Below are 57061 nucleotides of genomic sequence, written 5' to 3'. Positions count from 1 at the left end.
ATCCAGCCGCAGGCGAATAGTGAAATGCTGATGCGGGTGATCGATGGCATAAATCAAAGCGGGAAAGGGAAGCTATGGTTCGCCGGGCAGGGAATCCAAAAATCCTGGTCGATGAAGCGTGAGATGTTGTCTCCAGCGTATACCACCCGATACGCAGATCTCCCGGTAGCGAAGTGAATAGGGGTTACGCATAACATGAGCCACCGCTTTTCACCGAACGTTAGGAAATGGCTGAATATGCCCGTATATCTCCACGATAAGCCGACAAAATGGCAATCCATGCCATACTTGGCAAGGCCGATTTTTCACGATGTCGCGGGGGAAAAGAGATGCGTTCAGTGGTGATTAGCGCAGTTGTCGCAGTAGCGGGTGGGGTATGCGGTGCCTTACTCAGCCAAAATGAAACCCTCTTTGCCGCGAAAGTGAGTGCCCCACCTTCCGATCCCGCCATCAACTGGACCACGCCAGCCATCGCCGGTTACGGCAAAGTGCACTATGACGCCAGCAGCGCATTCCAGCCCAGCAGTGCGCTGAGTAACAAAGTGGTTTTTAAAGTCAGCCGTGGCGCGGAAGAACGCAGTCAGGTTAATCCGGCGCTGGAGCATGTGGCACAAGTGGTGAATACCTATGTGGCGGCCGGTGTGCCGGCAAAGCAGTTAAAATTTGTCGTGGCGGTGAATGGCGAAGCGACGCCCGCGATGCTGGAAAACATCCGCTTTCGACAGCTGTTTGGTGTGGATAATCCCAACCTTGCGCTGATATCGGCGCTGGAGCAGCAGGGCGTCAAAGTCACGGTGTGCGATCAGGCGCTGGCCTGGCATCACTACGAACCACAATGGATCGCAGATTCGGTGATCCATACGCCCTCCGCACTCACTACGATGACCACGCTGCAGAATCAGGGGTACGCCTTGCTCAGTATGTGATCGCACTTGTGGCTTTGCTGGCTCTTGCACCAACCTCAGCGCCATTATTGCTGCTCCTGCCACATACTCTCTTCGAGCAAAGACAACTCGAGACGGTGCTGGAAGTCTGTCGACACGCCACAACATTATCTGAAGCGGGACGACATTTATTTTCGGTCTCACGGCAGCATAAAAAGCAGCCGAATGATGCCGATCGCTTACGTAAATACCTCATGCGCTTCGGGCTGAATTGGGAAGATATCCAGAAAAAATGAATGCCGTTGTTTGCGCGGCTAAGAGGAAATTTCCTGTGGGGTAGCTTCACACAGCTGAAATGTTTAAATCTCGCTGCGCTTTTAATTGTCTCCAAACCTGAGGTGTTTTTTCCTGGTATTGACGTTAGGTTTAATTAAAACATTAATTAAATCAATGGCAATACGATCCAGGAATAGACTGTTTTTTCTTCAAGATACTGTAAATTACGCGGCAATTTTGCTTTAATTAACCGACGTAGCAAGATGAGAGGACAGCATGACAAAAGCCTATATAACAAAATATGCATTAACCCGGGGCATCTACATCGCAGAAGGTGAACTCAAAAATGATGGCGAGGTATTTGTACAGCGCCGCGATCGTGAGTACAACTTTGAGCAATTTTTTAAGAAAAAAGAGTTTCAGTTAACCGAAGAAGAAGCGCTGGCGCGTGCGGATAAAATGCGTGCGGTGCAACTTAAAAAGCTGGCGAAGGAGTATCAAAAACTCAGTGAGCTGGAGTTTACGATTAAAGAGTAATCCTGATTGGATAAAAATAATCTAATTCACTGATTCTAAAGGGTTGTGAAATTGATAGGGGTGTCCGAAAGAAATTCGTTAAGATTTCGCTAAAATAATGAAACCCCATTTCAATATCTGCTAGAAAGTGATGTGACACGCCGCCTGCGGGCGGTTTTTTATTGTCTAATTGGGTGAAGGTTGCCCATCAATTCTGACAAAAGAAATGCTGATAGGTAACAATAGCGAAGCGGCGAAAGGTATTGCCGATTATGTTAATTCACAGACTTAGGTTACTGTAATATTACGGACCAATAATAAGCAGAGGTTCGCGTGCGCGAGAACGAGATTGACATCCATTATTACGCCACCGAAATCCGGAAATTAGCAGCATCGCATCAGGCTGGAGAAACACTGAGTGACGTAAAAGCCAGAGTGGATAGCCTCATTCAGTTAATGAAAGAGTCACTCGGCAGTGACAAAGCCTGGCAGGCGAAGAATTGGGAGGCGCTGTTGGATCAGTTGAATGTTTATTTGACCAACAAGGTTGATCCGAAGTGGATGACGGTGATCTCTCATGCCAAATTCCGCATTAAAAGCCGCAGACAGACCGCCATCTATTCACGAAAACACTTCAAACAATAAGGTATTTGCCGCCCAGCCGGGCGGCAAATAAGTTATCCAAGCCAATGATGGATGGTGAGATTAATCGCGCCGCCACCCACAATCAGCCAGATAAACAACATCAACCCTAATAACAGCGGACGCAGACCGGCTCGCTTCAGTTGACTGATATGGGTGGTAAGACCCAGTGCGGCCATCGCCATGGCGAGCAGCACGTTATCCAGCTGATTAATGACCGCAATCGCCGAGGCGGGAATCAAATGCGCTGAGTTAAACAGCGCCACCAGAATGAACGCCAGTGCAAACCATGGGAAAGTAATACGCTGTTTTTCCCCGCTGGTGGCCGGTGCGCTGCGGCGTACCATCAAGCCGATTACCACCAGGAACGGTGCCAGCATCATCACGCGCAGCATTTTGGCAATGACCGCCGCATTTTCTGTTTCCGGGCTGATAGCATGTCCGGCCGCCACGACCTGCGCCACTTCATGCATGGTCGAACCGGTGTAAATACCAAATTCACTCAGGCTCAGGCCCGGCAGTAAAGGCGAAACGCTATGCCAAATCAGCGGGTAAAGGAAAATCGCCAGTGTACCGAAGATCACCACAGTCGCGACCGCCACCGCCACTTTGGACGATTCGGCTTTAATCACCGGTTCAGTCGCCAGTACGGCGGCGGCACCGCAAATACTGCTACCTGCACCAATCAACCACGCGGTTTCACGATCCAGTTTCAGGATTTTACGTCCCAGCCAGCAGGCGAGGGTAAAGGTGCTGGTCAGCATCAGTACATCGATCACCACACCGCTGACGCCGACATCCAGCACCTGCTGGAAGGTGAGACGGAAGCCATAAAGGATAATACCGAGACGCAGCAGTTTCTGTTTGGCAAACTGTACGCCCGCGTCGCAGTGACCGTGCACCGTAGGGTAGAGCGTATTGCCGAGAATGATCCCGCCGATGATGGCCAGCGTCAGTGCGCCTAACCCCAGTTGTGCGACAGACGGTAGATTACCGAGCCATGCCGTTGCCAGCGCAATGGCCGCCGTAAGCAGCAAACCGGGCGCGAAATGCGCCATACCCTGTGAGTGTTTGTGTAGAGAGATATCAGCCATAACGCCTCCTGTGTTGCCGTTATGATGCGGAGAGATGGCTTGAAAGAAAAACTGATTATATCGTTAGAACAAATCTGAATAAGTGGTAAAGACGGGGATGAACGCAGATAAAGGCGGAAAAGGCGCGGCGAAATCGGTGTTCGCGGCGCCTTGTCGGGTTAAATCACCATACCCAAAATTTGCAGCGTGCTGCGCTGCGAGGCGGTAACGAACGGGATGTCTTTGATGTGCTGCATGCCAAAGGCTTCCCAAAATTTACGTGCACGCACGTTTTCAGCCATCACTTCCAGCCACATGTAACCTTCCTGCTTCTCACGGGCTTCATTGATGATGCTTTGGAACATGATTTTGCCGAAGTTCTTACCGGTCTGATCGGGATTCAGGTAGAGCTTATTCAACATGGCGCCCGTCATGCCGGAATCAGGAACCGGTGTATTCCAGGTGACCTTGGCAAAACCTACCGGGTGATCGGTCTCGGCGATCAGCCAGCTCTCGTTTTCTGCCGCGAGGCTGCTCTGCAGCACCGTCAGTCCGTATTCTTTATCGATAAACGCATCCATTTCGTCGGTTGAAACCCACATATGTTTGAAATGCGCGCTGTAGGTCATGCGTCCCAGCTGATGAAGCAGTTCCGCGTCCTCGGCCTGAGCCTTGCGTATGGTGAAATTCATGTAAGATGTCCTGTTATCCGTCCCTGTTGATGGTCGTGCAGCCAAACGTTCCATCGCTGACTTTTCAGCAGGGTACTTTAACAGGGAGAGACGGTTCCGACACATGCTAAGTGCGGAATCAGAATAGTGATGCGCCCTCCGGCGGGAAGGCGCAGGGATGCGTCAGGCATCAGAACAAATAACGGGCTCCCAGAACAAACTGGTTTTCCACCAGATGCGCTTTCATTTGCTCATCTTTAAGGCCACGAGCATTCCCGAATGTGTTGTATCCACTCTCTATTTTGCCCATATCCACATAACGGTAGCCAAGATCCAGGCTTACCTGCTCAATCGGCGTGTAGCTAATACCGGCACCGACACTGTAGGTCAGGTTGTTTTGCGTGGTTGAAGCATACTGACGAGAGGGATTGCCTTGCCAACCGCCCGCTTTGATTTTACTGACGCCAACGCCTGCGGTGCCGTACAACGCAACGTTATAGCCGATTTGATAGTCACGATACACGTTCAGCATCAAGCGCTGGACATCGGTTTGCAGATGGTTATAGCTGGAAGTGAAAGTCGATGAACCGCTGGTGAATTCGGATTTTTGACCAAAGGTATATTCGCCTTCCGTGCGCCAGCCATTGCCCCATTGATAACCGGCTGCAAGCGCTGCCGCGCCGTTGTGTGCCTTTTCATTGCCTGCAACAAATTGCCCCACGCCAGGACGTGCGCTGGTATCCATCTCTTTGGCACGTTGTTCACTTTGCAGATATTTTGCAGAGGCGTAATAGCCTTCACTGGTTTCGGCTGCAACAGCGCTGCCAGCAGCAAACAACATTGGCATAGCAAAAATTAACGCTTTACGTTTCATATGATTCCGTTCTCATTCTTTATCAGGTTGAGAACGCATCATAAGAAAGGCCCATCACGGGAAAAATTCGGTTGAATACTTAGGCAACCTGGTAGAGTTACGTAAGGGGGCCTAAGAGCCTAACCGCAGGGTTTCGGCGCGCTTGGCGGTGTCATAAACGTATTGCAGCATCGGCTCCAGATCGGCATCCGGCCCGGAGCTGATAATTTTGCCACGCAGCCACTCAATTTCGCTGGTGATGTCGGGGGGGAAAATGGTGTTGTTCTGCGCGTTGCGCAGCCATTTCAGCAGAAAGTTATTCTTGCCGCGCACGCCGGCGGGTTTGCGCGTTTTTGCATTGATCTTCAGCGCCACCAAAATGCAGTAATAGAAATGCACGCGCTGGCTGTAGCTCTGGGGGATCATAGGCTGTTACCCGCCATGACATCGCTAAAGTGTGAACTTGATCGGATTTTCATCGTCCTGAATGCCTGCCTGAAAGCGCCATTTGGCGCAGATATGAGCCTTTTTCGGCCTTTTTTCCGCCTTGAATCGCGCGGTAACCGCACCATAAGCCAATCGGCGGCGCGGATGCAAGTGAGGAAAATCTGGTAAATGCGGCGTCATCAGGGAAAGAGGGCGGGCAAAAATTAAGGTCTTAAAAAAGCGAAGCGTTATAAAAGGAAAGGGGGCGATTTTTTGCCGTCGCAAAGACCTGAAACAGACACTTTTCTCATGCATTAACCCGCTGCGCCTGGCAAAACTGTGATCTCCGTCTAGACTTAATGCTGACGATGTTCGCAGTCAGGTTGCTGTGTTGGCAATAAAGTTGTGCGTTTGTGGAGAGTTACCTATCGCAGTCCCCCGTTTTTGGCTCAATCTCCTCGCCTCAGTCCAGACATCGGACTGAAAACACCCAGCCTGACTTCGAACATCCTGTTAAAGCCCAATGAACAGGAGGAGACGTGACCCCTGCGGTTAATCAGAACAGCACCTTGCCGTCACTCAGCGGCGGTCTTTATGCCTTCTTTTTTGATGTCGACGGCACGCTAGCGACCATTGAATCGCAACCCGAGTCGGTTTCCATCCCCGCATCGGTGCGCCAGCATCTGCAACAAATCTCCAATCTGAGTCATGGCGCCCTGGCGCTGGTATCGGGCCGTCCGATTGCGCAACTGGATGCACTGGTTGCGCCACTGGAAGCGCCCGCTGCTGGCGTGCATGGTGCAGAACGCCGTGACGCCAGCGGGCACGTGCACCGGCATTCGTTGCCTGGCGATATTGCGCAAACGCTACAAACCGAACTGCAGCAAACGCTCGACCAATGGCCAGGCACCCTGCTGGAAGTGAAAGGCATGGCGTTCGCACTGCACTATCGCAACGCGCCCGAGTACGAGAAATCCATCATGCAACTGGCAGAGGACGCCGTGATGCGCTTTCCTGCGCTGGCGCTACAGCCGGGCAAGTGCGTGGTGGAATTGAAGCCGCAGGGCATCGATAAAGGTGCGGCGGTACGTGAATTCATGCAAGAAGCCCCCTTTATTGGCCGTATTCCGGTCTTCGTGGGTGACGATCTGACCGATGAAAAAGGATTTCTCGCCGTGAACGCCATGCAGGGCATTTCAGTCAAGGTCGGAGAAGGCGCCAGCCATGCGCGCTACCGTCTCGACAGCGTTGACGCGGTATGGCACTGGCTGGCGCAACTATTATTACAACTAGAACATGACATCGTCGGTAAGGAGTCAAGGTTATGAGTCGTTTAGTCGTGGTATCTAACCGTATCGCCATTCCGGATGGAGGCAAAGCCAGCGCAGGGGGTCTTGCGGTGGGCATTTTGGACGCGTTACGCACCACCGGAGGCTTGTGGTTTGGCTGGAACGGAGAGATCAGTGAATTTTCTGGCGAGGAAGATGAGCCTCTTTCGCAAGTCGAGCAGGATGGCATCACCTATGCTTCTCTGCCGCTCAATCAGAACGATTACGATCAGTACTACTGCCAGTTCTCCAATACCGTTATCTGGCCTGCCTTCCACTATCGTCTGGATTTAGTGCAGTATCAGCGTGAAGCCTGGGATGGCTATTGCCGCGTAAACACCTTACTGGCGCAGCGCCTCAAACCGTTGCTGCAACCCGACGATGTGTTATGGATCCATGATTATCATCTGCTGCCGTTTGCGGCCGAGTTGCGCAAACTGGGTGTGAATAATCGCATCGGCTTCTTTTTACATATCCCGTTCCCGACGCCGGAGATCTTTAATGCGCTGCCACCGCATCAGACGCTGCTGGAGATGCTGTGCGATTATGACTTGTTGGGTTTCCAGACCGAATCCGATCGCGTGGCCTTCCTCGATAGCCTGAGCCAGTTGACGCAGTTGCAGAATAAAGGTGAGAAGAAACACCGTGCCTTTGGCAATACCTTTATGACGGAGGTGTATCCGATAGGTATCGAACCGGACAGCATAAAAGAGATGGCTGAGGGACATTTGCCACCGAAGATGGCGGCGATGAAACGTGAACTGGGCGATGTGCAAAACATTATTGCCAGCGAGCGGCTCGATTATTCCAAAGGATTACCGGAGCGTTTTCTGGCTTATGAGGCACTGCTGGAGAATTTCCCGCAGCATCGCGGCAATATCCGTTATTCCCAAATCGCGCCGACGTCTCGTGGCGATGTGCAGGCCTATCAGGATATTCGTCATCAATTAGAGACGGAAGCGGGGCGCATTAACGGTAAGTACGGTACGCTCGGCTGGACACCGCTCTATTATCTGAACCAGCACTTTGATCGTCGCCTGTTGATGAAAATCTTCCGCTTAACCGATGTGGGTCTGGTCACGCCGCTGCGTGACGGCATGAACCTGGTGGCGAAAGAATATGTGGCCGCGCAGGACCCGGACGATCCGGGCGTGCTGGTGCTGTCTCGCTTTGCGGGGGCGGCAAATGAGCTGACATCGGCATTGATCGTTAATCCTTACGATCGTGATGAAGTGGCCGCCGCACTCGACAGAGCGCTCACCATGCCGCGCACGGAGCGTATTTCGCGCTATAACGACATGATGGCGGTATTGCGTAAGCAGGATATTACGCAATGGCGTGAAAGCTTCCTGCGTGATTTAAATGCGTTACCTGCGCGCAGCGCCGATCATGGTATCGCCAATAAAGTCGCGACCTTCCCGAAACTCGCCTAAATCTGCTTTCCGGTGCGCAGTTCTGCGCACCGTTTTCACTACCCATCTTAAACCTGCGAAAACGTTTTCATTTGCTTAAGGGGTAACTGCCTGACACGGCTGCCAAAATCGCACGTTTTGGTTAAAAAGCGTGCAATTGAACGCGAAAAAAGCTTTTTTTTCATGTCAGCCCTAAAGGTTTGGTTGGTCAGGCCGATAGTTATCTCAGATCAATGCGTCAAATCCATAATTCATTCATATCACTAATGTAACGCACTGTTACATCCACTGCCGTTCGCTAAACACTCCCTACAAAGCCCTAACAGTTCCCAGGCGCGCTGCGTCCAGTCTTCACGCTTATCTATCATCATGGTGGTAGTGCCTTTCGGCAATATTCCCTATAAGTGATTAATTTAGAAGCAAATAGTTTTTCATGAAATCAGCATATTATGCTGCAATCACGATCTTAAGTGGCTGCATATCGCCATTTAAAACCAACTCAACAGATAAAAGATCGCGTTGTCATGACAATCGACCACACAGGCTAAACAGGGGCTTTTAAGAGTGAAATATTAGCGAAACAATTCAAATTCGTTCAAAAAACGTACAACAGAAAAGCAATTCTGAAGCTTCCAGGAAAAAATTTGCCTTAAAAGTGTGATGTAGATCACACTTTATCTAAAATTTCGCTCCACTCACGTTGTATGTCGATATCAGACGATATAGATTTGCGTTGTTTTCGGATTAGTCTTAAAAAACTGTAAGCAGACGTCACGGAAGATGGTTACAACTCGATAAAAGAATGGCCTGGAGTTTTGACTACTACTGACCAATGCCCCGGTGGGGAATGAAACAGTTCAGTACACGTTGGCTTGTGCCTGATAATTTTTTGCCATCTTTAGATTTACCAACCAGCAACCCGAACCATAGAAATTTAAATTCTGTGGCCGTATATGTGTCGCGTCTATCAGGATGGAAAAAAATGGGTACATCAGAATTACTAAAACATATATATGACATCAATCTGTCATATTTGCTTCTTGCTCAGCGTTTAATTAACCAGGAAAAAGCTTCAGCAATGTTTCGTTTAGGCATCGATGAATCGATGGCAGATGCATTGTCGCAATTAACCTTGCCTGAGATGGTAAAATTAGCGGAAACCAATCAACTGGTTTGCCAGTTCCGCTTTACCGATCACAGCCATATTAATCGTTTGACTCAAGAATCACGCGTGGATGACCTGCAGCAAATCCACACCGGCATTTTATTATCCAGCCGTTTACTGCGGAACGCGTCAAAAGATGATGCTTCCGCGAAGAAGAGGGCGGTTTAATGACCGAAAAAAGTATTGTTCAGGAAGCGCGCGATATTCAGCTGGCCATGGAGCTGATTACGTTGGGCGCACGACTGCAAATGCTGGAGAGTGAAACTCAGCTGAGCCGTGGTCGCCTGATTAAACTGTATAAAGAGCTGCGTGGTGCACCACCACCGAAAGGCATGCTGCCATTCTCAACCGATTGGTTCATGACCTGGGAACAAAATATTCACTCATCCATGTTCTGTAATGCCTGGCAGTTCCTGTTGAAAACCGGGCTGAGCAATGGTGTTGAAGCGGTGATTAAAGCGTATCGCTTGTATCTTGAGCAGTGTCCGCAATCGGACGAGGGCCCGCTGTTGGCGCTAACGCGTGCATGGACCCTGGTGCGATTCGTTGAAAGCGGCATGCTGGAATTGTCTGACTGTAAATGCTGTGGCGGGAGCTTTATTAATCACGCTCATCAGCCTGTTGGCAGCTTTGTTTGCAGCCTGTGCCAGCCGCCATCACGTGCCGTAAAAAGACGTAAACTTTCTGCAGATTCTGCCGATACCTTTCCACAACTGCTGGATGAACAGGTTAAACGCGCCGTTTAAGTTTGTTCGCATCGTGGAAAACATCCAGCAGCGGCTTAGTCCGCTGCTTTTTTTTTGCCCACGATTTACGAATAACACCTGCGGCTCTCTGGCTTAACTTCTACCAACACGTTACGGACGTAAGGATTTTTTGTGCTGATTATTCTGGGTTATATCGTGGTCGTCGGCTCCGTGTTGGGCGGCTATATGATGGTCGGTGGCCATCTGGGGGCGCTTTATCAACCTGCCGAGCTGATTATTATCGGCGGTGCCGGTATTGGTGCCTTTTTAGTGGGCAACAATGGCAAGTCGATCAAGAAAACATTAAAAGCCTTGCCAATGTTAATGCGCGGCTCGAAATATAACAAAGCTGTATACATGGATTTAATGGCACTGCTGTATCGCCTGATGGCGAAATCACGTCAGCAAGGCATGCTGTCATTAGAACGTGACATTGAAGATCCCAGCCAGAGCGAAATTTTTGCTAACTATCCGCGTATTTTGTCCGATAAACAGTTGGTGGATTTTATTACCGACTATTTGCGATTGATGGTGAGCGGAAATATGAATGCGTTTGAAATTGAAGCGCTGATGGACGAAGAGATCGAGACCTACGAGCACGAGTGTGAAGTGCCGGCGCAAAGTATTTCGGCCATGGGCGATGGCTTACCTGCCTTCGGTATCGTGGCGGCGGTGATGGGCGTGGTACACGCACTGGCCTCAGCCGATCGCCCGGCAGCAGAGTTGGGCGCACTGGTAGCACACGCCATGGTGGGAACCTTCCTCGGCATCTTGCTGGCTTATGGCTTTATCTCGCCGCTGGCGTCAGTGCTGCGTCAGAAGTGTGCCGAAACCACCAAAATGATGCAGTGCGTCAAGGTGACCTTGCTCTCCAGTCTGAATGGTTACGCACCGCAGATCGCCGTGGAGTTTGGACGTAAAACCCTGTATTCCGCTGAGCGTCCGTCGTTCTCCGAGCTGGAAGAGCATGTGCGTAACGCGAAAAATCCTGCGAAACAAACCTCGGATCAGAACTCATGAAGGCAGGCAATCGCCCCATTGTGCTGGTTAAAAAGCGCAAACATAAAGGTCATCATGGCAGCCACGGCTCGTGGAAGATTGCCTATGCCGACTTTATGACGGCGATGATGGCGTTTTTTATGGTGATGTGGCTGCTCTCAATTTCCAGCCCGAAAGAGTTGATTCAGATTGCAGAATACTTTCGCACGCCGCTGAAAGTCGCGCTGACCGGTGGCCAGCGCAGCAGCGATAGCGAAAGCCCGATCCCCGGCGGTGGTGATGATCCAACGCGTAAAGACGGTGAAGTGAAGAAAGTGGTCGATATGGATGCGCAGAAGAAAAAGCTGGAGGAGATTCGTCTGAATCGTCTGCGCGAAAAGCTGGACCAGTTGATTGAAGCCGATCCGCGTCTGAAAGCACTGCGTCCGCATCTGATCATCAACATGGTGGAAGAGGGGCTGCGCATTCAGATCATTGATAGCCAGAACCGCCCAATGTTCAAAACCGGTAGCGCAGAAGTGGAGCCGTACATGCGTGACATCCTGCGCGCTATTGCGCCGGTGCTGAATGATATTCCGAACAAGATCAGTCTCGCTGGCCATACGGATGATTTCCAGTATGCGTCTGGCGACCGTGGCTACAGCAACTGGGAACTCTCAGCAGACCGCGCCAATGCCTCACGTCGTGAATTGGTGATTGGCGGGCTGGATGGGGGCAAAATGCTGCGCGTAGTGGGCATGGCTGACACCATGAAGTTAAAGAATCGTGGTTCGAACGATGCTGTAAACCGTCGTATCAGTCTGCTGGTGTTGAACCATGACACACAGGCTGCGATTGAGAAAGAGAACTCTGAGAGCGATGCCGCGCAGATAACTGACCCGGCACAAATTATTCCCGACATTACCGCACCGACCGGTCCCGCTGCATCTGCTGCACCCGCAAGTTCTACCGCGACTCCGGCCTCGCCGGCCAGTGCGGTGGCACCTGCACCAGCAGCGCAGCCAGCGGCAGGCGCGGTGACACCAGACCAACCCTCACAGCCGAGGTGATCCCGTGAGCATGGACATCAGCGATTTTTACCAGACGTTTTTCGATGAAGCCGATGAGCTGTTAGCGGATATGGAGCAACACCTGTTGGGATTGGATCCCCAGGAGCCCGATTCCGAGCAGTTGAATGCCATTTTCCGCGCCGCCCACTCCATTAAGGGCGGAGCCGGTACGTTTGGCTTTACGGTTTTACAGGAAACCACCCACATCCTGGAAAACATTCTGGATGGTGCGCGCCGCGGCGAAATGCAGCTCAGCACCGACATCATCAACCTGTTTTTGGAAACCAAAGATATTATGCAAGAACAGCTCGATGCCTATAAAACGGCGCAGGAACCCAACGCAGAAAACTTCAAATATATCTGCGAAGCACTGCGTCAGCTGGCGCTGGAAGCCAAAGGAATCGCACCCGAACCGGCGAAAGTGGCCGACGTGGTGGAGATCGCCGCGGCCCCGACAGCAGCAGCGGGTTTACGCCTGCAACTGATCGATTTGAAAGAGAAAGAGCCGGAACTGATGCTGGAGGAGCTGGGTAACCTCGGCACCGTCTCCAACGTGGTGAAAGGCACCCACTCGTTAGAAGTGACCATTGATGGCGTCGGTAAAGACGACATCGTTGCGGTACTCTGTTTTGTTATTGATGAAGCGCAGATTCATTTCCCGGAAGGCGCGGCCGCCGTCGCAGCAGCACCTGCCGAAGCCGTTGCGGTGGAAGCCCCTGCACCGGTGCAAACCGCCACCGTAACTGACATGACCCCGCCAGCCAAACGTGAAGCGAAACGTGCGGCAGCGCCGGCCAAAACCAGCGAATCCAGCAGTATTCGTGTAGCGGTTGAGAAGGTGGATCAGCTGATCAACCTGGTTGGCGAGCTGGTGATTACCCAATCGATGCTGGCACAACGTTCTGGCGAACTGGATCCTGTGGCGCACGGCGACCTGCTGAACAGCATGGGCCAGCTGGAGCGTAACGCGCGTGACCTGCAAGAGTCGGTGATGTCGATTCGTATGATGCCGATGGAGTATGTGTTTAGCCGCTTCCCACGTCTGGTGCGCGATCTGGCCAGCAAGCTGGGCAAAGAAGTGGAGCTGACGCTGCTGGGTAGCTCAACTGAACTGGATAAGAGCCTGATCGAGCGCATTATCGATCCGTTAACGCACCTGGTGCGTAACAGTCTTGACCACGGTATCGAAACGCCAGAGAAGCGTCTGGCCTCCAGCAAAACGGCGGTGGGCAATCTGACGCTGTCAGCAGAACATCAGGGCGGCAATATCTGCATCGAAGTGATCGATGACGGCGCCGGTCTGAACCGTGAACGTATTCTGGCGAAAGCCCTGTCCTCTGGACTGCCCGTCAGCGACAGCATGAGCGATGAAGAAGTCGGCATGCTGATCTTCGCACCGGGCTTCTCAACGGCGGAACAGGTGACTGACGTGTCCGGCCGTGGTGTGGGCATGGACGTGGTGAAACGAAACATTCAGGAGATGGGCGGTCACGTCGAAATCTCCTCGAAGCAGGGCAAAGGCACCACCATTCGCATCCTGCTGCCATTGACGCTGGCTATCCTGGATGGCATGTCAGTGCGCGTGGCAGATGAAGTGTTCATTCTGCCGCTGAACGCGGTGATGGAATCCCTGCAGCCAACGGCTGAAGAGCTGAAACCGCTGGCGGGTGGCGAGCGCGTGCTGGAAGTGCGTGGCGAATACCTGCCGCTGGTTGAGCTGTGGAATGTGTTTGATGTGCAGAATGCCAAAACCGATGCGACCCAGGGCATCGTGGTGATTCTGCAGAGCGCAGGCCGTCGTTATGCACTGCTGGTGGATCAGCTGATTGGCCAGCATCAGGTGGTGGTGAAGAATCTGGAAAGCAACTACCGCAAAGTGCCGGGCATTTCTGCCGCCACCATCCTCGGCGATGGTAGCGTGGCGCTGATTGTGGATGTTTCTGCACTGCAATCGTTGAACCGTGAAAAGCGTGTGGCCGGTGCCGCAGCGTAATAGATAAATAAAGGGCAAAAAAATGACTGACATGGCAACCGTGACCAAAATCGCTGGCGAAACCGTGGGCCAGGAATTCTTAGTTTTCACCCTGGGTGACGAAGAGTACGGCATCGACATTCTCAAAGTGCAGGAGATTCGGGGTTACGATCAGGTAACGCGCATTGCTAACACCCCTGAGTTCATCAAGGGTGTGACTAACCTGCGTGGCGTGATCGTGCCAATCATCGACCTGCGCGTGAAGTTCGCGCAGCAGGATGTGGAATACAACGAAAACACCGTGGTGATCGTGCTGAATCTTGAGCACCGCGTCGTGGGTATCGTGGTGGATGGCGTGTCTGATGTGCTGTCTCTGATGCAAGAACAGATTCGTCCGGCACCGGAATTCGCTGTAACCATGTCTACCGAGTACCTGACCGGCCTCGGCGCACTGGGCGAGCGTATGCTGATTCTGGTCGACATCGAGAAGCTGCTGAGCAGCGAAGAGATGGCGCTGGTGGATACGCTGCGTAGCGCGTAATCATCGACAATCACGGGCTGGCAGCATCGGCCCGTGATAATCCCGCATTGAAATAATTTCTATAAAAATCAGATAATAACAATATTTATTCACACAACTTTCATTAAACTCCCTGCCTCGCCCGCCGATAAATACTGCGTTCCATTTACTTACTTTTCCCAGGGCTATCTATGTTAAAAAAAATTCGCGTAGTCACCAGTCTGCTGGTGGTGCTACTGATGTTTGGCCTGCTGCAGGTCATATCCGGATCAATATTCCTCAAAGCATTAAACGACGACAAATCCAGCTTCAATGTGTCGCAGCTAGCGAGCCAAAACCTTTCGGCGCTGAATGATGCTTATATGAGCCTCAACCAAAGCCGTGTTGTATTGACGCGCATCCAGTTGCGTATCGCCACCAGTAAACTGGCCAACAAAGAGCCGGATATTGAGGGACTGTTCAACGACAGCAAGCAGTTCCAGCAAAAAGCAGCGGATAATTTCAAACTCTATAAAGCGATTCCGGATACACCGGGACAAAATACTGAACTCTCGGGGCAACTGGATGAGGGCTATGCGGCTTACGCCACGGCATTGGGACAGATGCAGGATGCGCTGGTTGCTAACGATTTATCAAAAGCGGGCAGCGTGCCAGTGGCACCGAGCCAGAGCAAATTCCTGAAAACTTACACCGACTGGCGTGCGGATGTGGCGAAGCTGACAGCACAAGGCCAGGAAAAAAATGCCGATGCCTTCAGCCGCATGAGCTGGATTCTGGGCACTATCATGGTGGTGGTATTAGTGGTGATTGGATTGTGCTGGGTGAACCTGCGCCGCATTCTGATTAATCCATTGAACACTAACATTGCCCACATTCAGTCGATCGCGCAGGGTGATCTGACCCAGAGTATTACCGTTGAAGGCCGCAATGAGATGAGCCAACTGGCGAGCAGCCTGCATGACATGCAGCAGTCGCTGGTGCGTACTGTCAGTAACGTGCGTGACGGCTCTGATGCGATCTTCACCGGCGCGAGTGAAATCTCGGCGGGTAACAACGATCTCTCAGCCCGTACGGAAGAGCAGGCCGCCTCGCTGGAACAGACCGCAGCCAGCATGGAACAGTTGACCGCCACAGTGAAACAGAACGCCGAAAACGCCCGTCAGGCGTCACAGCTGGCATTGAGTGCCTCTGAAACCGCACAGAAGGGCGGCAACGTGGTGGAAGGCGTAGTGCGCACCATGAGCGATATCGCCGGGAGTTCGAAGAAGATCGCTGATATCACCAGCGTGATTGACGGTATCGCTTTCCAGACCAACATCCTTGCGCTAAACGCAGCGGTGGAAGCGGCGCGCGCTGGCGAGCAGGGGCGTGGCTTTGCGGTGGTGGCAGGTGAAGTACGCAACCTGGCACAGCGCAGCGCCCAGGCGGCGAAAGAGATTAAGGGTCTGATTGAAGATTCTGTCAATCGCGTCAACAGCGGTTCGCAGCTGGTGGGTACCGCCGGTGAAACCATGAGTGAAATCGTCAATGCGGTCACCCGCGTGACCGATATAATGGGCGAAATCGCCTCAGCCTCTGATGAACAGAGTCGCGGTATCGATCAGGTCGGTCAGGCAGTGACGGAAATGGATCGCGTGACCCAGCAGAACGCCTCGCTGGTCGAAGAGTCTGCTGCGGCAGCGGCTTCGCTGGAAGAGCAGGCCAGCCGTCTGAGCCAGTCTGTAGCGGTGTTCCGTGTGCCGCGTGCCGAACAGCCTGGCATGGCCAGTGCCGTGGTGCGCCATCCGCAGATCGCGCCGCCGGTGTTGAGTACACCCCGTAAAGCCGTAACGGCGTCGGTCAGCGACAGTAACTGGGAAACGTTTTAATCGCTTGCAGTGGCGTGCGCTGGCGCACCCACTGCCGCAATATCCTTTTATTCCAACAACATCAATGCGCTTTTATCGTTTATTCGGTAAAGGCGCATTTTTTTTAATGACAATTTCTTTAGTTATAAAACACTGTAAAGAAAGTTATTGGCAGAATTATATTTCGTAAAATCCGTTAAAGCCCCTCAAAATTTAACAACTGCGGTCGATAACAGCGGGAGCCGAAATGCCTCACTCTTTGGAGAACCCATGTTAAAACGAATCAATGTTGTCACCAGTCTGATCGCGGTGTTACTGGTCTTTGGTGCTTTGCAGTTACTGTCGGGTGGATTGTTCTGGTCTGCCTTACAAAAAGATAAAGAAGCTTTTGCCGTGGCACAAACGTCGACCAACAACGTCGGCGCGATGTCCGATGCCTGGATTGAACTCAACCAGACCCGTACCGTATTAAACCGCGCGATGTTGCGCATGCAAGGCAGCATGGCCGCACAGTCCAACGGCGGCCAGCTTCAGGCGCTGATTGCACAGACGGAAAAGCAGCTGGATGTGGCTGCCGGGCACTACCAGCGTTACTACGATCTGCCGGGTACGCCAGGCTTGCCGGACGCACTGCGCGATCGGCTGGAAACGGACTACGCCGCCTTCAACGATGGCTTGAAAGCGATGCTGGAACGTTTGAAAGCTAACGATCTGCAAGGCATGTTTGCGCAGAACATTGAAGCCAAACAGGTGAAGATGAAGGCCACTTATGCAGAGTGGCGCACTGCGCAGAGTGCGCTGGCGGCGGAAGGCGTGGCGCAGAACCAGCAAGCGTTCCACACCATGATGTGGCTGCTGGCGGTGGTGGCATTGGTGGTGGTGTTTGTGATTGTCGGCTGCTGGTTCGGTCTGCGTGCGGTGCTGATTCAGCCCTTGCATCAGCTGCTGGGCCATATCCGCCATATCGCTTCTGGCGATCTGACGCAGCATATTGCCGTGGAAGGGCGTAACGAGATGACCCAACTGGCAGCCAGCCTGCATGAGATGCAGCAGTCGCTGGTGCGCACCGTCAGTCATGTGCGTGATGGCTCGGATGCCATTTTTACCGGCGCGAGCGAAATCTCGGCGGGCAACAACGATCTCTCCGCCCGTACTGAAGAGCAGGCGGCTTCGCTGGAACAGACGGCGGCCAGCATGGAGCAGCTGACGGCGACCGTGAAGCAGAATGCGGAGAACGCCCGTCAGGCATCTCAGCTGGCGCTCAGTGCCTCTGATACCGCACGCAAAGGCGGCGAAGTGGTGGATGGCGTGGTGCGTACCATGAGTGATATTGCCGGCAGTTCGAAGAAAATCGCCGATATCATCAGCGTGATCGATGGCATTGCCTTCCAGACCAATATTCTGGCACTGAATGCGGCGGTTGAAGCCGCTCGCGCCGGTGAGCAGGGTCGTGGCTTTGCGGTGGTCGCCGGTGAAGTGCGCAATCTGGCACAGCGCAGCGCGCAGGCGGCGAAAGAGATTAAAGGTTTAATTGAAGATTCGGTGAATCGGGTTAACAGCGGTTCGCAGCTGGTCGGCACCGCCGGTGAAACCATGAATGATATCGTCGGCGCGGTGACGCGTGTCACCGATATCATGGGCGAAATCGCCTCCGCGTCGGATGAGCAGAGCCGCGGTATCGATCAGGTCGGCCAGGCGGTCACGGAGATGGATCGCGTGACCCAGCAGAATGCCTCGCTAGTGGAAGAATCCGCCGCGGCTGCGGCGTCACTGGAAGAGCAGGCCAGTCGTTTGAGCCAGTCAGTGGCGGTATTCCGCGTGCCGCGTGCCTCGCAGGCCACTGCGGTGGTGCGCGCGTCACCGAGCGTGCAGCCGGTGCTGAGTACACCGCGCAAAACGGTCACCGCGCCAGTGAGTGACAGCAACTGGGAGACATTTTAAACGTTTTTAACCGGGCGCACGCAGGTGCGTCCGTTCACCTGTCGGCACACGTTAATTTATCCCAGATCCTCCTTAATTCCCGCTGGTCCAACCCGTTGCAGACAACATAAAGATCCCCCTGTGAACGCCGATAACAGGAGCGATCCGCCAACCAATGAGGTGTTTATGTTTAGTCGTATTCGTGTCGTTTCCGGGCTGTTATGTGTGCTGGCACTGTTTGCCTTGCTGCAGCTGTTTTCCGGAGGGATGTTTTTTACCACGGTGAAAGCCGATAAAGAGAATTTTGCCTACAACCAGCGTCTCAGTACGCTGCAACGGGCGATGGGCACCTCTTGGGTATCGCTGGTTCAGGCGCGTAACACGCTGAATCGTGCAGGGATCCGCTATTTGCTGGACAGCCAGCAGGCTGGCTCAGGCGCAACCGTGAAAGATTTGGTCGCGCTGGCAAGTGAGGAGTTGAAAACCGCTGACCAGGCCTTTGCGGAGTTCAACGCGAATTTGTCTGAGAAGGGCAAAAGCGCAGAGAACGTCAAGACGCTGCAGGCCAACTACAACGCCTTCCGCGGCGGACTCGCCGAGCTGATTGACTTCCTGGGTAACGGGAATTTCAAAGGCTTTGTCGATCAGCCTACGCAAGGTATGCAGGATAAATTCGAAAAGGATTACACCGCATGGCTTAACTACAACATCGTGCTGGCTAAGCAGGGTATTGATGCCAATGAGAGCGCCTATCAGCACTCCATCATGCTGGTGATCGGCACCTTGCTGGTGACCCTGCTGGTGATTGCGCTGGTGTGGAGCGGTATGCGCAACGTGCTGATTCGTCCGCTGAAACAGAGCATCGACCATATTCGTCATATCGCACGTGGCGATCTGACGCAGCAGATCGATGTCAGTATGCGCAACGAGATGGGCGAACTGCTGACTTCACTGCAGCACATGCAGCAGGAGCTGGCGAATACCGTACGTACCGTGCGTGATGGTTCAGACGCTATCTACACCGGTGCCAGCGAAATCGCCATGGGTAACAACGATCTCTCTTCACGTACTGAACAGCAGGCCGCTTCTCTGGAAGAGACGGCTGCCAGCATGGAGCAGCTGACCGCGACCGTGAAGCAGAACGCCGAAAACGCCCGTCAGGCTTCACAGCTGGCGCTGACTGCCTCTGAAACCGCGCAGCACGGCGGCAAAGTGGTGGATGGCGTGGTCACCACCATGAAAGAGATCACCGGCAGCTCGAAGAAAATCGCCGATATCATCAGTGTGATTGATGGCATCGCGTTCCAGACCAACATTCTGGCACTCAACGCGGCGGTGGAAGCGGCACGTGCGGGTGAGCAGGGACGTGGCTTTGCTGTGGTGGCGGGCGAGGTGCGTAGTCTGGCACAGCGTAGCGCCCAGGCAGCGAAAGAGATCAAAGGCCTGATCGAAGACTCGGTGAGTCGCGTCAACACCGGTTCGGTGCTGGTGGAGAGCGCAGGCGAAACCATGACCAACATCGTCAACGCCGTTACTCGCGTCACCGACATCATGGGCGAAATCGCCTCGGCGTCGGATGAACAGAGTCGCGGAATCGACCAGGTGGGTCTGGCAGTGAACGAGATGGACCGCGTGACACAGCAGAACGCCGCGCTGGTGGAAGAGTCAGCCACGGCGGCTGCGGCACTGGAAGATCAGGCCAGTCGACTGAAACAGTCGGTTGCGGTGTTCAATATTGGTAAAGAATTTGTCGCTCAGGCCGTTAACGTATCTACAGCGCCAAAAACTTTGCGTCCAGCCGCAGTCAAAGCGCTGGCACAACACGCAGGTGCACGTAGCGCGGACGATAACTGGGAAACCTTTTAATCCGTGTGGCCGCCGCAAGGCGGCCCAACTGGCAGCACAGCAGTAATCGCAGTATCACAATTTAATCAGTTTGTTGCCGGGTGACCTGACATGAAGAAATCGACGTTATTGGATCAAAGTGAAGCGACCACGCTGCTCTCGCAAATGGTGCAACGTTTGCCGCTCTCAGATACGCACTTTCGTCGTATCAGCCAGCTGATCTATCAACGCGCAGGCATTGTGCTGGCCGATCACAAGCGGGAGATGGTTTACAACCGCTTAGTGCGCCGTTTGCGCACGCTGAACATTGATGATTTTGGTCGCTATCTGGCGTTGCTGGAGCAAGACCAGAACAGTGCAGAGTGGCAGGCGTTTATTAACGCACTGACCACCAATCTGACCTCATTTTTCCGCGAGGCGCACCATTTCCCGATCCTCGCGGATCATGCGCGTAAGCGCAGTGGCAGTTACAGCGTGTGGAGTACCGCCGCCTCAACCGGCGAAGAGCCGTACTCCATCGCCATGACGTTGGCCGAAACGCTAGGTACCGGACCGGGCAAATTCCAGGTCCACGCCAGCGATATTGATACACAGGTATTGGAAAAAGCCGTGGCGGGGGTGTATCGCCAGGAAGAGTTGCGCACCTTATCGCAATCGCAGCTGCAACGCTTTTTCCTGCGTGGCACTGGCCCGCATGAAGGCATGGTACGCGTACGCTCCGATCTCGCCAGCATGGTGAACTATTCGCAGCTGAATTTACTGGCCAACGACTGGGCGTTGCCGGGTCCGTTCGACGCAATTTTCTGTCGCAACGTGATGATCTATTTCGATAAAGAGACGCAGGAAAAAATTCTGCGCCGTTTCGTTCCCCTGCTGAAGCCCGGCGGTGTGCTGTTCGCTGGACACTCAGAGAACTTCAGCCAGATCAGTAAAGAGTTCTGGCTGCGTGGACAGACAGTCTATGGATTGACCAAGGAAAGACGATGAGCAAAATCACCGTGATGTGCGTGGATGACTCCGCGCTAATGCGACAGTTGATGACGGAGATCATCAACAGCCACGCCGATATGGAGATGGTCGCCACCGCGCCCGATCCGTTGGTGGCGCGGGATTTAATCAAGCAGTACAACCCACAGGTGCTGACGCTGGACGTCGAAATGCCGCGTATGGATGGCCTCGACTTCCTGGAGAAGCTGATGCGCCTGCGTCCGATGCCGGTGGTGATGGTGTCATCGCTGACCGGTAAAGGATCGGAAGTGACGCTGCGCGCGCTGGAGTTGGGCGCGGTGGATTTCGTTACCAAGCCGCAGTTGGGGATTCGCGAAGGGATGCTGGCTTACAGCCAGATGATCGCCGATAAAATTCGTGCAGCGGCCCGGGCGAAATTGCATGCGCGCCCTGCGACGCTGGCCCCGGTGACGCTGAAAGCCGGTCCGCTGCTCAGTAGTGAGAAGCTGATTGCGATTGGTTCTTCTACCGGCGGCACGGAGGCGATTCGCCATGTGCTGCAACCGCTGCCCGCGACCAGCCCGGCGCTGCTGATCACTCAGCATATGCCGCCAGGTTTTACCCGCTCGTTTGCCGAGCGCCTGAACAAGCTGTGCCAGATTACCGTGAAAGAAGCGGAAGATGGCGAACGTATTTTGCCCGGCCATGCCTATATCGCGCCGGGTGCCATGCACATGGAGTTGGGCCGTAGCGGCGCTAACTACGTGGTGAAACTGAATGATGGACCGCCAGTGAACCGCCATAAGCCGTCGGTTGACGTGCTGTTCCGGTCCGTGGCGACACACGCAGGACGAAATGCCGTGGGTGTCATCCTCACCGGGATGGGTAACGACGGTGCCGCCGGGATGCTGGAAATGCATCGTGCCGGTGCCTGGACCATCGCGCAGGATGAAGCCAGCTGCGTCGTCTTTGGTATGCCGCGCGAAGCGATTGCGATGGGCGGTGCCAGTGAAGTAGTCGATTTAGGACACATCAGTCAGCACATGCTGGCAAAAATTAGCGCCGGACAGGCATTGCGAATTTAACGAGCCCGTCCTGCCGGACGAGACAACACAGGAGTAGATATGGCTGATAAAAACATGCGCTTTTTGGTGGTGGATGACTTCAATACGATGCGTCGTATCGTCCGCAACCTGCTGAAAGAGCTGGGATTCAACAACGTTGAAGAAGCAGAGGACGGTGTTGATGCACTGACCAAACTGCGTGCGGGTGGTTTTGATTTCGTGGTATCCGACTGGAACATGCCCAACATGGACGGTCTGGAACTGCTGCAGACCATTCGTGCGGATGCAGCATTGAGCAAACTGCCCGTGCTGATGGTCACCGCCGAAGCGAAAAAAGAGAACATCATTGCAGCCGCCCAGGCCGGTGCCAGCGGTTATGTAGTGAAGCCGTTCACCGCAGCCACGCTGGAAGAAAAGCTGGGTAAAATTTTCGAAAAACTGGGTATGTAAGGAGATGTGATGAGCGACCTTCCGAAACCAACCGAAGAAGCCTCGGCACACGACATTATTACCCGTATCGGCTCGCTGACGCGCATGTTGCGCGACAGCCTGCGCGAATTGGGGTTAGACCAGGCGATTGCCGAAGCGGCGGAAGCGATTCCGGACGCCCGTGACCGTCTGGATTACGTGGTGCAGATGACGGCGCAAGCGGCAGAACGCGCACTAAACTGCGTTGAAGCCGCGCAGCCACACCAGGACAAAATGGAAGCCAGCGCCAACCAGCTGAAAGGCCGTTGGGATGCGTGGTTTGAAAACCCGATTGAGCTGGCGGATGCACGCGAGTTGGTTTCGGATACGCGCGAATTTCTCAGTGATGTGCCGTCGCATACCTCGTACACCAACAAGCAGCTGCTCGAGATCATGATGGCGCAGGATTTCCAGGACCTGACTGGTCAGGTGATCAAGCGCATGATGGATGTGATCCAGGAGATCGAGCGTCAGTTGCTGATGGTGCTGCTGGAGAATATGCCTGAAGCCAACGCTGCCGCGCGCAAAGACGCCAGCAGCCTGTTGAATGGCCCGCAGATCCATGCCAATGCACCAGGCGTGGTCGCGAACCAGGATCAGGTCGATGATTTGCTGGATAGCTTAGGTTTCTAATCAGCATTGCGGGGGCGGCGACTTGGCCGCCCCTGAATGAATGCTCAAAACACCGCGCGTTTTTTTGCCTCTTCAATGCCTGCCACCAACACCTGTACACCTAACGCTTCAAACGCCGCAATCTGCGCCGACGTGATCCCGCGATCGGTAATCAAATAATGGATTTTGCTCCAGTCACAGGGCAGGGCAAACATCGACACCTTATCGATTTTGCTGGAGTCTGCCACCACAAACACCGTACTGGCGGAGTTGATCATCGCCATCTTCACTTTGATATCCGTCTCGCTGGGGAAGCTCAACCCGAGGCGCGGCGAAATACAGGCGGTGGCGAGAAACAGTTTTTCGGCCAGCACGTTTTCGAAGAAAGAAGCCGCTTTTTCACCGGACGTCGAGAGTGTAGGAAATTTGAAGGTACCGCCCGTCAGCAGGATATTAATCCCCGGTTCGCCCCCCAGCTTCAGCGCAATATTCACCGCCGTGGTGATCACCGATAAACGACGGATGTGGCCAATCGCCTCGGCAATGGCGGTGGTCGTGGTGCCGGAATCGAAAATCACCGTATCCCCATTTTCCACATACTGCGCGGCCAGCCGGCCAATGGCTTCTTTCTCATCAAGGTGAGTTTGACGCTCAAGCAGCAGTGCGCCGGTGTTCTGCTTACCGGTCATCAGCGTGGCACCACCGTGATAACGCTGCACATGCCCGGCTTTTTGCAGCATACGCAAATCGGTGCGGATGGTTGCCTCGGTCAGGCCAAAGGTATCGGTAAGCGCTTTAACCGTGACTGTGCCGTCCTCGCGGATCATCTCCAGGATCTTCTCACGACGCTGCTGCATGTCAGCCAGCTGCTCAGTTTTGCTTTTCAATCGAAATGCTCCCTCTTTCCAATCGCGGTCTGATTTTGGCAATAAGAAAACCCGTGATGATTTTACTCTGCGTGCCAGGGATTTGCGAGGCGGCTCGCACAAAGATGCATTTTCGAATGAAAATAATATAAAGCCATGCAATTGATTTCACATACACCTGCCAGCCGTTATTTCTATATCAAAAAACGCGTTATTTGGTTATTTACTTAAAATACAGAGAGATAAAAATAGTTTAAATCATTTGTATGAAATTTGATCTCACCCACAAACCATTGCGAAACGATAGCTTATATTTTTGTTCGAAAATCAAAGTTACTGCGAACCTATCCGGCCAGAGATAACCAGAGCCGTTGAACATGCACACAGGAGAGAAAGGATGAGTGGGGAATACGATGTCAACCTGCGCTACGGCGTGAATACCGATCTGGACCTCACCGGCAAGGTGGCGGTGGTAACCGGTGGCCTCGGTGGTATTGCCATGGCCAGTAACGCCATGCTGTTAGAAAAAGGTGCGCGACTGGCCCTGCTTTACCCTCCATTCGAAAGCGACCGCGTCGCAGCTGTGCAGGAACAATTCTCCGCTGACCGCGTGCTGCTGGTGTGCTGTGACGTGACCGATGCTGATTCGGTGGAGGCGGCGTTCGATCACGTCGAAAAGCATTACGGGCACATCGATATCCTGGTGAACTGCGCGGGTTATGTGATGTTACAGCCGGTACTGGAAACCGACTTTGCCGAGTGGCAAAAGCAGATCGCCGTTAATCTCACGGGTCCTTTTCTCTGCTCACAAGCGGCGGGCAAACGCATGGTGCGCGCCGGTAAGGGCGGCAAGATCATCAATATTGCTTCACAAGCCGCTTCCATCGCCATTGATAACCACGTGGCCTATACCTCTGCCAAGGCGGGTCTGCTCGGTATGACCAAAGTCATGGCCAAAGAGTTCGCACCACACCGTATCAACGTGAATACCTTGTCACCCACCGTGGTGCTGACGCCGATGGGCGAAAAGGCCTGGCGCGGTGAGAAAGGCGAACAGATGAAAAAACTGATCCCGTTAGGGCGTTTTGCTTACACCGATGAAATTGCCGCTGCCGTGCTGTTCTTCGCCAGCAACGGCAGCGACATGATCACCGGCGCAGATTTAATGATCGATGGCGGCTTCACCATCTGGTAATGCCGCGCCAGCACCAGTACGGCCTCAACCCTGCAATAACAACAAAACAATGAGAGAGCACGAACATGAAAAAACGCACCCTGTTATTCACTGCCATTGCCAGTTGCCTGATCGCCCAATCCAGTTTCGCTGCCGACAAAGGCACCATCATGATTCTGGTGAACTCACTGGATAACCCCTATTACGCTTCCGAAGCCAAAGGCGCCAACCTGAAAGCGCAAGAGCTGGGCTATAAAACCAGCGTGCTGTCGCACGGAGAAGACGTTAAGAAGCAGAGCGAGCTGATCGATGCTGCCATCGGTAAAAAAGTGCAGGGCATTGTGCTGGATAACGCCGACTCCACCGCCAGCGTCGCGGCAATCAAAAAAGCCAAAGATGCGGGTATTCCTGTGGTGCTGATCAACCGTGAGATTCCGGTAGACGATGTGGCGCTGGCGCAGATCACCCACAACAACTTCCAGGCGGGTTCTGATGTGGCCAACGTGTTTGTGGAGAAAATGGGTGAAAAGGGCAGCTATGCCGAATTGACCTGTAACCTCGCTGACAACAACTGCGTCACCCGCTCGAAATCCTTCCACCAGGTGCTGGATCAGTATCCGGATATGAAATCTGTCGCGCGTCAGGATGCGAAAGGCACCCTGATCGATGGCAAACGCATCATGGACAGCATCCTGCAGGCTCATCCTGATGTGAAAGGCGTGATCTGCGGTAACGGCCCTGTGGCGCTGGGTGCAATTGCGGCACTTAAAGCCGCAGGCCGCACCGATGTCACCGTGGTGGGTATCGACGGCAGTAACGACGAGCGTGATGCGGTAGAAAAAGGCGATCTGAAAGCCACCGTGATGTTGCAGGCACAGGCTATTGCTGCGCAGGGTGTGACCGACCTCGACAACTTCATCCAGAAAGGGGTGAAGCCAGAGAAGCAGCGCGTGATGTTCCGCGGCATTCTGATCACCCCGGACAATGCTAAAGGTGTGCAGGACTTTAACTACAAGTCGTAATCAATAATCGGTGCGCCTGCACAGCAGGCGCCCAGGAGAATGTGATGCACAAACGACTCTGGTTACTGCTTCCTATCGTGATCCTTAGCGGTTGCCGCATTGTGTCGCAGCAGGAGCTGGCCGACCTGAAAAATCCCCCCAATCCCCAAATGGCCAATATGGCTCAGACCTGGCAGCAGAAACTGGTGCCGCAGATTCAGCACGATGCGAAGCCAGTGGCTGAACTGCTGAATGCATTGAAGTCCGCCAAAGATTTTGACAGCGCCTGTCAAACCTACGGCTACCGCGCACAGGAAGAGAACCCCTGCGTCTTCAGTGTCAAGGTCAGTGGTGAAGTTACGGCGGTGAATACCACTTCACGTAATGGCCGCATGACGGTGAAAGATGTATCAGGCAATAACGTGACGGTGCAGGTCGGTCCGATTTTCCCTGGCACGGTGCTGCGTGATGCCTATAAAGGGGCCAGCTATCAGGACTTCAACGATCAGGTGCTGTTTGGCGACTACAGCCGCGCTATTAATCAGCAGGCAGCCAACATGATGAGCGCCTTTAAGCCCAAAGTCGGCGATAAGGTGCAAATTTCCGGCGTGTTTAGCAGCTTCGATACGCCTGAACAGGTGCCGAATGTCACACCTGCTGCCATTGTGCGGCAGTAAGGAGCGGGTATGCAAAATCCTCAAAGTGACGTGATCATCGAAACCCGTAATGTGTCACGCATTTACCCCGGCGTGACCGCACTCGATCAGGTGAATTACCGCGTCTATCGCAACAAAGTGAACGTGCTGATTGGCGAAAACGGTGCCGGTAAATCCACCATGATGAAAATGCTGGCAGGCGTGGAAACCCCTTCCTCTGGTGAGATTCTGCTGGACGGCCAAGTGGTGTCGCTCAGTTCCACCCATCAGGCGGAAAAGCACGGCATCAGCATCATCTTTCAGGAACTCAACCTGTTCCCCAACATGAATGTGATGGACAACATCTTTATCGCCAACGAGTTTTTCCAGCGCGGCGTGATCAACGAAAAATATCAGTATGCGCTGGCGAAATCATTGCTGGAGCGGCTGGAGCTGGATGTTGACCCTTATGCGCAGCTGGGGGAATTGGGCATCGGCCATCAGCAGCTGGTCGAGATCGCCCGGGCGTTGTCCAAAGATACGCGTGTGCTGATCATGGATGAACCCACCAGTGCGCTGAGCCAGTCTGAAGTGAAAGTGCTGTTCAACGTCATTGACCAGCTGAAGCGGCGTGGCGTGACCATCATCTATATCTCACACCGGCTGGAAGAGCTGATGGAAATTGGCGATCACATCACCATTTTTCGTGACGGTCGCTTTATCAGCGAGCGAGAAGTGCGTGACGCTTCGGTTCCCTGGATCATCGAACAGATGGTCGGCGATAAGAAAAAACACTTTGACTATCAGCCCGCTGCTCAGGGCGAAACTGTTTTGCACGTCAACGGCCTGACGGCACTGCATCAGAATGGCGGCTACAAGCTCAATGATGTGTCGTTTTCACTGCGCAAGGGTGAAGTGATCGGCATTTACGGTTTGCTGGGCGCGGGACGCACGGAGTTGTTTAAAGGGCTGATTGGCATGATGCACTGCCAGTCTGGCAGCGTCAGCCTGAATGGCGAAGTGCTGGATAAACGCAATTTCCAGCAGCGGTTAAAGAAAGGCATTGCGCTGGTACCGGAAGATAGACAAACAGAAGGCGTGGTGCAGCTGATGTCCATCACTGCCAACATGACGTTAAGCGATCTCAGCTTGCGCGGTTTTCGCCGTGCGCTGCGCTTACTCAATCCCCACAAAGAGCAGCGTCGCGTCGATGAAATGATTGGTCATCTCGCCATCAAAGTGAGCGATCCGGAACTGCCGATTACCTCACTCAGCGGCGGCAACCAGCAGAAAGTGGTGCTGGGAAAAGCGCTGATGACGGGCCCTCAAGTGGTGTTGCTGGATGAACCCACGCGCGGGATCGATGTGGGGGCCAAAACGGACGTGTACCACCTGATTGGCAATCTCGCACAGCAAGGTCTGGCGGTGATGTTCTCCTCTTCTGAACTGGACGAGGTGATGGCACTGGCCGATCGCATTCTGGTGATGGCCGATGGCCGTATTACCGCCGACTTACCGCGCAGCGCGGCAACGCGAGAAGCGCTGATTAGCGCCTCAACACCGCATGATTGAGCCCGCAGGAGATCAATAAATGAACCAGAAATACCTGCTTTATATGTACTTGCTGAAAGCGCGAACCTTTATCGCGTTACTGATCGTGGTCGGCTTTTTCAGCTTTATGGTGCCTAATTTCCTGACCACCTCAAACTTACTGATCATGACGCAGCATGTGGCCATCACCGGGCTGCTGGCCATTGGTATGACACTGGTGATCCTGACCGGTGGCATCGATCTGTCGGTCGGTGCGGTGGCGGGCATCTGCGGCATGGTGGCGGGGGCTTTGCTCACCAATGGTGTGCCGCTATGGGGCGGCAACACGCTGTTCTTTAACGTGCCGGAAGTGATTCTGGTGGTGGCGCTGTTTGGCATTGTGCTGGGGTTGATCAACGGCACCGTTGTGACGCGTCTGGGCGTGGCACCCTTTATCTGCACCCTCGGCATGATGTATGTGGCTCGCGGGGCCGCGCTGCTGTTCAACGATGGCAGCACCTACGCCAATCTGGTGGGGATGCCAGCATTGGGCAATACCGGTTTCGCGTTTTTGGGATCGGGCAGTGTGCTTGGTGTCTACATCCCTATCTGGTTGATGGTCGGCTTCCTGCTGCTCGGCCTCTATCTGACACGTAAAACCCCGCTGGGGCGTTACATCTATGCCACCGGCGGCAATGAGTCTGCGGCACGCCTGGCCGGTGTACCGATCATCAAGGTCAAAGTGTTTGTTTATGCCTTCTCCGGTTTATGCGCTGCGCTGGTGGGATTGATCGTGGCATCTCAGCTACAAACTGCGCACCCGATGACCGGCAACATGTTCGAGATGGACGCCATCGGCGCGACGGTGTTGGGCGGAACTGCGTTAGCAGGAGGGCGCGGGCGCGTGTCGGGTTCGATCATCGGTGCCTTTGTTATCGTGTTCCTCGCCGATGGCATGGTGATGATGGGCGTCAGCGATTTCTGGCAAATGGTGATTAAAGGGCTGGTGATTGTCACCGCCGTAGTGATCGACCAGTTCCAGCAAAAATTACAAAGTAAGGTGGTGCTGCTGCGCAGACATGAAAAAAAGCAGCAATCGGCCGCCCTGCCTGAAGCAACGCATGGATAACAGGAGGCAATATGACACGCGATTTTAGTGGAAAAACGGTGGTGATTACCGGCGCATGCCGCGGGATTGGCGCGGGCATTGCCGCACGATTTGCACGCGATGGTGCAAGGCTGGTCATGGTATCCAACTCGGATCGGGTATTCACCACGGCGCGGGCGCTGGAAGAGCAGTTTGGCAGCGAGATTCTGGCGCTGCAGGTGGATGTGACCAATGAAGCCGAAGTGCAGCAACTTTATCAGCAGGCCGATGAGCGCTTTGGCACCATTGATGTCTCGATTCAGAACGCTGGCGTGATCACCATCGATCGCTTTGACGCGATGCCGAAAAGTGATTTCGAAAAAATTCTGGCAGTGAACACCACCGGCGTCTGGCTGTGTTGTCGTGAGGCGGCGAAGTACATGGTGAAGCAGGGCAGCGGCAGCCTGATCAACACCTCATCAGGACAGGGGCGGCAGGGCTTTATCTACACGCCACATTATGCGGCCAGCAAAATGGGTGTCATCGGTATTACTCAGAGTCTGGCGCTGGAACTGGCGCCATGGCACATCACCGTCAATGCTTTTTGTCCGGGCATCATCGAAAGTGAGATGTGGGATTACAACGATCGCTTGTGGGGAGAAATCCTCAGCAGCGATAAAAAGCAATATGGCAAAGGTGAGTTGATGGCGGAATGGGTGGAAAATATTCCGTTGAAACGCGCCGGACAGCCGCAAGATGTCGCCGGTCTGGTGGCGTTTCTCGCGTCGGATGATGCGCGCTACATTACCGGTCAAACCATCAACGTGGATGGCGGGCTGATTTTCTCCTAATCGCAGCAGCCGTGAGCGCCTGGCGGGGCTTGACGCAGGGCGCTCTGGGGGGGAGGGGGGAATGCTCGTGAGTTAAAGCCCTATTTGCAAAAGCTGCCGCTGTTAAAAGTGGCAGCTTTTTTCGTGTGGGTTAGCATATTGGAGTGCGGGCCCGAGCACCTCTTCTGCTGCCGGGCTGTCCTCGCGCCGCTGACGCGGTGCCTTCGGCTTCCACGTCGTGCCGACGGACCGTTCGGGTAAGGCCATCCAGGCCAACCCGAACTGCCAGTCGCCTCCATGCGACTGGCTCCTGGCCCAACGTAAAAGCCTCAGCGCTGCGGATAGCCCTTGCAGCAGTAGAGATGCTCAGGCCACCACTACCGTGCCCTTTTTCACAATAATCACTGAAGCTTCAGAGCAGGCCAGCGCCTATACGGCGGCAGACTGCGTTATCACCTGTCGCTGAACTGACGAGCATTACGCGATGCGGAGCGATGTGGCGATCAAGAGAAAATGATGCCTTTTGCTAATCAGGCAATGTCCTAATTCAGCCCAGCCTTTTCTGCAAAGTCGGCAGAATGTGTTAGGGTATTCCAGTACAGTTTTGTGAGCCACCTCAAATTCTAAACTGGATAAAAGCCTGTTTTTGCTATGACATCTGTTTTTACCGCTTTCAAATCACTGCGCATGCTGCCTGCCGCAACGGGGCTGCTTTTCACTGCACCGGCTTTGGCGTTGGTCACTGACACGCACGTTGCTGATGCGCCCTTTAGCGATCCCGAACGTTTCCAGAAAATGGCCAGCGACCTGCCCGCACTCGGCTATGAAGACGAAAATGCGGCCTTCAGCAAGAATCTGGCCACCATCGCCAAGAGCATTGGTGAAGCCAGTCAGGACAGCACCAGCGACAACACTTTTGGTCATCAGGCGGGCATCTGGGCGTTTAACCATTTCCGCGATGAAGTGGCGAACCGCGTGGTGGATGAAGGCCAATCCCTGCTGTCGCCTTATGGTAAAGCGCAAATCGATTTTAACGTCGATATGGACGGTAACTTCACCGGCAGTGGCGCTTCGCTACTCACGCCGTGGGCCGATCGCTACCAATACCTGACCTTTAGTGAAGTCGGCTTTCATCAAACGGATGATGGGCTGGTGGGCAATATCGGCTTGGGACAACGCTGGACGGCGGGTAAATGGCTGCTGGGTTACAACGGTTTTGTCGATCGCATGTTTAATAGCGGATTGCAGCGCGCTTCAGTGGGCACCGAAGCGTGGGGCGATTACCTGCGCTTCTCGGCTAACTACTACACGCCACTGTCGGGTTGGCAAAATCGCGATCCTTTCCAGCAGCAGCGTTTAGCACGCGGCTACGATTTCACCACCCAGGGCTATCTGCCTTTCTATCGCCAGCTTGGGATGTCAGTGAGTTGGGAGCAGTATCTGGGCAATGATGTGGATCTGTTTAGTAGCGGCAACACCTATCACAATCCTTCGGCGCTGACCTTTGGTGTCTCCTACACACCTGTGCCGTTGGTCACACTCTCTGCCAGCCACAAAACCAGTAATGAAGGTGAGAGTCAGGACCAACTGGGTTTGCATCTTAACTACCGTTTCGGCGTGCCGCTGAGCCAGCAGTTGAGTGCCGATAACGTGGCAGAAGCGCGTTCGCTGCGTGGCAGTCGTTACGACATGGTCACCCGCAACACTACGCCGGTGGTGGAATATCGTCAGCGCAAAACTTTATCCGTGTTCCTCGCTACGCCGCCATGGCAATTAAACGGCGGTGAAAGTCTGCCGCTGAAATTGCAAATCCGTAATGCCAATCCGATCACTAAAGTGGTCTGGCAGGGCGACACTCAGGCACTGAGCTTAACGCCGGGTGCGAATCCTAACGATCCGCAAGGATGGAGCATTATTATGCCCACGTGGAACAGTGCATCTGACGCCACCAACAGCTATCGCCTGTCTGTGACGCTGGAAGACAGCAAGGGCAGCCGGGTGACCTCCAACTGGATTACGCTGCAATTACAGGAACCGTTTAGCATCAATTCCGGAGAGGATAATCGTTTCGATTTGCTGGCGCCGTGATCGCTCATTGACGGGCAAATGCACAATAAAAAAGGGCAGCTTGCGCTGCCCTTTGCTCATACCCAGCCGACACTAGCCGGTATGCAATGAGGGATACTCAATTAGAACTGATACACCAGACCAACAGCAGTTACGTCGTCAGTGTTGATGTTTAACGCGTTGTTATCTTTCAACAGGTTGATTTTATATTCTGCGTAAGCAGACATGTTCTTGTTGAAGTAGTAAGTCACGCCAACGGCAACGTATTTGAACAGGTCAGTATCGCCCACATTGTTCTCGACATCTTTCGCGCGAGAAGACACATAGCCCAGTGAAGGACGCAGGCCATTCAGGAACTGATACTGTGCAACGGCTTCAAAGTTAACCGCTTTGTTAGCGAAACCGTTGTTACCGATAGGCGTCGCATTCTGCGTTTCGCCATAGATGGTCGCCAGGTAAATCTGGTTGGCATCATATTTCAGACCGGCTGCCCAGCTCTGTGCTTTATCGCCACGGCCGTAGGTTGCGGTGTTCTGTGCAGTGACACGATCGAGGTTCGCATAAGCACCAACAATGCTCAGGCCGAAATCGAAATCATAGGAGGTTGACAACGCAAAGCCGTCACCATTCGAACGACGTACCGCCAGGTTGCTGGCAGTTGCGCTGTCAGAGCGCTCGTTTTTGCCTTCATACTGCGCGGCAAAGTTCCAGCCTTTCACCAGACCGAAGAAATCTTTGTTACGCCAGGTCAGCACACCGGTAGAACGGCCTGACAAGAACGCATCGGTGTAACCTGAATCACCACCAAAGTACGGCAGCATATCGGTGTAGCCCAGTACGTCGTACACCAGACCGTAGTTACGGCCGTAGTCGATTGAACCGAACTGAGCAATTTTCAGACCCGCAAAGCCCAGACGGGTTTTGTTGCCTGAGTTAGCATCGCTGCCTTCAGAGTTGCTCAGGCTGTACTGGTATTGCCACTGACCATAGCCGGTCAGTTGGTCATTAATTTTGGTTTCGCCTTTAAAGCCCAGACGGGTATAGGAAGAGACTTCACCGTTTGCGCTGTCGTTATCAGAGAACAGATGCGAAACGTTGATTTTGCCGGTCAGGTCCAGTTTATTGCCATCTTTGTTATAGATTTCGGCGGCCTGAGCCGAAGAAAGTCCCAGCAGTAAAGGCATCACTGCTGCCAGTAAGGAGCGCTTCATCATTTATAATTTACCCTGTGATATATTTTAATTGTATCCCCGTCATCGGGGTGAAAAGAAAATGACACAAAAGGTTCAAGATCAACAGTGCAATATATGTAACTAAATATTTCCGATTGGCTTTTTGTGTGATTTTTAATCTTAACTTCCATTATATGGGATTTTACATTGGACAAACTTATCCCAAAATCAATATCTATCGCCTCAATAAAAATAGATATATTATTGTTTTATATTGATATTTTTAGAATTAAAGAAAAGTAAATCACCCTGTTTCTATGATGGTTAAATAGCACAAGCCTATGCATTATTGTTCAATAACAAATATAGAAAACCACCTAATCATTAGCATGGTAATTATCTGGTTAATCTCTTTGTGTCTTTTTATTTCTGCACTGATAATAACCTTAGTCACTAAATGTCGTTTAACTTACGTTTAATTAAGGCGTTGTTCAAAATGCAGCCAAATATGCAAAGAGATTGTTAAACAGGAGCGAGTGAGTGCCACCTCTACTTGCCGATTTGGATGCACATTTCCTGCACATCCGCGCACCATAAATGCACAAGTTGCCCTAAAACAGGGCGGACGCCGCGACTTTTTGGCGAAATATTTGCTGTGCGATCACAAAAGCGCTATTTCATTTTGTGAATGCATAAATCTGCTAAATAAATAGCTGCTCTCCTCTCTCCATCAGACTGGTATTCACTTTTTATGCAGTTAATGTGAATAGTGACCTAGTCTAACTCATTGATATTGCGTTACTCAAACCCATTTATGCATTTTTTCCGCTAGCTGGCACGCTTACTGCACTCTACAGTAGTGCTGCGACACAACGGATTTTAACAATTTTAAAACAATAGCTTCACTTAGCTGGAGCAGGAGAAATGGCTATGTCACTGCAGGTTTCACGTCACGATTTTGATCAATGGATGATGCCGGTATATGCCCCCGCAGCTTTTGTACCGGTGCGTGCTGAAGGCTCAACGCTCTGGGATCAGCAAGGTAAGGATTACCTCGACTTTGCAGGTGGCATCGCGGTTAATGCATTGGGACATGCGCATCCCGCTTTGCAACAGGCTCTGACAGAGCAGGCCGGTAAGCTATGGCACACCGGCAATGGCTATACCAACGAACCTATTTTACGCCTGGCTAAACAGCTCATTGACGCCACCTTTGCCGATCGCGTGTTCTTCTGTAACTCCGGGGCAGAGGCTAATGAGGCAGCACTGAAACTGGCGCGTAAAGTCGCGCACGATCGTTTTGGCGCCGAGAAAAATGGCATCGTGGCCTTCAATAATGCTTTCCACGGACGCACGCTATTTACTGTTTCAGCGGGTGGTCAACCGGCTTATTCACGTGATTTTGCGCCGCTACCCCCGGCGATTGAACATGCCAGCTTCAACGATCTGGCCTCTGCCGCAGCACTGATCAATGACCAAACCTGTGCCGTGATTGTTGAACCGATTCAGGGTGAGGGCGGTGTTGTACCGGCCGATCCGGCTTTCCTGCGCGGCCTGCGTGAATTGTGCGACAAACATCAGGCGACGCTGATATTCGATGAAGTGCAGAGCGGCGTGGGGCGTACCGGTTCGCTGTATGCCTACATGCACTATGGCGTGACGCCGGACGTGCTGACCACCGCCAAAGCACTGGGCGGTGGCTTCCCGATCGGCGCGATGCTGACACGTGAAGACCTGGCGCTGGTGATGGGCGTGGGCACCCACGGCACCACCTACGGCGGTAACCCGCTGGCAGGTGCCGTCGCCGGTAAAGTGATGGAGTTGATTAACCAACCCGATTTTATGGCGGGTGTCACAGAGCGCCATCAGTGGTTTGTCGCGGCATTACAAGAGATGAACCAGCGCCTGCCGATCTTTAAAGAAGTTCGCGGTCTTGGGCTGTTGATTGGAGCCGTGCTGAATGAAGATTTTGCCGGGAAAGCGAAGCAGTTCAACCTGGCGGCGGCGGAAGAGGGCGTCATGGTGCTGATTGCCGGTGCTAACGTGGTGCGTTTCGCGCCCGCGCTGAATATCAGTGAAGCGGAAGTGAAAGAGGGACTGGCGCGCTTTGAACGTGCCTGCGCTCGCGTGCTCAAAGGAGCTGCATCATGATGGTGATTCGCCCCGTCGAACGTGACGACCTTGCGCAGTTGCTGTCGCTGGCGGGCAAAACCGGGGGCGGCTTAACCTCGCTGCCCGCCGATAGCGATACACTGAAAGCGCGTATTGAGCGTTCTCTGCTCACCTGGCAGGGCGCGCTCTCGCGTGCGGAACAAGGCTATGTGTTTGTACTGGCCGATAGCGCAGACAATCGTGCTGTTGGGATCTGTGCCATTGAAGTGGCCGTGGGCCTGCAAGACCCGTGGTATAACTTCCGGGTGGGCACGCAGGTACACGCCTCGAAAGAGTTAAACGTCTACGCCAGCTTGCCAACGCTGTCGTTAAGTAACGATCATACCGGCAGCAGCGAGCTGTGCACGCTGTTCCTCGATCCCGATTATCGCGATGGCAAAAATGGCCATCTGCTGTCGAAATCCCGCTTCCTGTTTATGGCTAATTTCCGCGATCGCTTTATGAAGCACGTGGTGGCTGAGATGCGCGGTGTCAGTGATGACGCCGGGCATTCCCCGTTCTGGGACAGCGTCGGCAGCCGTTTCTTCTCCATGGAGTTTCGTGAAGCCGATTTCCTCAGCGGCACCGGGCAGAAAGCCTTTATTGCTGAGCTGATGCCAAAACATCCGCTGTACATCCATTATCTCAGTGAAGCGGCGCAGAAAGTGATTGGCGAAGTACATCCGAAAACGGCACCCGCGCGCGCCGTGCTGGAAGCGGAAGGGTTCCGTTATCTCAATTACGTCGACATCTTTGACGGCGGCCCAACGCTGGAGTGCGAAATTGATCGCATACGCGCCATCCGTAAAAGTCACCTGCTTCAGGCCGAAGCCGGGGAAGCCGATGACAGCTGGCCGCTGTGCCTGGTCGCAAACGGTGATTACCAGCATTTCCGCGTGGCGCTGCTGCCCGTCGATATGGCGAGCGGAAAAGTCCGCATCAATGAGCATCAGCGCACGGCGTTGCGCTGCGATTATGGCGATGCATTGCGTGTGGTCACGCTGTGCCGCGAGGAGAAAAAAGCATGACGCACTTCATTAATGGTCAATGGCTGACGGGCGGCGCTGAAGCGTTAACCAAACAAAACCCGGTGAACGGTGAAACGTTATGGCAGGGACGGGCAGCGACCGGTGCACAGGTGGCGGCGGCTTGCGAAGCGGCGCGCGCGGCCTTTCCCGCCTGGGCACGCAAGCCTTTCGCGGAACGTCAGGCGATAGTGGAAGCCTTCGCCAAATTACTCGAGAGCCACAAAACTGCACTGGCAGAAACTATCGCCAAAGAAACCGGAAAACCGCGTTGGGAAACCCTGACCGAAGTGCAGGCGATGATCAATAAAATCGCCATCTCGGTAAAAGCCTACCACACGCGTACCGGAGAACAGGCCGAGGGTGAAAGTTCGCTGCGCCATCGCCCGCACGGCGTACTCGCGGTGTTTGGCCCCTACAATTTTCCTGGCCATTTGCCGAACGGACATATCGTTCCCGCGCTGCTGGCGGGCAACTGTGTCGTATTCAAACCGAGTGAGCTTACGCCGTTGACGGCGGAAAAAACCGTTGAGTTGTGGGAGCAAGCGGGGCTGCCAGCGGGTGTGATCGCGCTATTGCAGGGCGCGCGCGAAACCGGCCAGGCACTGGCACATGAGCCACAAATCGATGGCTTGCTGTTTACCGGCAGTGCCGCAACAGGCTATCACCTGCATCGCCAGTTTGCCGGTCAGCCTGAGAAAATGCTGGCGCTGGAGATGGGCGGTAACAATGCGCTGATCGTCGAGGACCCCTCAGACCTTGATGGCGCAGTGCACATCGCGATTCAGTCTGCCTTTATTACAGCCGGGCAGCGCTGCACCTGTGCGCGTCGTCTGCTGGTGAAACGCGGAGCCGCAGGCGATGCCTTCCTGCAGCGTTTGGTGGAAGTGACCGCTCGTCTGCAGCCTGCCGCCTGGAATGCTGAACCGCAGCCCTTTATGGGCAGCGTGATTTCACCTGCCGCCGCCGGACATATTTACGCCGCCTGGCAGCAGCGTATCGATCTGGGCGGCAAGGTGTTGCTGGCGATGCACTGGCCGGATCGCGACAGCGCCATTATCACTCCCGGTATCATTGAAATGACGGACGTGGCGAAACTGCCCGACGAAGAGGTGTTTGGTCCGCTGCTGCAGGTCATTCGCTACGATGAGTACGATCAGGCGATTCGCCTCGCCAACCAGACGCGCTATGGCCTCTCCTGCGGCTTGATTTCTCCACAGCGTGCGCAGTTTGACCAACTGCTGCTGGAAGCGCGTGCCGGGATTGTTAACTGGAACAAACCGTTAACCGGTGCCGCCAGCTCAGCGCCGTTTGGCGGTGTAGGTGCGTCCGGTAATCATCGCGCCAGTGCATGGTATGCCGCAGATTACTGCGCGTGGCCGATGGCATCTTTGGAGAGCCCGAGCCTGGCCTTACCGGGCAGCTTATCGCCGGGACTGGATTTCTCCGCGGAAGGAGCTGAATAATGAAAGCGTTTGAAGCCAATTTTGACGGTCTGGTCGGCCTGACGCACCATTACGCCGGGCTCTCATTTGGTAATGAAGCCTCAACGCGTAATCAGCTGCAGCCTTCTAATCCACGTCTGGCGGCGAAACAGGGCCTGTTGAAAATGAAAGCGCTGGCGGACATGGGCTATGTGCAAGGGGTGATTCCGCCGCATGAGCGGCCGAATATCCCGCTGCTGCGCCAGTTGGGTTTTGCTGGCACTGACGAACAGGTGCTGGAGAAAGCCGCCCGGCAGGCACCGCAATTGTTGTCTGCGGCCAGTTCTGCCTCGGCAATGTGGGTGGCGAATGCTGCCACCGTTTCGCCTTCAGCCGACAGTGCCGATGGGCGCGTGCACTTTACCGTGGCTAACCTTAACAATAAATTCCACCGCGCCATCGAAGCGCCGGAAACGGCCGACTTGCTGCGCGCCATTTTCCGCGATCCGCAACATTTCAGCGTGCATGATGCTTTGCCGCAGGTGGCGCTGTTTGGCGATGAAGGTGCCGCCAACCATAACCGCTTTGGTGCGGAGTATGGCGATGCGGGTGTTCAGCTGTTTGTTTATGGTCGTGATGGACAACAGCAGGGCGCTGCACCAGCACGTTATCCGGCACGTCAGACGCGGGAAGCCAGTGCCGCGGTGGCGCGCCTGCATCAGCTTGACGACGATCGCACGCTGTTTGCTCAGCAAAACCCGCTGGTGATCGATCAGGGCGTATTCCACAACGATGTCATCGCCGTCAGCAACCAGCAGGTGCTGTTCTGCCATGAAGAGGCGTTTGTCGATCAACCGGCGTTATTACAACAGCTGGCTGCGCGCGTGCCCGGCTTCCAGCCGATTGTGGTGCCGCGCGATAAAGTGTCAGTGGCCGACGCGGTGAATACCTATCTGTTTAACAGCCAGCTGTTGCAGCATCTTGAAGGTGGGATGCGACTGGTACTGCCTGAAGAGTCACGCCAGCATGCGGGCGTGTGGCGCTATTTGAGCGAGCTGGTGGAGAGCGGCGGACCGATTCGTGAGCTCACGGTGTTCGATCTGCGTGAGAGTATGTGCAATGGCGGTGGGCCAGCCTGTCTGCGTTTGCGCGTGGTGCTCAATGAAGCAGAGCGTCAGGCCCTCAATCCAGCGGTACTGATGAACGATCGCCTGTTCACCACCCTGAACAGTTGGGTCGATCGCCACTACCGCGATCGCCTGACCCAAGCCGATTTGGCCGATCCACAGTTACTGCGTGAAGGACGCACCGCGCTGGATGAGCTGACACAGCTGCTAGACTTAGGCAGTGTCTACGCATTTCAGCGTTAACCTCAGAGGGTAAGTGAAGCTTCTGAGTTGAAAAGGAGTGTACATGCAGGATTTTCTCCAACAAACCCTGTCAGGTAAGCCGCCCCAGCAGCGGCAGGGCAGCAATGCCCATTTACAGTGGCAGTGGCACGATGAGGGCATTCTATCCCTGACACCCCATGCACCGACGCATCAGGCGCTGGTGCTGTCAGCGGGCGTGCACGGCAACGAAACGGCCCCGGTAGAGATTCTTAACCTGTTGTTGACGCCACTGCTGCGCGGAGAACAACCGTTAGCGGTGCGGTTGCTGGTGATATTGGGCAATCCCGATGCGCTACGCAGCGGCAAGCGCTATCAGCAATATGATATTAACCGCTTGTTCGGTGGGCGCTGGCAGAAGGTGTCCGATTTGCCTGAAGCTCAGCGCACGTTGCGACTGGAACAGGCGCTTGAACAGTTCTGGCGCGAGTGTCGCGATCATGAAGTACGCTGGCATCTCGATCTGCATACCGCGATTCGTGGCTCGTACCATGCGCGCTTTGGTGTGATGCCCTTGAATCCTCAACCGTGGCCGCACGACTTTCTGCACTGGCTGGCGGCGGCAGAGCTGGAAGCGCTGGTGTTTCATCGTTCCCCTGGCGGCACTTTTACCCACTACAGCTGTGAACATCATGATGCGGCCAGCTGTACGCTGGAGCTGGGTAAAGCCCTGCCGTTTGGTGAAAATGATCTCAGCCAGTTCTCGGCGGTGCAGCAGGCGCTGGCGGCATTGTTGTATGGCGAGCCACTGCCAGAAGTGCGGGAACAGCCGCGGCATTATCGTGTGGCGCAGCAGATTACCCGTCACGGTGACGCGTTTGTGTTGCACATGGGGCCAGAAACGCTGAACTTTACGGCATTCCCGCAGGGCACGTTGCTGGCAGAAGAGGGGGAGACGCGCTACTACGTACAACAGGCGCGTGAATATGTGCTGTTTCCCAATCCAAATGTCGCCGCGGGACTGCGTGCTGGCCTGATGCTGGTGGAAGAGAACGAGCAAACGCAGGCACTGACGTTATAAATAAGGTGGGTGAAGAAAATTCACCCATTTTTCCCTTCCGCAAATCCGACAATACCGTTACACTCCTCCTTAATTCCTGCGCATTTCCCTTTGATTGTCATACTCTTTTGCAATTCCTCACGCATTTCTTCTCTTTCTCTCCATGATTGCCTGATTACTGTCTTTTATGCTTTCAGGGCTTTACTCAGACTCTGAGTAGTTGACGTTTGGCGTCGTATGCTTGTTTCCGAAGACGCGACACACCTTGTCGTCATGAAACTGAATAGTAAGGACAAATATTATGCGTAAACTCACTTCCCTGTTCCTGGCTACTGCAATGGCTCTTGGTGCTGCCAACATCGTCCACGCTGCAGCGGACAATCTGACACCACCGCCAGCAGGTAGCGAAAAACCGATGCACAAGCCGCCAATGCGTCATCACGGTATGGAGATGATGTTCAAAGGCCTGAATCTGACGGATGCGCAGAAAGCGCAGATCAAAACCATCATGCGTGACAGCCATAAAGAGATGAAACGTCCATCTCTGGAAGAGCGTCGTGCTAACCACAGCATCATCGCTTCAGATACTTTCGATAAAGCGAAAGCCGAAGCGCAGGCGGAGAAAATGACCGCCAACGCGAAAGATCGTGCGGTGAGCATGATGGAAACGCAGAACAAGATTTACAACGTGCTGACGCCTGAACAGAAAAAACAGTACAACGCCAACTTTGAGAAACGTCTGACAGAGAAAGGCCCGCATGACGGTAAAATGCCGCCACCGCCGGCTGATGGCGAATAAGCCGTTTAGCTTATCGGTTTGAGACCGCCGACGTTGTCCACTGCATATGATGCGTTGGGCAGCGTCGGCGGTTTTGTTTTAGAGTTCGATCAGCGGGAAAACCCCAGACAACAGCGGGCGACACAAAATTTTATAGCCGTCATGATCAAAGCCCTGGCGTGCGCGCTGCAGCTGGCGGGCCTCCGCTTCGGTGGTGACCGAACCGAGCCAGAACCAGTGATCGATGACGTGAATCTGTGTCATCTCTGCTCCCACTTCAACCATGCCAACCGGACCTTGCCACGGCCAGCACACCACGCGCATCTGTTCCAGTGCCTGATGCAAACGTTGCTGATGGGCTTCAACGGATTCGGTACCGCAGCACGCCCCGGCGCAGCGTTTTAGCGCGGCGCGAAAACAGCCGCGTCCCGGTGATAAGCGCTCTAATCCCAGTAATCCATGGCACAGGCGTTGTTCATCGGCAATCGCCTTGAGTTTTTCCATGGCCGCAAAGCGGCTGCGAAACAAACCGTAGAGGTTGGGGGAGCAGGAGAAGTCGAGATCTTTGGCGTAAACCACCTGCGGAGCGCCATCGCCAAGCTGCAACGAACAGAGCTGACGATTTTTGCGCAGGCGCTTATTAAACAGCGGCTGCTGCGTTTTAATCATCTGCGCTTCCAGCAGTTGCGCGCCAAGATCGCCCGCGGTAGGGATCCAGGTCACACGCCGCGCCTGACGCAACATGTTGGCTTCATCCGGCGTGCGAAAATGCGACATCACCCGGCTGCGCAGGTTGACGCTTTTGCCGATATACAGTGGCAAGCTGTCGCTCTCACCGTGAAAGGTATACACGCCTGGCTGATTCGGTAATCCTTCCAGCCATTGTCGTAAATGTTCGGGATATTGATAAATCGCGGCCGCATCAAATTCGAGGCGGTGGCTGGCTGCACGTCTGACCAAAACACACTCCGATTACTGGTTGTCCGTCCAGTATATCAGCGTGATGCTTTTCTCGCCAGTCAGCGGCAGAAGAAGGGCGTTTCCCGCGACAGCGGCGGGAAACGTAGAACAATTACTTTTTCCAGAAATCGTCAAACACGGTAATCGGCGGACGACGTTTGTGTTCGGTTTTGAGATACCAGCCTTCAATGGTCTTTGCGGCGGCGGCATCGATGGTTTTGCCTTCCAGATAAGCGTCAATCTGTTGATAGGTCACGCCAAGCGCCACTTCGTCCTGCAAGCCAGGACGATCGTCTTCCAGATCGGCAGTAGGATGCTTCAGATACAAGTGTTCCGGGCAGCCCAGCGTTTTTAACAGCTGTTTGCCCTGGCCTTTGTGCAGGCGGAAAATCGGGTTGATATCGGTGCCACCGTCACCGTATTTGGTGAAGAAACCGGTCACGGCTTCGGCTGCATGGTCGGTGCCCACTACCACGCCTTTGGTCATGCCGGCGATGCTGTATTGTGCCTTCATACGCTCGCGGGCTTTTTCGTTGCCGCGTACGAAATCGGAGACTGCGATGCCCGCTTCTTTCAACGCGCGCTCACTGGCGAGAATCGCTTCTTTGATATTGACCACTAACGTGCGATCCGGCTGGATAAACGCCAGCGCATCCTGACAATCCTGCTCATCGGCCTGCACGCCATACGGCAGACGTACTGCGATGAAGGTGTAGTCCTTATCGCCGGTCTCTTCTCGCAACTCGCGAATGGCGGTTTGAGACAGGATGCCAGTTAGCGTGGAGTCCTGTCCGCCGCTAATGCCAAGCACCAGCGTTTTCAGGAATGGATTGGCTTTCAGGTAGGATTTCAGAAAATCGACGCTGACGCGGACTTCCTGTTGCGGATCGATAACGGGTTTAACACCCAACGCTTCAATGATTTCCTGCTGCAGTGACATGAACCTCTCCTCAAGTCAGTAGCCTGACGGCACAATACGAATCATCTGCTAAAGCTAACGCCTCCGTTGGCAAACAACAAGCCGCATGGCTTGTTGTCGCACTTATTTGCAGGCTTTTCAGGCGCTTTTCGGTTTTTGTGCCAACAGTATGAACATCAAAATTGCCAGCATAAAGCAGCCAAAGATAGTGCCCGTCATGCTCGATACTGAGGTGCCGCCCAAACCGGTTACGGGCACGCTAATGGCACCTAACGTGAACATGGTGACACCAATTACCGCTGAGGCACTGCCTGCACGATGCCCCTGACTCTGCATCGCCAGAGACGAAGCCGTCGTCGCAATGACACCGTTACTGGCAATGGTGAAGAACAGTGCCAGCAGGATCACCGGCAGCGGTGCCCCGGTCAGACCCGCTAATAACAGACAGCTCGACGCCACGAATGCCAGCGTCAGCCCGCCTTTTAGCACGCGATATTCTCCCCACAGTGGGCACAAACGTGCACTGGTTTGAGATGCAATAATCAGGCCGAAGCCATTAGCAGCGAAACAGAAGCTAAACGCCTGGGGTGAGAGGCCGTAGATTTGCTGTAACACAAATGGGGAAGCGCCGATGTAGGCAAACATGCCGGACATCATAAAGCCCTGCGTCAGGCAGAAGCCCATGAAGCGACGATGAGTAATCACCTGGCCGAGTGCTGCCCAGGCGGAAAAGATTGAGCCCTGGCTGCGACGTTCAGCGGGCAGCGTTTCGTGCAGTTTCCAGCGTGCGAGGAAGATCAGCAGTACAGCGATACATCCGAGTACCACAAAAATGCCGCGCCAGTTCAGCACCGTCATTAACATACCGCCGAGCACCGGTGCACCAATTGGCGCCAGGCCATTCACCAGCATCAGCAGGGCAAAGAAGCGAGTCAGTTCATGGCCGCTGTACATATCGCGTGCGATAGCGCGTGACAACACCGCGCCGCCTGCACCCGCCAGACCTTCAAACAGACGTGCTACCAACAGAGAGTGAATGTCTTTTGCCAGCGCGCAGCCAATTGACGCGATAAATAACAGCACCAGCGACAGCAACAACGGGCGGATACGGCCAAACTTGTCGCTCATCGGGCCAAACAGCAATTGTCCGGCGCCAAGGCCCAGTAATCCTGCGGTTAAACTTAACTGCGCGGTGGCGGTTTCGGTATGCAGATCGCGCGCCAGTTCAGGTAAGGCGGGCAAGTACAGGTCGATACAGAGCGGTCCAAGTGCCGCGAGCAGGCCCAGCGTAATGGCGTAAACCAGCCGATTAGAGTGTGCAGGTGTCATTGATCCTCTGTTTTATTGATGTCTTAAGATTTTTTTTGCCGGGAGATTATACGAAGCGTGAAGCGGCAACACAGCAACTTTACGTAAAACTAACGCTTCAGAATGGGCTTAAAGCGAAGCCATTAAGTTGATAAATCTGGATTTATGTTCCAGGCTTAGTGTGACATGGACAAAGTATGAGGAATATAAAGATGAATAAAGTGCTGGGATGTATCGCTGCCGCTATGACGCTGGTAGCCTTATCGGGTTGTACGACTTATGACAAAGCCGAAAGCTATGTGACTAAGCCGGTGGTTAAAGATGTGAAAAAAGGAATGACGCGCGATCAGGTACGCCAGATTGCGGGTGCGCCATCAACTGAAATTACCATGGTACATGCCCGTGGTACTTGCCAGACCTACGTGCTCGGCGAGCGTGATGGTAAAGCACAGACCTACTTTGTCAGTTACAACGATGTGGGCCGCGTGATGAACTACGGCTTCCAGAGCTGTAAAGACTACGATACCGATCCGCAAGCTGCACAGTAATTCTTGCCGAATACAAAAAGGCCCGTCGATGACGGGCCTTTTTTCGTTTTACACTTACAGTCCGTACGGGCGGGGCACTTCAACATAATTGCCGCCCATCTCACGCTGATAGTAGTGACCTTCCTGCACGTAATAGCGTTTTCCGTTGAAATCCAGCACGCGCATTCCGCCCTCTGGCGGTGCTTCAGGCGCCTGAACGACGACATAGGTATCGCCCTGACGCTGGTAGTAGTTGCCATTCAGCATGTAATAGGTGAGACCGCCAATCAGCACCGCAGTAGCCGCTTCAGGTAAGAAGCGCAACGGACCCGGGCCGCCCCAACGTGGGCCACCTCCCCAATGTGGACCCCCACCCCAATGTGGACCTGGGCCGGGGCCCCAGCCGTAAGGGTGGGCAAAACTGATGGCTGGCGTTAATAAGGTTAACGCCAGCACCGAGGCGATAACGTTTTTCATCGGTGATTCTCCTGCTATGACTGATAGCAGAATTCGCCTTTTAATGACAAAACTCAAGTGAAAAGTGGCTGATTTTTCGTCTGTTTACCATGCTTAACGCTTTCCTGACGCTAGCGCCACGATCGGGGGGAATTGCGGAGTTTCAGCCATAAAAAAACGGCAGGCGATGAGGCCTGCCGTTGTTCTGTTGCGTCGGAATTAGCGATGCGCCAGTTCAGCGTGCTCGTCGCTTTCCAGCACTTTTTTATCGGTCAAACCGAGCCAGCGACTGGTGAGTGAACCTGCTGTCATCGAACCATTGACGTTCAATGCGGTACGGCCCATATCGATCAGCGGCTCGATGGAAATCAGCAGGGCAACCAGTGTGACTGGCAAGCCCATCGCTGGCAGCACAATCAGCGCAGCGAAAGTGGCACCGCCGCCAACACCGGCAACACCGGCCGAGCTCAGCGTAACGATACCGACCAGTGTCGCAATCCACATCGGATCAAACGGGTTAATGCCGACCGTTGGTGCAACCATCACCGCCAGCATGGTCGGGTACAAACCGGCGCAACCGTTCTGACCAATGGTGGCACCAAAGGAAGCCGAGAAGCTGGCAATCGATTCCGGCACACCAAGACGGCGCGTCTGCGTTTCCACGTTCAGCGGAATGCTGGCCGCACTGGAACGGCTGGTGAAAGCGAAGGTGATCACCGGCCATACTTTGCGGAAGAAGCGCATCGGGTTGATGCCGTTCACGGACAGCAGCAGGGCGTGCACGCCAAACATGATCGCCAGACCGAGATAAGAGGCCACCACAAAACCGCCCAGCTTGATGATGTCCTGCAGGTTAGAGCCCGCCACCACTTTGGTCATCAGCGCCAGCACACCGTACGGCGTCAGCTTCATGATCAAACGCACCAGTTTCATCACCCAGGACTGCAGCGTATCAATTGCCACCAGTACGCGCTCGCCTTTGACTTTGTCATCCTTCAGCAGCTGCAATGCCGCCACGCCGAGGAAGGCAGCGAAGATCACCACGCTGATGATCGAGGTTGGGTTAGCGCCCGCCATATCGGCAAACGGATTTTTCGGGATAAAGGAGAGCAGCAGCTGCGGCGTACTGAGATCTGCGACCTTGCCTACATAGTTGCTCTGGATCGCGCTCAAACGTGCGGTTTCCTGCGCACCCTGCACCAGGCCTTCTGCGCTCAGGCCAAACAGCCCGGTGACCATCACACCCACCAGCGCGGAGATCGCGGTGGTGAACAGCAATACGCCAATGGTCAGCACGCTGATCTTGCCGAGTGAAGAGGCATTATGCAGGCGCGCGACAGCGCTCAGGATCGACGCAAACACCAGCGGCATTACAATCATCTGCAGCAACTGGACATAACCGTTGCCGACAATGTTGAACCAGCTGATTGAATCCTTAACCACCGGGCTGTTTTCGCCATAAATGGTTTGCAGCGCCAGACCGAACAGCACGCCAATCACTAAGCCAGTCAGCACGCGTTTCGACAGGCTCCAGCTTTGGTTGCCAATGCGATTCAACAGAATCAGCAACGCAACAAAGGCGATGATATTAATAATGAGGGGAAAATCCATACTCGACTCCAGAGGTGTGCCGCGCAGCACGTTTGGCTGGCACGGAAAACAGTAAGTTCCCGTCAGGGAATGTCAGGAATGTTAACAGTTCAGGAAAGTGCAGGCTTATACTCAAAAGGAATGGTTTATAACTTTATTGATTGATCTGCCTGATTATTGACCGTTTTGACCATTAACCAGCCGACCGACTCCATTTTGCAGCGTATTAAACAGTTGCTCGGGCCAACCGTTGGCACCAAAAGAGGGCATGCCAGCGGGAAACCAAAGTGCATATCCGACCAATGCGAGGCAAAGTGCGCGCTCCAGCTGATTACCTTTTTGGCTGTTGAGCAGCGGCAGGCGGAAACGCCAGCGGCACGGCCACAGCAAGGGGACGCCTGCGGGGGTCAACATGTCGGCGACGATGTGACTGAGATAGCCCAGCGTCATCCCCTGTAAGACATCGGCAGGCAGGAACCAGTCCGCCGGGACGTTAATCTGGAATAGCCACAGGCTGACCGCCACCGCCAGCAAACTGTGAGTAAATCCACGATGGCCAAAGGCGCGAGCGATAGGTTGCGAGATCCATTTCAGGCGCTGGCCTAACACAGATTTAGGATGGTCAATATCAGGCAGCAGACAGGTCAGAAGTGCAGCAGGCACGAGATGCCACCAGTCGGCGCTGGCCATGACTGGCGTCAGCTCCGCACGCTTAGCAAAAATCGCGCTGGCAATGGCAAAAATGATATGGCCTTCGGCCGTCATGATGAAACCTGGCTGCAAAAACTGTCGATGCATCCAGTATAGGGATTTATCCAGTGAAATAGAACGGTGACGCTGTAACGAAGCGTTAATATTTTTCGCTTTCCCGCGTCATAATGACGCGGGAAAAGAACAGGTTAGCGTGCTAACCATCCACCATCGACGGCCAGCGTGTAGCCGTGCACATAATCTGCAGCGTCAGAAGCCAGAAACACGATCGGACCCATCATGTCATCCGGAACACCCCAGCGTCCGGCAGGGATGCGCCCAAGGATCTCTTCATTGCGCGACTCATCATTGCGCAGTTGTTCGGTGTTATTGGTCGCCATGTAGCCAGGAGCGATGGCATTCACGTTAATGCCGTGTTTCGCCCACTCATTGGCCATCAGCCGCGTTAAACCCATCACTGCGCTTTTTGACGCAGTGTAAGAGGGCACGCGGATGCCGCCCTGAAAGGAGAGCATTGAGGCGATATTAATAATTTTGCCGCCGTTGCCCTGAGCGATAAACTGACGCGCCACCTGCTGAGACAGGAAGAACAAGCTTTTGCTGTTGATGTTCATCACATCGTCCCAGTCCTGCTCGCTGAAGTTGAGCGCATCTTCACGGCGGATGATGCCCGCATTATTCACCAGAATATCGATACGTCCTGCCTGAGCCACGGCTTGCTCAACGATCTGCGGCACCCCTTTCGGCTGAGTCAAATCGGCCTGAATCGACCAAAAGCGGCGTCCCAGGGCTTCAACTTTAGCCTGTGTATTGGCAGGACCGGCACGGTTAACGCCGATGATGTCACAGCCGGCTTGCGCCAACCCTAAGGCCATCCCCTGACCTAAACCAGTATTGCAGCCGGTGACCAGCGCAATTTTGCCTTCAAGATTAAATGCGTTAAGAATCATCTTCCGCTCCTGTTAGCGCAGCGCGCTGATGCTGACGTGATCCATGTCATCAAACACCTGGTTTTCGCCCACCATGCCCCAGATAAAGGTATAGCGCTGTGTCCCCACACCGGCATGGATTGACCAACTCGGTGAAATCACCGCCTGCTCGTTGTGCACCAGTAAATGGCGCGTTTCCTGCGGCTGACCCATCATGTGGAAAACGGCGCTGTCATCTGCCATATCAAAGTAAAAGTACACTTCCATGCGACGTTCATGGGTGTGACACGGCATGGTGTTCCACAGATTGCCGTCATCAAGACGCGTGAGTCCCATGGTGAGTTGGCAGGTAGGTAACACATCCGGCACGATAAATTTATTAATGGTGCGACGGTTTGAGGTCGCAGCATCGCCTAACGTGGCTTTGACTGCATCCTGCAGGGTAATCTTTTTATCCGGATAACGGGTATGTGCGGGTGCGCTGTTGTAGTAAAACTTCGCTGGAAGATTGGCGTTGCTGCTGCGGAAAACCACGCTTTTGGCACCCTGGCCAACATACAGCGCCTCCTGATGGCCCACCTCCCAGGTTTTGCCATCGACGTCAATCAAGCCCGGTCCGCCAATGTTGATCACGCCCAGTTCGCGGCGTTCGAGAAAATAGCTCACGCCTAGCTGCTTGCCGACTTCCTCACCGATCGTCACCGACTGCTGGATTGGCATAACACCCCCAATGATGATGCGATCAATGTGGCTGTAAGTGAGGGTGTAATTGTCGGCTTCAAAAATTTTCTCGATCAAAAATTCGCGACGTAATCCGGCGGTGTCCAGATTTTTAGCATGCTCAGTATGAATGCTTTGACGAACGTCCATCTCAGACCTCTCAAAGTTATAGGAAGTGTCCCGAAGTGGGTCTTTGGGCATCTTAGGCAGGATGGGACATGAATTCAATAAAAATGAAACGTTGTTTTATTTAATTGTGTGGGCGATCAAATACACACGGTTATTGCTGTAGTGAGTGCTCAGAAAAACAATGGAAAGCGTTGCCCACAGGTGGGCAACGAGAGTGGATGGGCTGCGTCCTGGCCCGACACAGGTGTATCAGAATTAATTGAACAGATGCTCAGCTTTCAACTCGGTCAAATTCGCCAGCTTCACATTGGCCAGCGCCCAACGCGCATCATCCGCGTACTCGGCTGCAGGCACCACAATCGAACGCATGCGCGCGGCTTTGGTGGCGATCATGCCATTAAACGAATCTTCCAGCGTCAGACAGTTCAGCGGATCCACCGCTAACTTCGCCGCCGCATCCAGATACACCTGTGGATGAGGTTTGCTGTAAGGCAGGGCTTCGGCTGAAGCAATGGCGTCGAAGTATTTGCGCAGGTCGAACATCTCCAGCACGCGCTCCAGCATAAACAGCGGTGACGCTGAGGCGAGGGCGATCTTCAATCCCTGCTGCTGGCAAAGTTGCAATGCCTGTTCAACGCCGGGCAGTAATGGACGCGTCTCCTCAACCAATGCCAGTGCGCGGGCAATGATACGTTGCGTGACTTCCGCCTGATCCGGGCCGTTCCACGGCAGGGCTTCAAACCACATACGGACGGTTTGATCGATGCGCAAACCCAGCGTATCGGGCAGTTCATGGCGGCGGGTAATATCCACCCCCAAACTGGCAAATACATCCAGTTCCGCCTGATCCCACAGGGGTTCAGAATCGATCAGCAATCCGTCCATATCAAAAATAGCGGCCAACACCGGGCGACGATAAGACATACAACAGCTCCGTTTGAAATTTGCCCTACCATACCATGTGCAGCCGGTAAATCCGACTCACGGCAGGTTACGCATTTTTCAGGAAAAAAAGCCGCAGTGCAGGTAGACTTAGGGCAAAACTACTTTATGTGAAGGGAGACACCATGACTTACCAACAGGCTGGCCGCATCGCCATCCTTAAGCGAGTGGCTGGCTGGGTAATTTTTATTCCGGCGCTGCTATCCACCATTATTTCAATTCTCGGCTTCATGTTTAAACACAGTGAAAAGCAGCCGGGCATTGATGCCGTGATGCTCGATTTTGTCCATGTCATGGTCGACATGATCAAGTTCAACACGCCGTTTTTGAACCTGTTTTGGCAAAATTCACCGGTTCCGGAGTTTAATGGCGGTGCCAATATTGGCTTCTGGATCATCTACATCCTGATTTTCGTCGGCATTGCGCTGCAGGCGTCAGGCGCACGCATGTGGCGTCAGTCGCGTCACATCAAGGAAGGTATTGAGGATCAGTTGATTCTTGAACAAGCCAAAGGAACAGAAGGACGCACACGTGCGCAGCTGGAAGAGAAGATCCATGTCCCGCGACATACTATTTTGCTGCAAGTTTTCCCGCTCTATATCCTGCCAATCGTGATTGCTATTGCGGGTTATTTTGTCCTGAAATTACTGGGCATGTTGTAAGGCGTCAGGCCGGCCTGGCCTGACGTTGTCCTAATGCATCTTCATTTAACAACTGGTCAATCGCGAATTGTGCGGCGTTTGTCCAGTTACCGGCAAACACGTTGGCGCGGTTGAGCAAATAGTAGAGCTGGTACACAGGCTGTCGTTGCGAAAACCCTTCTGCCAGCGGCCACACCGAGTGATATCCCTCGTAAATCTGGCGTGGCAATTCGACGTAGTAATTCAACATCGCGAGATCGCACTCCCGATCGCCCCAATAGCAGGCGGGGTCAAACAGCCATGGCCCACTACTGCTATCCGCGCAGTTAGCAGGCCACAAATCGCCGTGTAATAGAGAAGGCTGAGGATGATGATTGGCCAGCGCGCGTTGCACGCAATCGACGATCAGTTCGGTATTGCCGTATTGCACCCCTTTCTCAGCGGCCAGTTGTAATTGCCAGCCAATACGCTGTTCAGCAAAGAACACCGACCAGCGGCGTAGCCAGCTGTTGGGCTGGGGGGAGGTGGTGATGTTGTTATCGTAATCGAGGCCAAACTGCGGTTGCTCGCTCCATTGATGCAGGTGAGCTAACTGCTGGCCAAGCTGGAAGGCGCTGTGTTCTTTCAGCGCCTCTGGCTGAATATACTCCAACAGTAAAAAGCTGCTGTCGCGGTCATTCCCGACGCCATACACTTTTGGCACCCGGACCGTCTGTGTCCGCGCCAACAAGCCCAACTGATCCGCTTCCCAGCTAAACAGGGTGAGCATATCGCGCGTATTACATTTTACGAAAACGTCGAGATCGCCGTAGCGGAGGCGCCAGGCAGGATGCACATCGCCACCAGGGAGTTCGTAACGTTCAGTGATTTCAGCTTCACCGGCGTGTTCGCTTAACAGACGACTAATGGCTGACCACATTGGGTAATCCTCTTTATTCGCTGCGTAAGTTTGATTGTAGCGCTCAAAACTTCAGCAAAACCAGTGGTGGGGCGATTATTTGTGGCGCGTCAGGGTTTTGCCTTTAGAAATTCGGATAGCGTGCTGATTTTCACCTCTGCCTGGCGGTGCAAAGCAACATCGGCCAGCCCGGCTGCGTGTTCCGCAATCTCGTGTTGTTCCAGGGCAGTGATGATGCCAAAACTGTTGGTCCCCAATTCATGTGAACGGCCCTCGTCGTCATGCAGGGTCGTGGTGTAACCGCCATTGACCATCACACTGTTCAGAGATTGCAGATCGCCTAAGCTCTCATCCGAATAGCTTAGCGTGACAATGTAACGTTTCAGGTCGTGGTCACTCATCATTCACCTCGTTGTTATGGAACAAATTCCAGCGTAGACCAGCGCTGCGAATAGAGCGAATTCTGCGCAATTAGGAGGGGAAAGGAGGCGTAAATCTGCGTCAACAGGCTTCAGAAAATTCTTGTATCAATTGGGCTGCTATTTGGTTAATTGCCTCTTATAATGCGCAGCGGAAATGGGAAAGCTCCTATTAACCATGCGGTTCCAGCGCGGAACCTGGCATTTCTGGCACCTTCATACTTTTTTACAAAACTTACCGTAAATTGCATTGATTGGCCGGGAAAACTCTTCAGACTCACTCTTTTTTAAACTGCCGTACGGGTCACATTTAATGAAAGCCTTTAATAAGCTGTCCGCTGTTGTATTGCTCTCTGCTGGAGCATTTTGTCACCAGGCATTAGCTGATAACACTGTTTTTACCTCTATGGATGACCCTTCAACGGCAAAAAAACCGTTTGAAGGCAGCGCGTCAGCGGGATATCTGGCTCAAACCGGTAACACCACCAGTTCAGCGCTGAGTGCTGCGACCAACATGACCTGGTATCAGACCAACACCGCTTACAGTCTCTGGGGTAATGCCGCGAACAACTCCTCAAACGATGAGCGTTCGTCAGAGACCTACAGCCTGGGTGGTCGTACTCGTTACAACCTGAACAGTGCTGACTACCTGTTCGGCCAGGCAAGCTGGTTGAGCGACCGTTTCAACGGTTATGACTCACGCGATGTGTTGACCGCAGGTTACGGTCGCCAGATCCTTAACGGCCCGGTGCATTCACTGCGTGCTGAATTCGGTCCAGGTGTTCGTTATGATGACTTCCACGCGGGTGGCCACGAAACCAAAGCCCTGGGCTATGGTGCGGTGAGTTATCAATGGCAGCTGACGGATACCACCAAGTTCATTCAGGGTGTATCTGTGCTGAGCAGCTTCGGTGATGACACGACGGTGAACTCCGAAACCGGCTTGGAGGTAGCGATTAACTCGCACTTTGCGCTGAAGCTGGCTTACAACGTGACCTGGAATAACAATCCGCCAGAGTCTGCGCCGGATCGTACTGACACCAAAACCACCATCCAGCTTTCTTACGCGATGTAAGCGAGCCGTGATGAAGAAACCGTTGCCGGCCTGCGCCGCGCAGCGGTTTTTTTTTATCTGTCGATGGCTTAGCGCATTTTTCGCGGGTTTAGATCGCGGCAGAAAGCTGCTATTATCTCCGGCGCTTTACATTCCTGGCGTCATTCCGACAACGTGGGTCTGACATTACGCCGGGTTACTCAAACAGAACTCAATGTTGCATGTAGGCTTTCGTGTGGCTTACCACTGCAATTAAGGATATGAAATGCCAGTAATTACTCTTCCTGATGGCAGCCAGCGCGTATTTGACCGTCCGGTCAGCGTGATGGACATCGCTCTGGATATTGGACCGGGTCTGGCGAAAGCCTGCATTGCCGGTCGTGTTAATGGCGAGCTGGTGGACGCGGTTGATCCGATCACCGAAGATGCTCAGGTGGCAATTATCACCGCCAAAGATGAAGCCGGTCTGGAAATCATTCGTCACTCTTGTGCACACCTGTTAGGGCATGCAATTAAACAGCTGTGGCCGAATACCAAAATGGCGATTGGTCCGGTGATCGATAACGGCTTCTATTATGACGTCGATTTGGATCACACCCTGACGCAGGAAGATCTTGAGCTGCTGGAAAAGCGTATGCACCAGCTGGCTGAGACTAATTACGATGTTGTGAAGAAGAAGGTGAGCTGGCAGGAAGCGCGTGACGTTTTTGCTGAGCGTGGCGAAAGCTACAAAACCACCATTCTTGACGAAAACATCAGCCACGATGATCAACCTGGTTTGTATCATCATGAAGAATATATCGACATGTGCCGCGGTCCGCACGTGCCGAACATGCGTTTCTGCCATCACTTCAAACTGCAGAAAATCTCCGGTGCTTACTGGCGCGGCAACAGCGACAACAAAATGCTGCAGCGTATTTACGGTACAGCGTGGGGCGACAAGAAGCAGCTGGCTGTCTATCTGCAGCGCCTGGAAGAAGCGGCGAAGCGCGATCACCGTAAAATCGGTAAGCAGCTCGACCTGTACCATATGCAGGAAGAAGCGCCAGGTATGGTGTTCTGGCACAACGACGGTTGGACCATCTTCCGTGAACTGGAAGTGTTCGTCCGTACCAAGCTGAAAGAGTACGATTACCAGGAAGTGAAAGGTCCGTTCATGATGGACCGTGTGCTGTGGGAAAAAACCGGCCACTGGGAAAACTACAAAGAAGCGATGTTCACCACCTCTTCAGAGAACCGTGAATATTGCATCAAGCCAATGAACTGCCCTGGCCACGTTCAGATCTTCAATCAGGGTCTGAAATCCTACCGTGACCTGCCGCTGCGTATGGCGGAATTTGGTAGCTGCCACCGTAATGAGCCTTCAGGCGCATTGCACGGCCTGATGCGCGTTCGTGGTTTTACCCAGGATGATGCGCACGTCTTCTGTACTGAAGATCAGGTTCGTGATGAAGTGAACAGCTGTATCCGCATGGTTTACGACATGTACAGCACCTTCGGTTTTGAAAAAATCGTGGTGAAACTGTCGACCCGTCCGGAGAAACGTATCGGTACCGATGAAATGTGGGACCGTGCGGAAGTGGATTTAGCAGAAGCGCTGAAGGAGAACGAAATTCCGTTCGAATATCAGCCAGGAGAGGGTGCCTTCTACGGCCCGAAAATTGAGTTTACCCTGTACGATTGCCTCGACCGCGCATGGCAGTGCGGCACCGTTCAGCTAGACTTCTCCCTGCCAAAACGTTTGGACGCCACTTATGTGGGCGAAAACAACGATCGTCAGACGCCGGTCATGATTCACCGTGCGATTCTCGGTTCAATGGAGCGCTTTATCGGCATCCTGACCGAAGAGTTCGCGGGCTTCTTCCCGAGCTGGCTGGCCCCGGTGCAGGCTGTGGTGATGAATATTACCGACAGTCAGGCAGAATATGTCAGTGAATTGACAAAGAAATTGCAGAAAGCTGGCATTCGTGTCAAAGCAGACTTGAGAAACGAGAAGATAGGCTTTAAAATCCGCGAGCACACATTACGTCGCGTCCCTTATATGCTGGTTTGCGGTGAGAAAGAGGTGGAAGCAGGCAAAGTTGCCGTGCGCACCCGCCGTGGTAAAGACCTCGGGAGCATGGACGTAGATGTGTTTGTTGAGAAGCTGCAACAAGAGATTCGCAGCCGACATCTTCACCAATTAGAGGAATAAGGTTATTAAAGGCGGAAAACGAGTACAACCGACGCGTCCGAACCGTATCAACGGCGAAATCCGTGCTACCGAAGTGCGCTTAACTGGCGTAGACGGCGAGCAACTTGGCATTGTGACATTGCGCGAAGCAATTGAGAAAGCCGAAGAAGCTGGCGTAGATTTAGTTGAAATCAGCCCGAACGCCGAACCGCCGGTTTGCCGTATTATGGATTACGGCAAGTTCCTTTATGAAAAGAGTAAGTCTTCTAAGGAACAGAAGAAGAAGCAGAAAGTTATCCAGGTTAAGGAAATCAAATTCCGTCCTGGTACCGATGATGGCGACTATCAGGTCAAACTACGCAACCTGATTCGCTTTCTGGAAGAGGGCGATAAAGCCAAAATCACACTGCGTTTCCGTGGTCGTGAAATGGCGCACCAGCAGATCGGTATGGAAGTGCTTAACCGCGTCCGTAAAGACCTGTGTGAAGATCTGGATCTGGCCATTGTCGAGTCCTTCCCGACTAAGATCGAAGGCCGCCAGATGATCATGGTGCTCGCACCGAAGAAGAAACAGTAGGCCTTCAAGTAATAATGCCGCGCAGCGTTCGCGCTGTGCGGAATTTTATTCGCCTGTCTGATTCATTTTATTAACAATGCGAAGTGGATATTTGTAAAAATGCCAAAGATTAAAACTGTCCGTGGCGCGGCTAAGCGCTTCAAGAAGACCGCTTCTGGCGGCTTCAAGCGTAAGCACGCGAACCTGCGTCATATTCTGACTAAGAAGTCTACCAAGCGTAAACGTCACCTGCGTCCGAAAGGCATGGTGTCTAAAGGCGATCTGGGTCTGGTTGTTGCCTGCCTGCCGTACGCATAAGTAAACTTTTTATAAATCTGCCTGAACACTTTGCGTACTGCAGGGAATAGGGCATCACAGAATATGATATAGGAGAGCTCACATGGCTCGCGTAAAACGTGGTGTAATTGCTCGCGCACGTCACAAGAAAATCTTAAAACAAGCTAAAGGCTACTACGGTGCACGTTCACGTGTTTACCGCGTTGCTTTCCAGGCTGTTATCAAAGCTGGTCAGTATGCTTACCGTGACCGTCGTCAACGTAAGCGTCAGTTCCGTCAGCTGTGGATCGCGCGTATCAACGCTGCGGCCCGTCAGAACGGTATCTCTTACAGCCGTTTCATCAATGGCCTGAAAAAAGCCTCTATTGAAATCGACCGTAAGATTCTGGCTGACATCGCTGTATTCGACAAAGTGACCTTCACGGCACTGGTCGAAAAAGCAAAATCAGCTCTGGCGTAAGTCAGATG

57 protein-coding genes and 1 pseudogene (1 of these 58 cut by a window edge) are annotated in these 57061 nt (G+C 53.6%); 40 read left to right on the top strand and 18 right to left on the bottom strand.

Annotated elements, in window-relative coordinates; genetic code table 11:
• The 5 genes and pseudogenes from umuC to VH86_RS23240 form a co-directional block, all read left to right on the top strand.
• A protein-coding gene (gene umuC, locus VH86_RS23260; protein ID WP_045834246.1) for a translesion error-prone DNA polymerase V subunit UmuC crosses the window boundary here: on the top strand, positions 1-177 show its final stretch. 1086 nt of this gene lie to the left of the window's left edge; the window shows 177 of its 1263 coding nt (coding positions 1087-1263); its start codon lies beyond the left edge, outside the window; it ends in the stop codon at positions 175-177.
• Positions 178-329: 152 nt separating this feature from the next.
• Positions 330-926, top strand: a complete 597-nt coding sequence (locus tag VH86_RS23255) for a DsrE family protein (protein ID WP_045834245.1) — start codon at positions 330-332, stop codon at positions 924-926.
• A 68-nt stretch (positions 927-994) separates the two neighbouring features.
• Positions 995-1180: pseudogene (locus tag VH86_RS26205) on the top strand (sigma 54-dependent transcriptional regulator); the annotation flags it as partial.
• A gap of 256 nt (positions 1181-1436) precedes the next feature.
• A complete protein-coding gene (locus VH86_RS23245; RefSeq protein WP_034821873.1) occupies positions 1437-1697 on the top strand; it encodes a hypothetical protein in 261 nt (86 codons plus the stop codon).
• Positions 1698-2009: 312 nt separating this feature from the next.
• Positions 2010-2321 carry a hypothetical protein gene (locus tag VH86_RS23240; protein WP_045813937.1) on the top strand — a complete coding sequence of 104 codons (312 nt, stop codon included), beginning with the start codon at positions 2010-2012 and terminating at the stop codon, positions 2319-2321.
• A gap of 32 nt (positions 2322-2353) precedes the next feature.
• On the opposite strand, the gene VH86_RS23235 is transcribed toward VH86_RS23240, so the two are convergent.
• The 5 genes from VH86_RS23235 to VH86_RS23215 all read right to left on the bottom strand — a co-directional run bounded on the left by VH86_RS23235 (position 2354) and on the right by VH86_RS23215 (position 5656).
• Positions 2354-3412: a YeiH family putative sulfate export transporter gene (locus VH86_RS23235; RefSeq protein WP_045834243.1), complete on the bottom strand. Its 1059-nt coding sequence runs from the start codon at positions 3410-3412 to the stop codon at positions 2354-2356.
• A gap of 158 nt (positions 3413-3570) precedes the next feature.
• The gene (locus tag VH86_RS23230) at positions 3571-4083 is read right to left on the bottom strand and encodes a GNAT family N-acetyltransferase (protein ID WP_034821865.1); all 513 of its coding nucleotides are present in this window, start codon (positions 4081-4083) and stop codon (positions 3571-3573) included.
• 169 nt (positions 4084-4252) lie between these two features.
• On the bottom strand, positions 4253-4936 hold the full coding sequence (locus tag VH86_RS23225) for an outer membrane protein (RefSeq protein ID WP_045834242.1): 684 nt from the start codon (positions 4934-4936) through the stop codon (positions 4253-4255).
• 111 nt (positions 4937-5047) lie between these two features.
• The gene (locus VH86_RS23220; RefSeq protein ID WP_369800376.1) at positions 5048-5341 is read right to left on the bottom strand and encodes a hypothetical protein; all 294 of its coding nucleotides are present in this window, start codon (positions 5339-5341) and stop codon (positions 5048-5050) included.
• Between the two features lie 24 nt (positions 5342-5365).
• A complete protein-coding gene (locus VH86_RS23215) occupies positions 5366-5656 on the bottom strand; it encodes a hypothetical protein (protein ID WP_045813939.1) in 291 nt (96 codons plus the stop codon).
• Positions 5657-5880: 224 nt separating this feature from the next.
• On the opposite strand from VH86_RS23215, the gene otsB reads away from it, so the two are divergent.
• The 15 genes from otsB to cheZ all read left to right on the top strand — a co-directional run bounded on the left by otsB (position 5881) and on the right by cheZ (position 23257).
• A complete protein-coding gene (otsB, locus tag VH86_RS23210; RefSeq protein ID WP_045834241.1) occupies positions 5881-6669 on the top strand; it encodes a trehalose-phosphatase in 789 nt (262 codons plus the stop codon).
• Entirely contained in the window at positions 6666-8102 is a 1437-nt protein-coding gene (gene otsA, locus VH86_RS23205; protein ID WP_045813941.1) for an alpha,alpha-trehalose-phosphate synthase, read from the top strand. The genes otsB and otsA overlap by 4 nt, the downstream gene beginning before the upstream one ends.
• A gap of 961 nt (positions 8103-9063) precedes the next feature.
• Positions 9064-9414 (top strand): flagellar transcriptional regulator FlhD, encoded by a 351-nt coding sequence (gene flhD, locus VH86_RS23200; protein WP_038647417.1) that lies wholly within the window; start codon positions 9064-9066, stop codon positions 9412-9414.
• Complete coding sequence (gene flhC, locus VH86_RS23195; RefSeq protein WP_034821849.1) at positions 9414-9992, top strand: flagellar transcriptional regulator FlhC; 579 nt, start codon at positions 9414-9416, stop codon at positions 9990-9992. Before flhD ends, flhC begins: the two co-directional genes overlap by 1 nt.
• Positions 9993-10124: 132 nt before the next feature.
• On the top strand, positions 10125-11012 hold the full coding sequence (gene motA / locus VH86_RS23190; RefSeq protein ID WP_034821846.1) for a flagellar motor stator protein MotA: 888 nt from the start codon (positions 10125-10127) through the stop codon (positions 11010-11012).
• Positions 11009-12040: a flagellar motor protein MotB gene (gene motB / locus VH86_RS23185; protein WP_038647414.1), complete on the top strand. Its 1032-nt coding sequence runs from the start codon at positions 11009-11011 to the stop codon at positions 12038-12040. Before motA ends, motB begins: the two co-directional genes overlap by 4 nt.
• A 10-nt stretch (positions 12041-12050) precedes the next feature.
• A complete protein-coding gene (gene cheA, locus VH86_RS23180; RefSeq protein WP_197080243.1) occupies positions 12051-14033 on the top strand; it encodes a chemotaxis protein CheA in 1983 nt (660 codons plus the stop codon).
• A gap of 22 nt (positions 14034-14055) precedes the next feature.
• Complete coding sequence (gene cheW / locus VH86_RS23175; protein WP_034821837.1) at positions 14056-14553, top strand: chemotaxis protein CheW; 498 nt, start codon at positions 14056-14058, stop codon at positions 14551-14553.
• Positions 14554-14723: 170 nt separating this feature from the next.
• Positions 14724-16400 (top strand): methyl-accepting chemotaxis protein, encoded by a 1677-nt coding sequence (locus tag VH86_RS23170; RefSeq protein ID WP_045834239.1) that lies wholly within the window; start codon positions 14724-14726, stop codon positions 16398-16400.
• 249 nt (positions 16401-16649) lie between these two features.
• Positions 16650-18320 carry a methyl-accepting chemotaxis protein gene (locus VH86_RS23165; RefSeq protein ID WP_045834238.1) on the top strand — a complete coding sequence of 557 codons (1671 nt, stop codon included), beginning with the start codon at positions 16650-16652 and terminating at the stop codon, positions 18318-18320.
• 165 nt (positions 18321-18485) lie between these two features.
• Positions 18486-20165 carry a methyl-accepting chemotaxis protein gene (locus VH86_RS23160; RefSeq protein WP_045834237.1) on the top strand — a complete coding sequence of 560 codons (1680 nt, stop codon included), beginning with the start codon at positions 18486-18488 and terminating at the stop codon, positions 20163-20165.
• 90 nt (positions 20166-20255) lie between these two features.
• The gene (gene cheR, locus VH86_RS23155) at positions 20256-21131 is read left to right on the top strand and encodes a protein-glutamate O-methyltransferase CheR (RefSeq protein ID WP_034821825.1); all 876 of its coding nucleotides are present in this window, start codon (positions 20256-20258) and stop codon (positions 21129-21131) included.
• Entirely contained in the window at positions 21128-22177 is a 1050-nt protein-coding gene (locus VH86_RS23150; protein WP_038647406.1) for a chemotaxis response regulator protein-glutamate methylesterase, read from the top strand. The genes cheR and VH86_RS23150 overlap by 4 nt, the downstream gene beginning before the upstream one ends.
• 39 nt (positions 22178-22216) lie before the next feature.
• Complete coding sequence (gene cheY / locus VH86_RS23145) at positions 22217-22606, top strand: chemotaxis response regulator CheY (protein WP_007892562.1); 390 nt, start codon at positions 22217-22219, stop codon at positions 22604-22606.
• A gap of 9 nt (positions 22607-22615) precedes the next feature.
• Positions 22616-23257 carry a protein phosphatase CheZ gene (cheZ, locus tag VH86_RS23140; RefSeq protein ID WP_038647403.1) on the top strand — a complete coding sequence of 214 codons (642 nt, stop codon included), beginning with the start codon at positions 22616-22618 and terminating at the stop codon, positions 23255-23257.
• A 44-nt stretch (positions 23258-23301) separates the two neighbouring features.
• Here cheZ and VH86_RS23135 read toward each other — a convergent pair whose 3' ends face one another.
• Positions 23302-24123, bottom strand: coding sequence for a DeoR/GlpR family DNA-binding transcription regulator (locus VH86_RS23135; protein ID WP_038647401.1), 822 nt, complete (start codon positions 24121-24123; stop codon positions 23302-23304).
• Between the two features lie 376 nt (positions 24124-24499).
• Here VH86_RS23135 and VH86_RS23130 point away from each other — a divergent pair, with 376 nt between their 5' ends.
• The 7 genes from VH86_RS23130 to VH86_RS23100 all read left to right on the top strand — a co-directional run bounded on the left by VH86_RS23130 (position 24500) and on the right by VH86_RS23100 (position 32447).
• Positions 24500-25297, top strand: a complete 798-nt coding sequence (locus VH86_RS23130; protein ID WP_045834236.1) for a GolD/DthD family dehydrogenase — start codon at positions 24500-24502, stop codon at positions 25295-25297.
• Between the two features lie 65 nt (positions 25298-25362).
• The gene (locus VH86_RS23125) at positions 25363-26298 is read left to right on the top strand and encodes a D-ribose ABC transporter substrate-binding protein (RefSeq protein ID WP_038647397.1); all 936 of its coding nucleotides are present in this window, start codon (positions 25363-25365) and stop codon (positions 26296-26298) included.
• A gap of 44 nt (positions 26299-26342) precedes the next feature.
• Positions 26343-26954 carry a DUF2291 family protein gene (locus VH86_RS23120; RefSeq protein WP_045834235.1) on the top strand — a complete coding sequence of 204 codons (612 nt, stop codon included), beginning with the start codon at positions 26343-26345 and terminating at the stop codon, positions 26952-26954.
• 9 nt (positions 26955-26963) lie between these two features.
• On the top strand, positions 26964-28484 hold the full coding sequence (locus tag VH86_RS23115) for a sugar ABC transporter ATP-binding protein (RefSeq protein ID WP_045813948.1): 1521 nt from the start codon (positions 26964-26966) through the stop codon (positions 28482-28484).
• Positions 28485-28503: 19 nt separating this feature from the next.
• A complete protein-coding gene (locus VH86_RS23110; RefSeq protein WP_045834234.1) occupies positions 28504-29571 on the top strand; it encodes an ABC transporter permease in 1068 nt (355 codons plus the stop codon).
• Positions 29572-29582: 11 nt separating this feature from the next.
• Positions 29583-30380 (top strand): SDR family oxidoreductase, encoded by a 798-nt coding sequence (locus VH86_RS23105; RefSeq protein ID WP_045834233.1) that lies wholly within the window; start codon positions 29583-29585, stop codon positions 30378-30380.
• A 630-nt stretch (positions 30381-31010) separates the two neighbouring features.
• Complete coding sequence (locus VH86_RS23100) at positions 31011-32447, top strand: YchO/YchP family invasin (RefSeq protein ID WP_082082882.1); 1437 nt, start codon at positions 31011-31013, stop codon at positions 32445-32447.
• Positions 32448-32548: 101 nt separating this feature from the next.
• Here VH86_RS23100 and VH86_RS23095 read toward each other — a convergent pair whose 3' ends face one another.
• Entirely contained in the window at positions 32549-33640 is a 1092-nt protein-coding gene (locus VH86_RS23095; RefSeq protein WP_038647379.1) for a porin, read from the bottom strand.
• A gap of 888 nt (positions 33641-34528) precedes the next feature.
• Here VH86_RS23095 and VH86_RS23090 point away from each other — a divergent pair.
• From VH86_RS23090 to spy, 6 genes are all read left to right on the top strand, one after another.
• Entirely contained in the window at positions 34529-35749 is a 1221-nt protein-coding gene (locus tag VH86_RS23090; RefSeq protein ID WP_045834232.1) for an aspartate aminotransferase family protein, read from the top strand.
• Positions 35746-36777 carry an arginine N-succinyltransferase gene (gene astA, locus VH86_RS23085; RefSeq protein WP_045834231.1) on the top strand — a complete coding sequence of 344 codons (1032 nt, stop codon included), beginning with the start codon at positions 35746-35748 and terminating at the stop codon, positions 36775-36777. Before VH86_RS23090 ends, astA begins: the two co-directional genes overlap by 4 nt.
• Positions 36774-38240 (top strand): succinylglutamate-semialdehyde dehydrogenase, encoded by a 1467-nt coding sequence (astD, locus tag VH86_RS23080; protein WP_045834230.1) that lies wholly within the window; start codon positions 36774-36776, stop codon positions 38238-38240. The genes astA and astD overlap by 4 nt, the downstream gene beginning before the upstream one ends.
• A complete protein-coding gene (astB, locus tag VH86_RS23075; protein WP_045834229.1) occupies positions 38240-39568 on the top strand; it encodes an N-succinylarginine dihydrolase in 1329 nt (442 codons plus the stop codon). The genes astD and astB overlap by 1 nt, the downstream gene beginning before the upstream one ends.
• Positions 39569-39611: 43 nt before the next feature.
• Positions 39612-40607, top strand: a complete 996-nt coding sequence (gene astE / locus VH86_RS23070; RefSeq protein ID WP_045834228.1) for a succinylglutamate desuccinylase — start codon at positions 39612-39614, stop codon at positions 40605-40607.
• Positions 40608-40887: 280 nt separating this feature from the next.
• Positions 40888-41385, top strand: coding sequence for an ATP-independent periplasmic protein-refolding chaperone Spy (gene spy, locus VH86_RS23065; RefSeq protein WP_038647366.1), 498 nt, complete (start codon positions 40888-40890; stop codon positions 41383-41385).
• 78 nt (positions 41386-41463) lie between these two features.
• Here spy and cho read toward each other — a convergent pair whose 3' ends face one another.
• The 3 genes from cho to VH86_RS23050 form a co-directional block, all read right to left on the bottom strand.
• Positions 41464-42324, bottom strand: coding sequence for an excinuclease Cho (gene cho / locus VH86_RS23060; RefSeq protein WP_045834227.1), 861 nt, complete (start codon positions 42322-42324; stop codon positions 41464-41466).
• Between the two features lie 112 nt (positions 42325-42436).
• A complete protein-coding gene (gene nadE, locus VH86_RS23055) occupies positions 42437-43264 on the bottom strand; it encodes an ammonia-dependent NAD(+) synthetase (protein ID WP_045834226.1) in 828 nt (275 codons plus the stop codon).
• Between the two features lie 117 nt (positions 43265-43381).
• Positions 43382-44572, bottom strand: a complete 1191-nt coding sequence (locus VH86_RS23050; protein ID WP_045834225.1) for a multidrug effflux MFS transporter — start codon at positions 44570-44572, stop codon at positions 43382-43384.
• A 191-nt stretch (positions 44573-44763) separates the two neighbouring features.
• Here VH86_RS23050 and osmE point away from each other — a divergent pair, with 191 nt between their 5' ends.
• Positions 44764-45099, top strand: a complete 336-nt coding sequence (gene osmE / locus VH86_RS23045; protein WP_038647358.1) for an osmotically-inducible lipoprotein OsmE — start codon at positions 44764-44766, stop codon at positions 45097-45099.
• 54 nt (positions 45100-45153) lie between these two features.
• Here the strand turns inward: osmE and VH86_RS23040 are convergent, their stop codons facing one another.
• The 6 genes from VH86_RS23040 to hxpB all read right to left on the bottom strand — a co-directional run bounded on the left by VH86_RS23040 (position 45154) and on the right by hxpB (position 50537).
• The gene (locus VH86_RS23040; protein ID WP_045813959.1) at positions 45154-45555 is read right to left on the bottom strand and encodes a DUF6515 family protein; all 402 of its coding nucleotides are present in this window, start codon (positions 45553-45555) and stop codon (positions 45154-45156) included.
• Between the two features lie 198 nt (positions 45556-45753).
• Positions 45754-47145 (bottom strand): L-cystine transporter, encoded by a 1392-nt coding sequence (locus tag VH86_RS23035; RefSeq protein WP_038647354.1) that lies wholly within the window; start codon positions 47143-47145, stop codon positions 45754-45756.
• Positions 47146-47298: 153 nt separating this feature from the next.
• Positions 47299-47889, bottom strand: a complete 591-nt coding sequence (locus VH86_RS23030) for a metal-dependent hydrolase (protein ID WP_038650160.1) — start codon at positions 47887-47889, stop codon at positions 47299-47301.
• Between the two features lie 134 nt (positions 47890-48023).
• A complete protein-coding gene (gene kduD / locus VH86_RS23025; protein ID WP_045834224.1) occupies positions 48024-48785 on the bottom strand; it encodes a 2-dehydro-3-deoxy-D-gluconate 5-dehydrogenase KduD in 762 nt (253 codons plus the stop codon).
• Between the two features lie 12 nt (positions 48786-48797).
• Positions 48798-49634, bottom strand: coding sequence for a 5-dehydro-4-deoxy-D-glucuronate isomerase (gene kduI, locus VH86_RS23020; RefSeq protein WP_045834223.1), 837 nt, complete (start codon positions 49632-49634; stop codon positions 48798-48800).
• A 234-nt stretch (positions 49635-49868) separates the two neighbouring features.
• Positions 49869-50537 (bottom strand): hexitol phosphatase HxpB, encoded by a 669-nt coding sequence (hxpB, locus tag VH86_RS23015; RefSeq protein ID WP_045834222.1) that lies wholly within the window; start codon positions 50535-50537, stop codon positions 49869-49871.
• 143 nt (positions 50538-50680) lie between these two features.
• Here hxpB and VH86_RS23010 point away from each other — a divergent pair, with 143 nt between their 5' ends.
• Positions 50681-51217 carry a YniB family protein gene (locus VH86_RS23010; protein ID WP_045834221.1) on the top strand — a complete coding sequence of 179 codons (537 nt, stop codon included), beginning with the start codon at positions 50681-50683 and terminating at the stop codon, positions 51215-51217.
• Positions 51218-51221: 4 nt separating this feature from the next.
• On the opposite strand, the gene VH86_RS23005 is transcribed toward VH86_RS23010, so the two are convergent.
• A complete protein-coding gene (locus VH86_RS23005) occupies positions 51222-52115 on the bottom strand; it encodes a fructosamine kinase family protein (protein WP_045834220.1) in 894 nt (297 codons plus the stop codon).
• Between the two features lie 89 nt (positions 52116-52204).
• On the bottom strand, positions 52205-52498 hold the full coding sequence (gene ghoS / locus VH86_RS23000) for a type V toxin-antitoxin system endoribonuclease antitoxin GhoS (RefSeq protein WP_231647374.1): 294 nt from the start codon (positions 52496-52498) through the stop codon (positions 52205-52207).
• A 328-nt stretch (positions 52499-52826) separates the two neighbouring features.
• Here ghoS and VH86_RS22995 point away from each other — a divergent pair, with 328 nt between their 5' ends.
• The 5 genes from VH86_RS22995 to rplT all read left to right on the top strand — a co-directional run bounded on the left by VH86_RS22995 (position 52827) and on the right by rplT (position 57053).
• On the top strand, positions 52827-53588 hold the full coding sequence (locus VH86_RS22995) for a YdiY family protein (protein ID WP_045834219.1): 762 nt from the start codon (positions 52827-52829) through the stop codon (positions 53586-53588).
• Between the two features lie 244 nt (positions 53589-53832).
• A complete protein-coding gene (thrS, locus tag VH86_RS22990) occupies positions 53833-55761 on the top strand; it encodes a threonine--tRNA ligase (protein WP_045834218.1) in 1929 nt (642 codons plus the stop codon).
• A 4-nt stretch (positions 55762-55765) separates the two neighbouring features.
• A complete protein-coding gene (infC, locus tag VH86_RS22985; RefSeq protein ID WP_034821726.1) occupies positions 55766-56317 on the top strand; it encodes a translation initiation factor IF-3 in 552 nt (183 codons plus the stop codon).
• A gap of 99 nt (positions 56318-56416) precedes the next feature.
• The gene (rpmI, locus tag VH86_RS22980; protein ID WP_006118955.1) at positions 56417-56614 is read left to right on the top strand and encodes a 50S ribosomal protein L35; all 198 of its coding nucleotides are present in this window, start codon (positions 56417-56419) and stop codon (positions 56612-56614) included.
• Between the two features lie 82 nt (positions 56615-56696).
• Positions 56697-57053 (top strand): 50S ribosomal protein L20, encoded by a 357-nt coding sequence (gene rplT, locus VH86_RS22975; RefSeq protein WP_007892678.1) that lies wholly within the window; start codon positions 56697-56699, stop codon positions 57051-57053.
• The last annotated feature ends 8 nt before the right edge of the window (positions 57054-57061 follow it).

It is taken from the genome of Pantoea sp. BL1, assembly GCF_000963985.1.
In the GTDB taxonomy this organism is placed as follows: Bacteria; Pseudomonadota; Gammaproteobacteria; order Enterobacterales; family Enterobacteriaceae; genus Pantoea; species Pantoea rwandensis_B.
Note: the sequence above shows the minus strand (reverse complement) of the source record. Positions and strands in the feature narration are given on the sequence as shown.

What these genes read in the sequence shown, in the direction of transcription:
- hxpB (WP_045834222.1), bottom strand. Translation starts at nt 50,537, where the DNA reads ATGTCTTATCGTCGCCCGGTGTTGGCCGCTATTTTTGATATGGACGGA.
- thrS (WP_045834218.1), top strand. Translation starts at nt 53,833, where the DNA reads ATGCCAGTAATTACTCTTCCTGATGGCAGCCAGCGCGTATTTGACCGT.
- VH86_RS23105 (WP_045834233.1), top strand. Translation starts at nt 29,583, where the DNA reads ATGACACGCGATTTTAGTGGAAAAACGGTGGTGATTACCGGCGCATGC.
- VH86_RS23245 (WP_034821873.1), top strand. Translation starts at nt 1,437, where the DNA reads ATGACAAAAGCCTATATAACAAAATATGCATTAACCCGGGGCATCTAC.
- VH86_RS23010 (WP_045834221.1), top strand. Translation starts at nt 50,681, where the DNA reads ATGACTTACCAACAGGCTGGCCGCATCGCCATCCTTAAGCGAGTGGCT.
- VH86_RS23255 (WP_045834245.1), top strand. Translation starts at nt 330, where the DNA reads ATGCGTTCAGTGGTGATTAGCGCAGTTGTCGCAGTAGCGGGTGGGGTA.
- VH86_RS23165 (WP_045834238.1), top strand. Translation starts at nt 16,650, where the DNA reads ATGTTAAAACGAATCAATGTTGTCACCAGTCTGATCGCGGTGTTACTG.
- nadE (WP_045834226.1), bottom strand. Translation starts at nt 43,264, where the DNA reads ATGTCACTGCAGCAGGAAATCATTGAAGCGTTGGGTGTTAAACCCGTT.
- VH86_RS23090 (WP_045834232.1), top strand. Translation starts at nt 34,529, where the DNA reads ATGTCACTGCAGGTTTCACGTCACGATTTTGATCAATGGATGATGCCG.
- VH86_RS23095 (WP_038647379.1), bottom strand. Translation starts at nt 33,640, where the DNA reads ATGATGAAGCGCTCCTTACTGGCAGCAGTGATGCCTTTACTGCTGGGA.
- VH86_RS23215 (WP_045813939.1), bottom strand. Translation starts at nt 5,656, where the DNA reads ATGCATGAGAAAAGTGTCTGTTTCAGGTCTTTGCGACGGCAAAAAATC.
- VH86_RS23030 (WP_038650160.1), bottom strand. Translation starts at nt 47,889, where the DNA reads ATGACGGCCGAAGGCCATATCATTTTTGCCATTGCCAGCGCGATTTTT.
- VH86_RS23160 (WP_045834237.1), top strand. Translation starts at nt 18,486, where the DNA reads ATGTTTAGTCGTATTCGTGTCGTTTCCGGGCTGTTATGTGTGCTGGCA.
- VH86_RS23115 (WP_045813948.1), top strand. Translation starts at nt 26,964, where the DNA reads ATGCAAAATCCTCAAAGTGACGTGATCATCGAAACCCGTAATGTGTCA.
- astE (WP_045834228.1), top strand. Translation starts at nt 39,612, where the DNA reads ATGCAGGATTTTCTCCAACAAACCCTGTCAGGTAAGCCGCCCCAGCAG.
- VH86_RS23050 (WP_045834225.1), bottom strand. Translation starts at nt 44,572, where the DNA reads ATGACACCTGCACACTCTAATCGGCTGGTTTACGCCATTACGCTGGGC.
- motB (WP_038647414.1), top strand. Translation starts at nt 11,009, where the DNA reads ATGAAGGCAGGCAATCGCCCCATTGTGCTGGTTAAAAAGCGCAAACAT.
- spy (WP_038647366.1), top strand. Translation starts at nt 40,888, where the DNA reads ATGCGTAAACTCACTTCCCTGTTCCTGGCTACTGCAATGGCTCTTGGT.
- VH86_RS23170 (WP_045834239.1), top strand. Translation starts at nt 14,724, where the DNA reads ATGTTAAAAAAAATTCGCGTAGTCACCAGTCTGCTGGTGGTGCTACTG.
- osmE (WP_038647358.1), top strand. Translation starts at nt 44,764, where the DNA reads ATGAATAAAGTGCTGGGATGTATCGCTGCCGCTATGACGCTGGTAGCC.
- VH86_RS23150 (WP_038647406.1), top strand. Translation starts at nt 21,128, where the DNA reads ATGAGCAAAATCACCGTGATGTGCGTGGATGACTCCGCGCTAATGCGA.
- flhD (WP_038647417.1), top strand. Translation starts at nt 9,064, where the DNA reads ATGGGTACATCAGAATTACTAAAACATATATATGACATCAATCTGTCA.
- rpmI (WP_006118955.1), top strand. Translation starts at nt 56,417, where the DNA reads ATGCCAAAGATTAAAACTGTCCGTGGCGCGGCTAAGCGCTTCAAGAAG.
- astD (WP_045834230.1), top strand. Translation starts at nt 36,774, where the DNA reads ATGACGCACTTCATTAATGGTCAATGGCTGACGGGCGGCGCTGAAGCG.
- kduI (WP_045834223.1), bottom strand. Translation starts at nt 49,634, where the DNA reads ATGGACGTTCGTCAAAGCATTCATACTGAGCATGCTAAAAATCTGGAC.
- VH86_RS23040 (WP_045813959.1), bottom strand. Translation starts at nt 45,555, where the DNA reads ATGAAAAACGTTATCGCCTCGGTGCTGGCGTTAACCTTATTAACGCCA.
- VH86_RS23220 (WP_369800376.1), bottom strand. Translation starts at nt 5,341, where the DNA reads ATGATCCCCCAGAGCTACAGCCAGCGCGTGCATTTCTATTACTGCATT.
- VH86_RS23225 (WP_045834242.1), bottom strand. Translation starts at nt 4,936, where the DNA reads ATGAAACGTAAAGCGTTAATTTTTGCTATGCCAATGTTGTTTGCTGCT.
- otsA (WP_045813941.1), top strand. Translation starts at nt 6,666, where the DNA reads ATGAGTCGTTTAGTCGTGGTATCTAACCGTATCGCCATTCCGGATGGA.
- VH86_RS23100 (WP_082082882.1), top strand. Translation starts at nt 31,011, where the DNA reads ATGACATCTGTTTTTACCGCTTTCAAATCACTGCGCATGCTGCCTGCC.
- VH86_RS23005 (WP_045834220.1), bottom strand. Translation starts at nt 52,115, where the DNA reads ATGTGGTCAGCCATTAGTCGTCTGTTAAGCGAACACGCCGGTGAAGCT.
- cheZ (WP_038647403.1), top strand. Translation starts at nt 22,616, where the DNA reads ATGAGCGACCTTCCGAAACCAACCGAAGAAGCCTCGGCACACGACATT.
- astA (WP_045834231.1), top strand. Translation starts at nt 35,746, where the DNA reads ATGATGGTGATTCGCCCCGTCGAACGTGACGACCTTGCGCAGTTGCTG.
- VH86_RS23035 (WP_038647354.1), bottom strand. Translation starts at nt 47,145, where the DNA reads ATGGATTTTCCCCTCATTATTAATATCATCGCCTTTGTTGCGTTGCTG.
- cheR (WP_034821825.1), top strand. Translation starts at nt 20,256, where the DNA reads ATGAAGAAATCGACGTTATTGGATCAAAGTGAAGCGACCACGCTGCTC.
- flhC (WP_034821849.1), top strand. Translation starts at nt 9,414, where the DNA reads ATGACCGAAAAAAGTATTGTTCAGGAAGCGCGCGATATTCAGCTGGCC.
- kduD (WP_045834224.1), bottom strand. Translation starts at nt 48,785, where the DNA reads ATGATTCTTAACGCATTTAATCTTGAAGGCAAAATTGCGCTGGTCACC.
- cheW (WP_034821837.1), top strand. Translation starts at nt 14,056, where the DNA reads ATGACTGACATGGCAACCGTGACCAAAATCGCTGGCGAAACCGTGGGC.
- VH86_RS23230 (WP_034821865.1), bottom strand. Translation starts at nt 4,083, where the DNA reads ATGAATTTCACCATACGCAAGGCTCAGGCCGAGGACGCGGAACTGCTT.
- astB (WP_045834229.1), top strand. Translation starts at nt 38,240, where the DNA reads ATGAAAGCGTTTGAAGCCAATTTTGACGGTCTGGTCGGCCTGACGCAC.
- cheA (WP_197080243.1), top strand. Translation starts at nt 12,051, where the DNA reads ATGGACATCAGCGATTTTTACCAGACGTTTTTCGATGAAGCCGATGAG.
- VH86_RS23110 (WP_045834234.1), top strand. Translation starts at nt 28,504, where the DNA reads ATGAACCAGAAATACCTGCTTTATATGTACTTGCTGAAAGCGCGAACC.
- VH86_RS23125 (WP_038647397.1), top strand. Translation starts at nt 25,363, where the DNA reads ATGAAAAAACGCACCCTGTTATTCACTGCCATTGCCAGTTGCCTGATC.
- VH86_RS23120 (WP_045834235.1), top strand. Translation starts at nt 26,343, where the DNA reads ATGCACAAACGACTCTGGTTACTGCTTCCTATCGTGATCCTTAGCGGT.
- ghoS (WP_231647374.1), bottom strand. Translation starts at nt 52,498, where the DNA reads ATGATGAGTGACCACGACCTGAAACGTTACATTGTCACGCTAAGCTAT.
- VH86_RS23235 (WP_045834243.1), bottom strand. Translation starts at nt 3,412, where the DNA reads ATGGCTGATATCTCTCTACACAAACACTCACAGGGTATGGCGCATTTC.
- rplT (WP_007892678.1), top strand. Translation starts at nt 56,697, where the DNA reads ATGGCTCGCGTAAAACGTGGTGTAATTGCTCGCGCACGTCACAAGAAA.
- VH86_RS22995 (WP_045834219.1), top strand. Translation starts at nt 52,827, where the DNA reads ATGAAAGCCTTTAATAAGCTGTCCGCTGTTGTATTGCTCTCTGCTGGA.
- cheY (WP_007892562.1), top strand. Translation starts at nt 22,217, where the DNA reads ATGGCTGATAAAAACATGCGCTTTTTGGTGGTGGATGACTTCAATACG.
- VH86_RS23130 (WP_045834236.1), top strand. Translation starts at nt 24,500, where the DNA reads ATGAGTGGGGAATACGATGTCAACCTGCGCTACGGCGTGAATACCGAT.